The 57,671-nt window shown below is 43.5% G+C and carries 48 protein-coding genes (1 of these 48 only partly in view); 16 read left to right on the top strand and 32 right to left on the bottom strand.

The window, feature by feature from the left end:
- The 5 genes from pepN to K5L93_RS18880 all read right to left on the bottom strand — a co-directional run.
- Nucleotides 1-2,568, bottom strand: partial view of an aminopeptidase N gene (gene pepN / locus K5L93_RS18900; RefSeq protein WP_220721228.1) — the 5' portion only. It extends 57 nt beyond the left edge of the window; only the first 2,568 of its 2,625 coding nucleotides appear in the window; it begins with the start codon at nucleotides 2,566-2,568; the stop codon falls past the left edge of the window.
- Nucleotides 2,569-2,707: 139 nt separating this feature from the next.
- Nucleotides 2,708-4,087, bottom strand: a complete 1,380-nt coding sequence (locus tag K5L93_RS18895) for a sodium-dependent transporter (protein ID WP_220721227.1) — start codon at nucleotides 4,085-4,087, stop codon at nucleotides 2,708-2,710.
- Between the two features lie 198 nt (nucleotides 4,088-4,285).
- Entirely contained in the window at nucleotides 4,286-5,575 is a 1,290-nt protein-coding gene (gene dacB / locus K5L93_RS18890; RefSeq protein ID WP_220721226.1) for a D-alanyl-D-alanine carboxypeptidase/D-alanyl-D-alanine endopeptidase, read from the bottom strand.
- Nucleotides 5,576-5,746: 171 nt separating this feature from the next.
- Nucleotides 5,747-7,462, bottom strand: a complete 1,716-nt coding sequence (locus tag K5L93_RS18885) for a DEAD/DEAH box helicase (RefSeq protein WP_220721225.1) — start codon at nucleotides 7,460-7,462, stop codon at nucleotides 5,747-5,749.
- A 161-nt stretch (nucleotides 7,463-7,623) separates the two neighbouring features.
- On the bottom strand, nucleotides 7,624-7,962 hold the full coding sequence (locus K5L93_RS18880) for a Grx4 family monothiol glutaredoxin (protein ID WP_040307201.1): 339 nt from the start codon (nucleotides 7,960-7,962) through the stop codon (nucleotides 7,624-7,626).
- A 212-nt stretch (nucleotides 7,963-8,174) separates the two neighbouring features.
- Here K5L93_RS18880 and sodB point away from each other — a divergent pair, with 212 nt between their 5' ends.
- Nucleotides 8,175-8,756 carry a superoxide dismutase [Fe] gene (gene sodB, locus K5L93_RS18875; protein ID WP_220721224.1) on the top strand — a complete coding sequence of 194 codons (582 nt, stop codon included), beginning with the start codon at nucleotides 8,175-8,177 and terminating at the stop codon, nucleotides 8,754-8,756.
- A gap of 325 nt (nucleotides 8,757-9,081) precedes the next feature.
- On the opposite strand, the gene K5L93_RS18870 is transcribed toward sodB, so the two are convergent.
- The 6 genes from K5L93_RS18870 to K5L93_RS18845 all read right to left on the bottom strand — a co-directional run bounded on the left by K5L93_RS18870 (nucleotide 9,082) and on the right by K5L93_RS18845 (nucleotide 21,593).
- Complete coding sequence (locus K5L93_RS18870) at nucleotides 9,082-9,375, bottom strand: Rdx family protein (RefSeq protein ID WP_220721223.1); 294 nt, start codon at nucleotides 9,373-9,375, stop codon at nucleotides 9,082-9,084.
- A 5-nt stretch (nucleotides 9,376-9,380) separates the two neighbouring features.
- Nucleotides 9,381-13,241 carry an ATP-dependent RNA helicase HrpA gene (gene hrpA / locus K5L93_RS18865; protein ID WP_220721222.1) on the bottom strand — a complete coding sequence of 1,287 codons (3,861 nt, stop codon included), beginning with the start codon at nucleotides 13,239-13,241 and terminating at the stop codon, nucleotides 9,381-9,383.
- A 64-nt stretch (nucleotides 13,242-13,305) separates the two neighbouring features.
- Complete coding sequence (locus K5L93_RS18860) at nucleotides 13,306-13,725, bottom strand: CBS domain-containing protein (RefSeq protein WP_220721221.1); 420 nt, start codon at nucleotides 13,723-13,725, stop codon at nucleotides 13,306-13,308.
- 679 nt (nucleotides 13,726-14,404) lie between these two features.
- Complete coding sequence (gene pyrC, locus K5L93_RS18855; RefSeq protein ID WP_220721220.1) at nucleotides 14,405-15,439, bottom strand: dihydroorotase; 1,035 nt, start codon at nucleotides 15,437-15,439, stop codon at nucleotides 14,405-14,407.
- 78 nt (nucleotides 15,440-15,517) lie between these two features.
- The gene (locus K5L93_RS18850) at nucleotides 15,518-20,596 is read right to left on the bottom strand and encodes a PAS domain S-box protein (RefSeq protein ID WP_220721219.1); all 5,079 of its coding nucleotides are present in this window, start codon (nucleotides 20,594-20,596) and stop codon (nucleotides 15,518-15,520) included.
- Between the two features lie 226 nt (nucleotides 20,597-20,822).
- A complete protein-coding gene (locus tag K5L93_RS18845; protein WP_220721218.1) occupies nucleotides 20,823-21,593 on the bottom strand; it encodes a dienelactone hydrolase family protein in 771 nt (256 codons plus the stop codon).
- A gap of 252 nt (nucleotides 21,594-21,845) precedes the next feature.
- On the opposite strand from K5L93_RS18845, the gene sbcB reads away from it, so the two are divergent.
- Both sbcB and K5L93_RS18835 read left to right on the top strand, forming a co-directional pair.
- The gene (gene sbcB, locus K5L93_RS18840) at nucleotides 21,846-23,258 is read left to right on the top strand and encodes an exodeoxyribonuclease I (RefSeq protein ID WP_220721217.1); all 1,413 of its coding nucleotides are present in this window, start codon (nucleotides 21,846-21,848) and stop codon (nucleotides 23,256-23,258) included.
- 76 nt (nucleotides 23,259-23,334) lie between these two features.
- Nucleotides 23,335-23,877, top strand: a complete 543-nt coding sequence (locus tag K5L93_RS18835) for a hypothetical protein (RefSeq protein WP_220721216.1) — start codon at nucleotides 23,335-23,337, stop codon at nucleotides 23,875-23,877.
- A 21-nt stretch (nucleotides 23,878-23,898) separates the two neighbouring features.
- Here the strand turns inward: K5L93_RS18835 and K5L93_RS18830 are convergent, their stop codons facing one another.
- Complete coding sequence (locus K5L93_RS18830) at nucleotides 23,899-25,629, bottom strand: glycoside hydrolase family 36 protein (RefSeq protein WP_220721215.1); 1,731 nt, start codon at nucleotides 25,627-25,629, stop codon at nucleotides 23,899-23,901.
- Between the two features lie 159 nt (nucleotides 25,630-25,788).
- Between K5L93_RS18830 and cdd the strand changes: the two genes are divergently transcribed.
- The 3 genes from cdd to K5L93_RS18815 are packed head-to-tail and all read left to right on the top strand — an operon-like array spanning nucleotide 25,789 to nucleotide 29,175.
- On the top strand, nucleotides 25,789-26,634 hold the full coding sequence (cdd, locus tag K5L93_RS18825) for a cytidine deaminase (RefSeq protein WP_220721214.1): 846 nt from the start codon (nucleotides 25,789-25,791) through the stop codon (nucleotides 26,632-26,634).
- Between the two features lie 10 nt (nucleotides 26,635-26,644).
- Entirely contained in the window at nucleotides 26,645-27,820 is a 1,176-nt protein-coding gene (purT, locus tag K5L93_RS18820; protein WP_220721213.1) for a formate-dependent phosphoribosylglycinamide formyltransferase, read from the top strand.
- Nucleotides 27,821-27,822: 2 nt separating this feature from the next.
- Nucleotides 27,823-29,175, top strand: coding sequence for a hypothetical protein (locus K5L93_RS18815; RefSeq protein ID WP_220721212.1), 1,353 nt, complete (start codon nucleotides 27,823-27,825; stop codon nucleotides 29,173-29,175).
- Between the two features lie 11 nt (nucleotides 29,176-29,186).
- Here the strand turns inward: K5L93_RS18815 and K5L93_RS18810 are convergent, their stop codons facing one another.
- The 3 genes from K5L93_RS18810 to K5L93_RS18800 all read right to left on the bottom strand — a co-directional run bounded on the left by K5L93_RS18810 (nucleotide 29,187) and on the right by K5L93_RS18800 (nucleotide 30,473).
- Nucleotides 29,187-29,378, bottom strand: coding sequence for a bacterioferritin-associated ferredoxin (locus K5L93_RS18810; protein ID WP_016401894.1), 192 nt, complete (start codon nucleotides 29,376-29,378; stop codon nucleotides 29,187-29,189).
- Between the two features lie 72 nt (nucleotides 29,379-29,450).
- Entirely contained in the window at nucleotides 29,451-30,203 is a 753-nt protein-coding gene (locus K5L93_RS18805) for a Nif3-like dinuclear metal center hexameric protein (protein WP_220721211.1), read from the bottom strand.
- Between the two features lie 66 nt (nucleotides 30,204-30,269).
- Complete coding sequence (locus K5L93_RS18800; RefSeq protein ID WP_016401896.1) at nucleotides 30,270-30,473, bottom strand: DUF2517 family protein; 204 nt, start codon at nucleotides 30,471-30,473, stop codon at nucleotides 30,270-30,272.
- A gap of 136 nt (nucleotides 30,474-30,609) precedes the next feature.
- On the opposite strand from K5L93_RS18800, the gene K5L93_RS18795 reads away from it, so the two are divergent.
- A complete protein-coding gene (locus K5L93_RS18795) occupies nucleotides 30,610-31,419 on the top strand; it encodes a DUF1853 family protein (RefSeq protein WP_220721210.1) in 810 nt (269 codons plus the stop codon).
- Between the two features lie 2 nt (nucleotides 31,420-31,421).
- Here K5L93_RS18795 and fbp read toward each other — a convergent pair whose 3' ends face one another.
- Complete coding sequence (fbp, locus tag K5L93_RS18790; protein ID WP_016401898.1) at nucleotides 31,422-32,432, bottom strand: class 1 fructose-bisphosphatase; 1,011 nt, start codon at nucleotides 32,430-32,432, stop codon at nucleotides 31,422-31,424.
- Between the two features lie 221 nt (nucleotides 32,433-32,653).
- On the opposite strand from fbp, the gene imuA reads away from it, so the two are divergent.
- Genes imuA through K5L93_RS18770 form a run of 4 tightly spaced genes read left to right on the top strand, consistent with a single transcriptional unit; the run spans nucleotide 32,654 to nucleotide 38,421 of the window.
- Nucleotides 32,654-33,280 carry a translesion DNA synthesis-associated protein ImuA gene (gene imuA, locus K5L93_RS18785; RefSeq protein ID WP_220721209.1) on the top strand — a complete coding sequence of 209 codons (627 nt, stop codon included), beginning with the start codon at nucleotides 32,654-32,656 and terminating at the stop codon, nucleotides 33,278-33,280.
- Nucleotides 33,281-33,307: 27 nt separating this feature from the next.
- Nucleotides 33,308-34,690, top strand: coding sequence for a Y-family DNA polymerase (locus tag K5L93_RS18780; RefSeq protein ID WP_220721208.1), 1,383 nt, complete (start codon nucleotides 33,308-33,310; stop codon nucleotides 34,688-34,690).
- Nucleotides 34,690-37,749, top strand: coding sequence for an error-prone DNA polymerase (locus tag K5L93_RS18775; protein ID WP_220721207.1), 3,060 nt, complete (start codon nucleotides 34,690-34,692; stop codon nucleotides 37,747-37,749). Before K5L93_RS18780 ends, K5L93_RS18775 begins: the two co-directional genes overlap by 1 nt.
- 36 nt (nucleotides 37,750-37,785) lie before the next feature.
- The gene (locus K5L93_RS18770; protein WP_220721206.1) at nucleotides 37,786-38,421 is read left to right on the top strand and encodes a CDP-alcohol phosphatidyltransferase family protein; all 636 of its coding nucleotides are present in this window, start codon (nucleotides 37,786-37,788) and stop codon (nucleotides 38,419-38,421) included.
- A gap of 167 nt (nucleotides 38,422-38,588) precedes the next feature.
- On the opposite strand, the gene K5L93_RS18765 is transcribed toward K5L93_RS18770, so the two are convergent.
- Together K5L93_RS18765 and K5L93_RS20220 are read right to left on the bottom strand one after the other, a co-directional pair.
- Complete coding sequence (locus K5L93_RS18765; protein WP_220721205.1) at nucleotides 38,589-39,359, bottom strand: SDR family NAD(P)-dependent oxidoreductase; 771 nt, start codon at nucleotides 39,357-39,359, stop codon at nucleotides 38,589-38,591.
- 446 nt (nucleotides 39,360-39,805) lie between these two features.
- On the bottom strand, nucleotides 39,806-40,525 hold the full coding sequence (locus K5L93_RS20220) for a FadR/GntR family transcriptional regulator (protein WP_220721204.1): 720 nt from the start codon (nucleotides 40,523-40,525) through the stop codon (nucleotides 39,806-39,808).
- 476 nt (nucleotides 40,526-41,001) lie between these two features.
- On the opposite strand from K5L93_RS20220, the gene K5L93_RS18755 reads away from it, so the two are divergent.
- Nucleotides 41,002-42,777 (top strand): sodium:solute symporter family protein, encoded by a 1,776-nt coding sequence (locus K5L93_RS18755; protein ID WP_220721203.1) that lies wholly within the window; start codon nucleotides 41,002-41,004, stop codon nucleotides 42,775-42,777.
- 534 nt (nucleotides 42,778-43,311) lie between these two features.
- Here the strand turns inward: K5L93_RS18755 and K5L93_RS18750 are convergent.
- The gene (locus tag K5L93_RS18750) at nucleotides 43,312-43,491 is read right to left on the bottom strand and encodes a hypothetical protein (protein WP_220721202.1); all 180 of its coding nucleotides are present in this window, start codon (nucleotides 43,489-43,491) and stop codon (nucleotides 43,312-43,314) included.
- A gap of 555 nt (nucleotides 43,492-44,046) precedes the next feature.
- Nucleotides 44,047-44,334, bottom strand: a complete 288-nt coding sequence (locus K5L93_RS18745; protein ID WP_220721201.1) for a hypothetical protein — start codon at nucleotides 44,332-44,334, stop codon at nucleotides 44,047-44,049.
- A 222-nt stretch (nucleotides 44,335-44,556) separates the two neighbouring features.
- On the opposite strand from K5L93_RS18745, the gene K5L93_RS18740 reads away from it, so the two are divergent.
- Complete coding sequence (locus K5L93_RS18740) at nucleotides 44,557-45,423, top strand: mechanosensitive ion channel family protein (protein ID WP_220721200.1); 867 nt, start codon at nucleotides 44,557-44,559, stop codon at nucleotides 45,421-45,423.
- A gap of 276 nt (nucleotides 45,424-45,699) precedes the next feature.
- Here K5L93_RS18740 and K5L93_RS18735 read toward each other — a convergent pair whose 3' ends face one another.
- The 5 genes from K5L93_RS18735 to K5L93_RS18715 form a co-directional block, all read right to left on the bottom strand.
- Complete coding sequence (locus K5L93_RS18735) at nucleotides 45,700-46,065, bottom strand: 3'-5' exonuclease family protein (RefSeq protein WP_246615091.1); 366 nt, start codon at nucleotides 46,063-46,065, stop codon at nucleotides 45,700-45,702.
- 275 nt (nucleotides 46,066-46,340) lie between these two features.
- Nucleotides 46,341-46,796, bottom strand: a complete 456-nt coding sequence (locus tag K5L93_RS18730) for a YcgN family cysteine cluster protein (protein ID WP_220721199.1) — start codon at nucleotides 46,794-46,796, stop codon at nucleotides 46,341-46,343.
- Nucleotides 46,789-47,454: a fumarylacetoacetate hydrolase family protein gene (locus tag K5L93_RS18725; RefSeq protein ID WP_220721198.1), complete on the bottom strand. Its 666-nt coding sequence runs from the start codon at nucleotides 47,452-47,454 to the stop codon at nucleotides 46,789-46,791. Before K5L93_RS18725 ends, K5L93_RS18730 begins: the two co-directional genes overlap by 8 nt.
- A 1-nt stretch (nucleotide 47,455) precedes the next feature.
- On the bottom strand, nucleotides 47,456-48,421 hold the full coding sequence (locus K5L93_RS18720; RefSeq protein WP_220721197.1) for a lytic murein transglycosylase: 966 nt from the start codon (nucleotides 48,419-48,421) through the stop codon (nucleotides 47,456-47,458).
- Between the two features lie 16 nt (nucleotides 48,422-48,437).
- Nucleotides 48,438-48,719, bottom strand: a complete 282-nt coding sequence (locus K5L93_RS18715; RefSeq protein WP_220721196.1) for a YcgL domain-containing protein — start codon at nucleotides 48,717-48,719, stop codon at nucleotides 48,438-48,440.
- Between the two features lie 113 nt (nucleotides 48,720-48,832).
- Between K5L93_RS18715 and minC the strand changes: the two genes are divergently transcribed.
- Genes minC through minE form a run of 3 tightly spaced genes read left to right on the top strand, consistent with a single transcriptional unit; the run spans nucleotide 48,833 to nucleotide 50,646 of the window.
- Nucleotides 48,833-49,537: a septum site-determining protein MinC gene (gene minC / locus K5L93_RS18710; protein WP_220721195.1), complete on the top strand. Its 705-nt coding sequence runs from the start codon at nucleotides 48,833-48,835 to the stop codon at nucleotides 49,535-49,537.
- Nucleotides 49,538-49,567: 30 nt separating this feature from the next.
- Nucleotides 49,568-50,380 carry a septum site-determining protein MinD gene (minD, locus tag K5L93_RS18705; protein WP_220721194.1) on the top strand — a complete coding sequence of 271 codons (813 nt, stop codon included), beginning with the start codon at nucleotides 49,568-49,570 and terminating at the stop codon, nucleotides 50,378-50,380.
- A gap of 2 nt (nucleotides 50,381-50,382) precedes the next feature.
- Nucleotides 50,383-50,646, top strand: coding sequence for a cell division topological specificity factor MinE (gene minE, locus K5L93_RS18700; protein ID WP_220721193.1), 264 nt, complete (start codon nucleotides 50,383-50,385; stop codon nucleotides 50,644-50,646).
- Here the strand turns inward: minE and rnd are convergent.
- The 7 genes from rnd to K5L93_RS18665 all read right to left on the bottom strand — a co-directional run bounded on the left by rnd (nucleotide 50,621) and on the right by K5L93_RS18665 (nucleotide 57,670).
- Nucleotides 50,621-51,742 (bottom strand): ribonuclease D, encoded by a 1,122-nt coding sequence (gene rnd / locus K5L93_RS18695; protein ID WP_220721192.1) that lies wholly within the window; start codon nucleotides 51,740-51,742, stop codon nucleotides 50,621-50,623. The genes minE and rnd overlap by 26 nt on opposite strands.
- A 49-nt stretch (nucleotides 51,743-51,791) precedes the next feature.
- The gene (gene fadD / locus K5L93_RS18690) at nucleotides 51,792-53,453 is read right to left on the bottom strand and encodes a long-chain-fatty-acid--CoA ligase FadD (protein ID WP_220721191.1); all 1,662 of its coding nucleotides are present in this window, start codon (nucleotides 53,451-53,453) and stop codon (nucleotides 51,792-51,794) included.
- Nucleotides 53,454-53,651: 198 nt separating this feature from the next.
- The gene (locus K5L93_RS18685) at nucleotides 53,652-54,407 is read right to left on the bottom strand and encodes an alpha/beta fold hydrolase (RefSeq protein WP_281422612.1); all 756 of its coding nucleotides are present in this window, start codon (nucleotides 54,405-54,407) and stop codon (nucleotides 53,652-53,654) included.
- A 97-nt stretch (nucleotides 54,408-54,504) separates the two neighbouring features.
- Nucleotides 54,505-54,768, bottom strand: coding sequence for a hypothetical protein (locus K5L93_RS18680; RefSeq protein WP_016401096.1), 264 nt, complete (start codon nucleotides 54,766-54,768; stop codon nucleotides 54,505-54,507).
- 16 nt (nucleotides 54,769-54,784) lie between these two features.
- Complete coding sequence (gene tsaB, locus K5L93_RS18675) at nucleotides 54,785-55,474, bottom strand: tRNA (adenosine(37)-N6)-threonylcarbamoyltransferase complex dimerization subunit type 1 TsaB (protein WP_220721189.1); 690 nt, start codon at nucleotides 55,472-55,474, stop codon at nucleotides 54,785-54,787.
- Nucleotides 55,471-57,387, bottom strand: coding sequence for a DNA repair helicase YoaA (yoaA, locus tag K5L93_RS18670; RefSeq protein ID WP_220721188.1), 1,917 nt, complete (start codon nucleotides 57,385-57,387; stop codon nucleotides 55,471-55,473). The genes tsaB and yoaA overlap by 4 nt, the downstream gene beginning before the upstream one ends.
- 67 nt (nucleotides 57,388-57,454) lie before the next feature.
- Nucleotides 57,455-57,670 carry a hypothetical protein gene (locus K5L93_RS18665; RefSeq protein ID WP_220721187.1) on the bottom strand — a complete coding sequence of 72 codons (216 nt, stop codon included), beginning with the start codon at nucleotides 57,668-57,670 and terminating at the stop codon, nucleotides 57,455-57,457.
- Nucleotide 57,671 lies beyond the last annotated feature (1 nt).

Raw genomic sequence — 57,671 nt, 5'->3', positions numbered from 1 at the left:
CTCTTCCAATTCAGCTAAGCGCTGCAACTGCTCAATAATGAGCGCTTTACGCTCATCATCCAGTTTAACCGTTTGGATCAGCGGGGTAATCAAACGCGATGCAACTTGCGGGTTTTGCGTATTTAGTACGCATAAAATGTCAGTTAAGTAGCGATAACCAGAACCATCTTTTGCGTGAAAGTGACGCGCATTGTTGTTCGCGAAGCTACCAATTAAAGAGCGTACTCGGTTAGGGTTTTCCATGCTAAAACTTGGGTGTTCCGCCAAGGCTTTAACCCTAGCTAAACTGCCCTCTTTGGCATAACTGGCTTCTAAAGCAAACCACTTGTCCATCACTAAGCCATCATGTTGCCAGTTTTGCTCGTAGTCTTTAAACATTACATCACGTTGTTCGATCCCGGCATTGTTAGCAGCCGACATAGCAGCCAATTTATTCGTCATGGTTGGGCTATCAAAATAGGCTGCAGAAACTAACTCTGGCTGAGTATGCGCCACATACTGTAAACATGCGGCACGTAGCGAGCGCAAATTAATATCATCATGGGTCAGGCTCTGTTTATCGGCTTTTGCACAAGCTTGCTCTAAGGCAGCAAATGGCTCAGGCAATGCAACAGCTAAACTATAAATGAAAAAGTCTCGAGCTTGAGCAATTGCATCAATATCTACTTGGGCAAAACCATCAGCAATTTCATTCTCACCACTAATGGTAAGCAGCTCTGCCAATAAACCTTTATCAATTGAAGTATCCTCTAATAGTTGCTTAAAGGTATTAACAATCGCCTCTTCTAGCTGCAGATTGTTACCTGCTTGAACTTTTGCTACGGCTTGTTTCATCCACGCGCTAACTAGCTTTTGCATACCATCCCAGCGCGCAAAAGTATTGCTGGCATGATTGATAATTAGCAACAGTTGGTCTGTGCTGTATTCCATATCGAGTTTTACAGGGGCTGAGAACTCTTGCAGCATTACCAATGTAGGTTGCTCACTAATGCCTTCAAAGTGCCAGGTTTGTTGCTGCTGAGTAAGCTCTAATACTGGAGAAACAGCTTGCCCATTCGAGTTAAGCGCTAAAGCTTCGCCATTGCTGCTTAACAACTCTACAGACACTGGAATATGCAATGCTTGTTTCTCGCTTTGTTCAGCAGTGGCTGGTGTATGCTGGTGTATGGTTAAACTGTATTGTTGTTTAGCTTCATTGTATTCACTTTGAACTTTAAGCACCGGTGTGCCTGACTGACTGTACCAGCGCTTGAACAGGCTTAAATCTTTGCCGCTAGCATCTTGCATCGCATTCACAAAATCATCACAAGTTACCGCTTGGCCGTCGTGGCGCTCAACGTAGGTTTTCATACCCGCTTGAAACCCCTCTTCGCCTAGCAAGGTATGCAGCATACGAATAACTTCTGAGCCTTTTTCGTACACTGTTAAGGTGTAAAAGTTATTCATCTCAATCACCTTATCGGGGCGAATGGGATGCGCCATAGGCCCTGCATCTTCGGCAAATTGATGACTGCGTAATATCCGAACATTTTTAATTCGATTAACTGCTCGAGAGCCCAAATCGGAACTAAACTCTTGGTCGCGAAAAACCGTTAAACCTTCTTTTAACGATAACTGAAACCAATCACGACAAGTAATACGGTTTCCGGTCCAGTTATGGAAGTATTCATGACCTATTACCGCTTCAATGCCTAAAAAATCGTTGTCTGTGGCGCTCTGTTTATTAGCCAGTACATATTTAGAGTTAAATACGTTTAGGCCTTTGTTTTCCATCGCGCCCATGTTGAAGAAATCGACGGCGACTATCATGTAAATATCAAGGTCATACTCTAAGCCAAAGCGCTCTTCATCCCAACGCATTGCCGCTTTTAGCGATGCCATGGCGTGTTCAGTACGATCTAAATTGCCTTTATCAACAAATAGCTCTAACGCAATAGTTCTGCCCGATTGGGTAACAAAACTATCTTCTAATAAGTCAAAATCACCGGCAACCAAAGCAAATAAGTAGCTTGGTTTAGGGAATGGGTCTTGCCAGCTTACCCAGTGTTTTCCATCGGCTAACTCACCTTGGTCTACCTTGTTACCATTTGATAGCAAAAACGGATACCGGGTTTTATCGGCAATAATTTTAGTGCTGTAAGTGGCCAACACGTCCGGTCGATCTAAAAAGTAAGTGATTCGACGAAAGCCCTCTGCTTCACACTGAGTACAAAAAGCATCACCCGATTGATACAAACCTTCAAAGGCTTTATTTTCTTTAGGGTTAACTTGAGTCACTACCTCTAACTCAAAACGTGCTGGCAATTCACTAATAACTAGCTGCCCTTCACTCACTTTATAAGCATCATGAGTTTGCTGGTTAACTTTAATACTCAGCAGCTCCAGTTTTTCACCATCAAGCACTAGGTCGGTAATGTCATTTGTCTGCCTAACCACGGTTGATACAGCGATAACTTTGGTAGCGCTAGGGTCTAAATCAAACTCTAAGGCAACATTTTCAATGGTGTAATCAGGCGCTTGATAATCTGAACGATACTTGGCTGTAGGTTGAGCTGATGAGTCGGCCATGACACTTCCTTATTTGAGAAAAGAGAAATACTTGTAAGCAGATTTTATTGTAAAAGATAATAGTATGCGCAGCTAACGCTTTGTTGCTGCTTTAAAATCAAAAAAGCCGGCCTAAGCCGGCTTTTTAGATACATTCAGCTTAAAAGGACAATAAGCCAATCGCATTTAAGAAAACTACCGCAATGGCAATTGGTGAGATAAAGCGAACGCTCTTCGAGAACATTTGGAAAGCTTGGCTCTCTAAGCCCATGCCTTGCTTCACTTTGTCAGCTTGAACAATCCAACCAACAAATACAGCAATAAACAAGCCGCCTAAAGGCAGAAGAATATTAGCAGTAATGTAATCTAGAACTTCAAAGAAGTTTTTGCCCATTGGGCTTTCTTCAAACTGGAGGAATTCCCAACCAGCAAATGAGCCAATAGTACCTAGGCTTAATAACCAAACCGCACTACCAGAAACAATTGCAGCAACATTACGGCGGAAACCTTTACGCTCAACCAAATAAGCTGACGTAGACTCGAGCAAGGCTAGTGCCGAAGTAAAGGCGGCAACGGTTACCATAACGAAGAATACTGTAGATACCACGCCACCTAGTGGCATAGTGCCAAAGGCAATTGGCAGCGATACAAACAGCAAGCCAGGACCAGCACTTGGTTCAATACCGTTAGCAAATACAATTGGGTAAATTGCTAAACCAGCCATTAGCGCTACAACGGTATCAGCAATTGCGATGTAAATAGAGGTTTTAGCGATTGACGCGCCTTCTGGAAGGTAAGCGCCATAAACCATCATAATGCCTGATGATAAACTCAAGGTGAAGAAAGCATGACCCAGTGCCATAAGTACGCCATTAATGGTCAGCTTCGAGAAATCAGGGCTGAACATAAAGCTAACTGCAGCAGCAAAATCACCGGTTATTGCTGCGTAAATCATAATGATAGTTAGCAATACAAACAGCGCAGGCATTAGTAAAGTAACAATGCGCTCTAAGCCTTTGGTTACACCCTTGGCCAAAACAACCACAGTACCTACAATGACCAAAGTCGCCCATAAAACAAGCTGCTTAGGATCTGAAGTCAAGTCGCCAAATAAGGCGCCGATTTGCTTTGCGTCACCCGCTGCAGCACTAATATCGCCACCCGCAGATTTGAATATATACGCAACTGCCCAACCAGCAATAACAATGTAAAAGCTTAAAACCAAAAATCCAGCTAATACGCCCATGCCACCAATAAATGCCCAGTTCTTCGAACGGCCATTTTCTATAGCAACTTTTGCAACTGCGTTGGCAGGGGTCGAGCGACCTTGTTTACCTAAGTAAACTTCGGCCATCATCACCGGAATACCAATGAATAGAATACAAAGAAGATAAACCAGAACAAAGGCACCGCCGCCGTTCTCGCCCATAATATAAGGGAATTTCCAAATGTTACCCAAGCCTACTGCAGCGCCAGTGGCGGCCAAAATGTAGGCGAAGTTACTTGACCAGCGATTACTCACTGAAGTGTTATTACTCATGATTTTCTCTTTTATATTGTGTTTGCTAATTGCGTCCATGATTTTAGGGCGCCAATATAAGCATAAACAAAGGGAAAATTACAGCCAAAATGAATCTTTATGCTGAATTTATGCGGTCTGTCGGCACAAGTAATCTACAAATAGCTCAACAACAAGTTAATCCACCTGAATAGTCATTCTGAACTATTGCATTAAACATCAATTAAACGCTTGCCATTGTTGCTCTAGCCATTCCTTTTCATAGCGTAGTATGGGATGTAAGGTTTGTCTTTTCTTTACTGCTGTTGCTTCTTGTTCATTTAAAGAAACCCCATTTGCCATCAATACAAATGGCCTTAACTGATCACCTTTCTCGATAAAACCGACTAAGTTAACCACCCCATTTACATAACCACTTTTAGCCAGCACCTGCGCCTTTAAAGGCGCACGAGTCAGACTACGACGATACTTTAAGGTGCCGGTTTGCCCAGCAATAGGTAGGCGTTTAATTAAAGCTTGTAACTGTGGATCTGATTGCCACAACAGTATAATCTGATACAGCAGATTTGCACTAATCAGGTTCTCTCTGGATAAACCTGAACCATCGCGAATTTGTGCGCGGCTTAAATCAAGTCCCAAAGCGCTTAATTGTTCAACTACAACTTTACTGGCTTGCTGATAGGTACCAGCGCGCTGCTGCTCCCTGGCTAATGTTTTAAATACGCTATCTGCCGTTAAGTTGTCAGATTCAACCAGCATATACTCTAATAACTCAAGTAACGGCGCAGAGAGGTGATTAACGCTCTCGGGATAAGGACTAAGTTGCTGTTGGTACGAAATGTTGCCCTTAAAGCTTAAGCCGACTCTCGCCAAACTGTGCTTTAATTTCGTTGAAAAATAGCGCTGTTCGTCATTAATCGAAAAACGTAATGGCATCATGCCGCTATCCGCCTTTATACAGCCTTGCAGCGAATACTGGTTATGATCACCCACACGCAGATTTTGCTCACAATCGGGATGATTTTGGCTCACAGTAACAATTTGATTGTCGATGTTGAGTAAACTTGAATCACTAATATGTAGGCGGCTTAACTGCCCTACCTTGCCCGGCTTTAAATTACCGTTAATACAATTGTTATCAATATTTAAAGAGCTGGCTGGCGCAGCAAAACAAATACCGATGTCATTCCATACTTGCCCTTGGCTTCGGTTATGGCCTGTAAACTCGCTGTCATCAACTTGAATAGACGCGACTTTAGAACCAAAACGCGTTTTAGCTTTATTCAGCAGTGTAACTAAATCTTTGCTGGTAAAACTCGGGTCACCGCGCATGTGTAAGCGAAGATGGATGCCTTCATCATTAGGTTTAATACTTAACTTAGTGGTATAGCGGTAATCTTTACCTAGCTGCTTAAGGGCAACGGTTGCGGTTACTACTTTAAGTGTGCTGGCAGGAGTTAACAGTAAATCTGCATGTTGTGAGCTATCAGGGCTAACAAAACTGATCAAGGCACCAGGTGGCTCAACGAGCGCATGGACAAAAAATGGTGTAAGAACAATGGAAAGGAAAGCTGAAAATCTAACAATAGCCCGCATAGTTGCCAAACTCTAATAAACAATATGCCGAGTATATAAAAAAAGGTGAACCTAAGTTCACCTTTCTTTTGCTAAGTTAATCGCTTACTGAGCAATTAACTCTAAGCGCATCGCGCGTTGGCGAACAAAGCTGCGCTTTAAGTGATTAAATGTCTTTTCAGGCATTCCACTTGGTAGCTCAACCGTTGAGTAGCTATCAAACAACTTAACACTACCAATGTAATCACTGCTAATGTTTGCTTCGTTAGCAATAGCACCAACAATATGCTTGGTTTGCACACCGTGTTCTTTACCGGCATCAACACGGTAAGTATTCATTTCCACGTCTGCAGTACGGCGTTTGCGTTTAGCACCGCCTTCACCACGTTCGTTGCGCTCGCCACGTTGACCGCGATGGTTACGTTCGCCATGCTCACCGCGTTGGCCTCGGTGACCACGTTCTTTATCTTTGCTAAAGCGCGCAGAGCGAGGCTCTGGATCAGCTGGCAATTTGAACGGACGCGCTGTTTGCGCTTGGAACAACAACGCAGTAGCGAGTTCAAGTTCGCTCATGCCTAGGTTGGTCGCTAGTTCAGATGCAATGCTTTGGTAATCTTCAAGCTTGGCATTTTCTACCGCTGCAGCTAGCTTGTCTTGGAAGCTAGAAACACGCTTCTTCTCGATTTCTTCACGAGTAGGTAGCTGCATTTGCTCAATTTTATGACGAGTTACACGTTCAATATTACGTAATAAACGTTGCTCACGGAATCCAACAAACATGACCGCTTTACCGCTACGCCCAGCACGACCGGTGCGGCCAATACGGTGAACATAGGCTTCTGCATCGTAAGGAATGTCAAAGTTAACCACTAAGCCAATGCGTTCAACATCTAAGCCACGTGCAGCTACATCGGTAGCTACAACAATGTCTAACTTGCCAGATTTTAAGCGTGTAATGGTACGCTCTCGCATGCTTTGGTTCATATCACCGTTTAATGCGGCAACACTAAAGCCTTTTGCTTCTAAGCGTTCTGCAATATCGGTGGTAGATGTTTTAGTTCGAGCAAAAATAATTGACGCACTGTCACAGTTAACTTCTAGAATGCGGGCCAACGCTTCTATCTTGTTTAAACCTGCAACTTGCCAGTAGAACTGGTCAATATTTGATACTGTTTGAGTCTTAGCAGCAATTTTTACTTCTTTTGGCTCAGACATGTAATTTTTAGTGATGTTTTTAATCGCCGGCGGCATGGTAGCCGAAAACAAAGCGGTTTGGCGCTCTTTAGGCATATCACGCATAATGCGTTCTACATCGTCGATAAAGCCCATACGAAGCATTTCGTCAGCTTCGTCTAATACTAAGGCTTTAAGTTGGTCTAGTTTCAACTTACCGCGATCTAAGTGATCGATAGTACGGCCAGGAGTACCAACAACAATTTGCGGGCCACGACGCAGCTCTTTAATTTGCTGACCGTAATCAGCACCGCCGTAAATAGCTAATACACGCAGGCCAGGAATATTGCGGCTAAAGTCTTTAATTGCATCAGCAACTTGGTTAGCCAACTCACGCGTTGGTGCAAGAACCAACATTTGCGGAGCATTAAGCTTTGGATCAAGTTTGGCAATTAAAGGAAGAGAAAACGCGGCCGTTTTACCGGTACCAGTTTGTGCTAAGCCAAGTACATCATGTCCTTCCAGCAGTAACGGAATGGTCTTTTCCTGAATCGGAGACGGCGTCTCAAATCCAATCTCGGAAATAGCGTTTAAAATCGTTTCAGGTAGAGCGAATTGCTCAAAACTTGAACTGCTGGATTCTGTCATATTTGGCCCACAATTATTTAAAGGATGCGCACTATACGCTTTTGATCACAAAAAGTCTCATTGATTTTAGCTTTTTATAGAAAAACATTGACCATCTTGATATAGACCAATAAAAAACCGCTCTAGTGAGCGGTTTGTTTTCTTCAGTATAGAAGAAAATATTATTCTGCTTCAGGCGCTGGGTGCTTAGCTGCAGTTTCCTTAATTAGCGGCTGTAGTTCACCGCTGCGGAACATTTCCATAACGATGTCACAACCACCGATTAACTCACCTTCAACCCATAGTTGTGGGAAGGTTGGCCAATCTGCGTAGTTTGGTAGCTCAGCGCGAATGTCTGGATTTTGTAGAATATCTACGTAAGCAAAGCGCTCACCACACTGCATTACAGCTTCTACTGTTTGTGCAGAGAAACCACAGCTTGGGAATTTAGGCGAACCTTTCATGTAAAGTAGAATTGGGTTTTCAGCGATTTGCTGTTTGATTTTTTCAATCGTTTCCATTTTAAACTTCTCTAATTTTTGCACTAAGTCTATTCTAGGTGTTGGGCGTATCCTAGCAACAATAGTTGCCAATTTCACCACTTTGCTCTAGATCAATTTTTTTTAGTATTTTTGCTTTGCGTGATAAAGCACTAGTGCTAAACTCTTTTGTAAAGTTTTTACTATATAAAAGATTGCGCTAATACAGCCAATTATTACAAGGAGAGAAACACATGGCATTTACATTACCTGAATTACCATACGCACAAGACGCACTTGAGCCACACATCTCAGCTGAGACTTTGTCTTTCCACTACGGCAAGCACCACAATACCTACGTAGTAAAACTAAACGGTTTAATTGAAGGCACTGATCTAGCAGAAAAAAGCTTAGAAGAGATTGTTAAGTCTTCTACTGGTGGCGTATTTAACAACGCAGCCCAAGTTTGGAACCACACCTTCTACTGGAACTGTTTAGCGCCAAATGCTGGTGGTCAACCAACGGGTGCTCTCGCAGCCGCTATCGATGCAAGCTTCGGTTCTTTTGAAGAGTTCAAAGCTAAATTCACCGACAGCGCTATTAACAACTTTGGTTCTAGCTGGACTTGGTTAGTTAAAAACGCTGACGGCAGCCTAGCCATTGTTAACACTAGCAACGCTGCTACCCCACTTACAGATGAAGGCGTAACTCCGCTTCTTACCTGTGACTTATGGGAACACGCTTACTACATTGATTACCGCAATGTTCGCCCTGATTACCTAAATGCTTTCTGGGCATTAGTAAACTGGGAATTTGCCTCAGCTAACTTTGCGTAAAAGCGAGCGATGTAAAAAAGGGCGCTTAATGCGCCCTTTTTTATGCTTAATTTTTAGGGCCTGTTGATCTTTGCTGATGGTTTTTACAGCAATTTATTAGCCATTTAGGCAAGGCAGTGAGTGTGAAGTTAAGTGGGCTTAATAATCACTCGCTAACGCTGAATAAATGGCTAAGAAATGCTGCCCGAAGGGTTCAGATAAGCGAACTTTACTCTTCGTTGAACACTTTTCACTTAGCCCACTAGGTTTCAAAGTGCTCGCCGCGATTAAAGTCCGCTTATCTTGAATAAAATTTCAACTCCAAAGATCAACAGGCCCTAGCAACTTACTTGCTATCGCTATGCCCTAAGTCCATCCCGGGCGCAATTTTGTCCCTTACCCGCTGCTTAAGGATTTTTGCCTCTGGAAACCCATTATCGACCTTTCGGCACCAAATTAATTCACCATCCAGATAGATCTGAAAACGCCCACTTGAAGCAGGTTTAAGTGCGACTTCCGATAATTCTTGCGAAAAAGTTGTTAACAGCTCTTGGCTAAGCCAGGAAGCCCTTAATAACCAACCACATAAACTGCAGTAATATATTTCAACTTTGGGTAATACTGGGTCTTGCTGTTCCACTTCTGTTACTTCCTTTTTTGCAATTCACTAATATGATTAAGTACCCGCTTCAATGATACTGGATATTTAGTACCTAATTGCTGGGCAAACAAAGACACCCTTAGCTCTTCAATCATCCAACGTAGTTCCTGACCATCTTGGCTATAAACAGGCAACGCCAACTCTTGGTAACGCTCAGCAGCGGTTTCGATTTGTTGTAGCGCTAATCTATCTTTATGAGAATCAATCGCTAGTTTTTCTAAGCGTCGCTCAATGGCTTTTAAGTAACGTTGTAAATCACTTAAACGCTGCAGCCCCACCTCACGAACAAAACCTTTATGAACCAATCCATTTAGCTGCGCTTTAATATCGGCATGTGCTAATACCCTATCAAAGCCAACTTTGCCCTTTAGCTGTTTATTTATTTGGTAGTGCAAGCTCAATATTTGCTCTACTAACACTACCGCTTCTAAGGTTTCGGTAGCCAGTTCTGCGCGAACTTTGTCACACAAAGCTTGAAATGCTTCAGCAGTACTAACACTTTCAAGCTGAGAGTACTTGTCGATCACTGCTAAACAACAGTCATCGAGCAATACATCCACCCGACCAAAAGGATTAAAGTACAAACCCAATTTGGCCTTATTCGGCAAATGCTGCTGCAAGTAACTCATTGGCGAAGGAATGTTTAGTTGCAATAACTTACTTAAACCTCGAGTTTGGCTCCAACCCGCTTCTTCTTGCTTATCAAACAGCTTAAGTGCGACTGTTTTACCTTCATCTACCAAGGCTGGATAAGCGGTAATTTGATAACCTTGACGCTGCTCTTCAATAAGCTCGGGCAACTCTCCAAAACTCCACTCGGTAACTTTCGCCTGCTCTGCAAAAGAGCTTGGAGCAATTTCTGCAATGCTCTGCTCTACCTGATCTTGTAATTTTTCTTGCAAGCCTTGATAAGAGCGACCTTGCGCAACCACTTTTCCTTGGTCGTTAATCACTTTGAAATTAACTTTAAGGTGATCGGCCACCGAATCTACATTCCAAGCATCTTCTGGGATTTTAACGCCGGTCATTCTTAGCAGTTGTTTAGTCAGTACCTCTAACAAATTGCCTTCTGCATGTGGCACAGCTTGAACAAAAGCCTGTACATAGTTAGGAACCGGCACAAAGTTGCGGCGAATAGGTTTAGGTAAAGACTTAATCAAGGCGCTAATGAGCTCTTCGCGAAACGCAGGAATTTGCCATTCAAAACGAGTGAAATCTAATTGATTCAACAGCGCTAAAGGAATATGCGCACTTACCCCATCGTCGGCTTGTCCTGGCTCAAATACATAAGTTAAAGCCACTGATAGTTGCTCAAACTGCCACTTATCTGGATATTGCTTTTCAGTAATATGGCTGGCGTCATGCTGATAAAGCATTTGCTTAGAAAAGCTCAGTAAATCGGCCTGCTTTTTACTGGCATCTTTCCACCAGCGATTAAAATGACTAGCCGAAACAATATCAGCGGGTAAGCGCTCAGCATAAAAATCATAGAGTACTTGGTCGTCAACTCGCACATCACGGCGCCGCTGCTTTTGCTCTAAGGCTTCAGCATCATCAAGCAATAGCTGGTTTTGTTTGAAAAAAGCATGTTTTGCTGGCCATTGCCCCTCTACCAAGGCAGAGCGAATAAATACCTCGCGGGAAACCACAGGATCAATTTTCCCATAGTTAACTAAGCGTTTGTTTACTAGAGCGACGCCATATAAGCGAACGCTCTCGTAAGCCATTACAGCTTGCTGCTTAGTTGACCAATGAGGTTCGCTGTAAGACTTTTTAATTAAATGCCCTGCTTGATGTTCTAACCAAGCAGGCTGAATTTTAGCTACGCCTCTAGCAAATAGGCGGGATGTTTCAACCAGTTCGGCTGCAACCACCCATTTAGGTGGCTTTTTAGCCTGACTTGAGCCAGGGAACACCACAAAGCGTGCATTCCGCGCGCCTAAAAACTCTCGCTCTTTGTCTTTAAAGCCCAAATGGCTCAGCAAACCAGCGGTTATTGCTTGGTGAATAGCATCGTAGTTAGCTTCGTTTTGATTAACTGTGTAATCCAGCTCTTTAACTATCGTAGATAGCTGAAAAACCAAATCCTGCCATTCGCGAATGCGCATATAAGCCAAAAACTCTTGCTTACATTGTTTTCTAAACTGATTGCCTGATAAGGCTTTTTGTTGCTCTTGCAAATAACGCCAAAGCAACAAATAGCTGGAGAAGTCTGAGTCTTTATCAACAAAGCGGGCATGCTTTTGATCTGCCGCTTGCTTACGATCATTAGGTCGCTCACGCGGATCTTGAATAGATAGCGCAGCACATATCACCATCATTTCTTGCACACAGTCAAACTGCTTAGCGGCGACCATCATTCTGGCTAAACGCGGGTCGATAGGAAACTTAATCACCTCGCGACCTAAGTTGCTTAGGCTCGGTTTGCCATGTTGCTGCTTTAGCGCACCAATTTCTTCTAGTAGGTTTAAGCCGTCTTTAATATTGCGCTGATCGGGCATATCAATAAACGGGAAGTCTTCTAACTTACCAAGCTTTAATCCCAACATCTGCAAAATAACTGAGGCCAAGTTAGTACGCAAAATTTCTGGATCGGTAAACTCTGCGCGCCCTTCAAAGTCTTCTTCACTATACAAGCGAATACAAATACCTTCGGCAACACGCCCACAACGACCTTTACGTTGATTAGCACTGGCTTGAGAAATCGCCTCAATCGGTAAACGCTGTACCTTTGAGCGATAACTGTAACGGCTAATCCGTGCTGTACCTGGGTCGATAACATAGCGAATACCAGGCACGGTTAAACTGGTTTCGGCAACGTTGGTGGCTAGAACGATACGGCGCCCGCGATGAGAAGAAAAAATCTTGTTTTGCTCAGCATTAGATAAACGCGAGTACAGTGGCAACACCTCGGTATCACGCAGTTGGCGCTTTTGCAGATAGTCGGTAGCGTCACGGATCTCTCGCTCACCATTCATAAAGATAAGAATGTCGCCAGGCTTTTCTCGATACAACTCATCTACTGCATCGGCCAAACCTTCTAGTATGTCTTTGGTCTGTTCGCCTTCGTTCAGCGGCCTGTAACGTGTTTCTACTGGGTAAGTACGTCCAGAAACTTCGATAACAGGGGCGTCATTAAAGTGTTTAGAGAAACGTTGAGGATCAATGGTAGCAGAAGTAATGATGACCTTTAAATCAGGTCGCTTTGGCAATAGCTGCTTAAGTACACCTAAAATAAAATCAATGTTTAAGCTGCGCTCGTGAGCCTCATCAATAATTAATACTTCATACTGCGACAAAAACCGATCTTGCTGCAGCTCAGCCAACAACATGCCATCGGTCATCAATTTAATTAGGCTGTCATTCTTGATTTGATCGTTAAAGCGGATTTTGTAACCCACTAATTCACCAACCGGAGTGTTGAGTTCTTCGGCAATTCTCGCTGCCACACTACGCGCCGCCAAGCGACGAGGCTGGGTATGGCCTATGAAACCGCGGCTTCCTAAACCTAGTTCTAAACAGATTTTAGGTATTTGAGTGGTTTTACCCGAGCCAGTTTCGCCCGCAATGATAACCACTTGATTATCGCGAACTGCTTCGTAAATAGTTTGCTTTTGTTCCGCAACCGGTAGGTGTTGAGGATAGTCGATGCTTGGAATTGAAGATCGTCGGCGGCAGCTAAGCTCACTTGAGCGCTCAAGTGCTTGAGTGAACTTAAGTAACTGTGAGCTGTTGTTTTTTACATCATCTGCATTTAGCTTGCTAAGCTGGCGCTGAAGCCTAAAACGGTCTTTAGCCAATGCCTGTGATATTTGTTGTTTGTAATTTGAGAGAGCCGACTGCAAGAAAAAAGCCTCGTAGGTTGCGTACGAGGCGCAAATGCTATCAACAATCCTTAAGAAAACAAGTCTAACTCACCTGCTTATAGCAACTATGTAGATGTTTATCGATGCCAGCTAAGACCTCTTCACGAGTAATTAGGCCCAGTAGCTTGCCCTGCTCGATGACTGGATACATTTTGGGTTTTTGCATTAACATGCTTTGGGCAAGTTCTAAAATACTGGTTTCGGGGCCAACACTTAATACATCTGTGCGCATCAGATCTTCCACTAACGATACTGTTTCACAGTGATATGTAGCTTCAAGCAAACTCTTTAAGCAGTCTTGCTCGGAGATCCAACCGATAACATGCTTTTGTTCATCAATCACTGGAGCGCCTAGTTGTTTATGCTCTAACAAGCTATGTACAACTTCTGCGATGGGTTGTTTTGCGGTAAAGCAAACCGGGCGCATTAACATGTAATCGCGCACTTTGAGGTTCTCGGGCATAACCTTTACTCCTGCTGTTGCCTTACTGTTAGCTTAGTTGGCGTAATCGAATTACTCCAGCTAGCGCATACAAGCAGGCATTTAAGCTATCAAAGGCAAATTTCACCCATTTGGGTAATGGTGAGAATAATAGCCGAGGAGTAGTATTTATATCGACTGAGCTGCTAACTCAGTCATCGCGTTTAGTTACCTATTGCTGTGTACATCTTTACACAAATTTATGCAGGCCCTTTGTTATCCAATGCAAAGGGTCTTTTTTTGTCTTTAATTTCATAATCTTGAGTGAAAGAAATAGCTAATTCACCCATTTGGGGAATGGTGAGAGGGCTAGTTCAAAGATAGTATTTAACACGACTGAGTTGCTAACTTAGTCACGCGTTTAGTTACCTATTGCTGTGTACAACCTTTACACAAATTTTACGCAGGCCCTTTTACTTATGTAAAAGGGCTTTTTTTTGCTTTGTTAAACAGTGAGGAGTATGCAAGGCATTAAAATATATGGGAAATTTATTAACTTTTAAATTTCACCCATTTGGGTAATAGCCTGATTGGTCCTGCGTGGTTATTATTTATATCGACTGAGTCGCTAACTTAGTCACGCGTTTAGTTACCTATTGCTGTGTAAACATTACACGATTATGCAAGCCCTTTGCTCTAGAGCAAAGGGCTCTTTTTTTGCCTATTTAACTTGCCAGTTTAAAGTTTCGTTAGCAAAGAATGGCACTAAGTTTTCGCCATCAACTTTTACCGAACCAGGCACCTGCCAAGCTTCTTTGGTCAAGGTAATGGTATCTGTGTTTCTTGGTAGGCCATAAAAGTCTGGGCCATTAAAGCTAGCAAAGGCTTCAAGTTTATCTAATATGCCTAGTTGCTCAAAAATTTCGGCATACAATTCAATCGCAGCAGGTGCACTGTAACAACCCGCACATCCACAGGCACTTTCTTTAGCCCCTTGAACATGAGGAGCCGAATCCGTTCCTAAGAATATTTTTTTGGTACCGCTAGCCACTGCTTGCTGTAAAGCTTTTTGGTGAGTTTGACGCTTAAGCACCGGCAGACAGTAGTTATGAGGACGTAAACCACCCGCTAGCAGATGATTACGGTTGTACATCAAATGCTGTGGCGTAATGGTTGCAGCTACATTGTCTGGTGCATTCATTACAAATTCGGCCGCTTCAGCGGTAGTGATGTGTTCAAAGACAATTTTGAGATCAGGCAGCGATTCCACCAAACCACGCATGTGAGCGTCAATAAATGCCGCTTCTCTATCAAAGATATCAATATCGGCGTGAGTCACCTCGCCGTGAACCAACAGTAACAAACCATGTTCTGCCATTGCTTCAAATACAGGGCGAAGAGCGGCAACGTCGGTTACGCCATGGGCAGAGTTAGTCGTTGCATTGGCTGGATACAACTTACATGCTTTAACAATTCCACTTGCCGCAGCTTCTGCGATTATTTCAGGGGTAGTGGCATCGGTTAGATAAAGCGTCATCAATGGTTCAAACTGGCTTTGCTCAGGAAGCGCCTGTTTAATGCGCTGATAATAAGCATTAGCATCAGCAACTTGAGTAACCGGTGGGGTTAGGTTAGGCATGATGATGGCTCGAGAAAAGTGCTTAGCGGTAGCATTTGCTGCTACCTCTAACATAGCGCCATCGCGCAAGTGAAGATGCCAATCATCCGGTCTGGTAATGGTAAGTGTTTGAGTCACAACTATCCCCTAGGTAAAAATAATTGGCGCAAAGTCTACCCGAACTTGGCTAGCAAGTCTTGCTGCCCCAAGTAATTACTAGGCATTTTTAGTCACTTGTTGCTGCATCTCTTGGACAATTTCTCCAGCGGCTTCGTAATCGTATTCCTCAATAAGCATTTGTAGTTTTTTCGCCTGCGCCGGGAAGATTTGCAAAATACAGTCGTGGCTATCAAGATAATCGTTACTTTCGCCGTCAAAGTCATCAAGTAGTTGGGCAAGCTGCTGTAGATAGCTCGATAACTCTTCTTCACTTACACTTTGTGAACCGCCCTCTTCTGCGACTTCAGCTGTTTCTATCTGGGAGACAAACTGCTGTAAGCTTTGTTGAAGTGGTATTAATTGCTTCCCTAGCGCTTCAATACTGCTTGGCTGAACTGTATTTTCTTCGGCTTGCTTTTCTACAACTGCCGCTAAATCTGACACCGCTTGCGCGCCTAACGTAGCCGTAACACCTTTTATGGTATGAGCCATTCGCTGTAACTCACCAATACGTTCTTCAGTATAAGCGCTATTTAAATCCTCCATAGGGGTGTTTTCTTCGCTGGCAAATTTACCAATTAATTTCAGGTATAAAGCTTTATTGTCAGCAGCATTTGCCAAACCAGCTTCGGTATCTAAGCCATCAACCTCTGGCAACACTAGGTTTTGCTCATTAGCTACCTTAGCTAATTCTCCACTTTGATTAATCGCAGTTGGTGAAGCGGGCGTAATCCATTTGGCCATCGTGCTGAACAAACTATTCACATTAATTGGCTTAGGAATGTGATCATTCATTCCTGCTTCAATCGCTTTCTCCCTATCTCCCGCCAAGGCATTTGCAGTAAGCGCAATAATCGGCAGCTCTTTTAGACCTAGCTGATATCGAATCACTTTGGTTGCTGTGTACCCATCCATCACCGGCATTTGGCAGTCCATCAGTACCCCATCAACCTTGTTTTCTTTTAGGTATTCAATAGCCTGTGAGCCATCATCACATACAGTGCAATTTAATCCGTTGGATTCGAGCAACTCGGTAATCAGCTCTTGGTTAACGTCGTTATCTTCGGCGACCAAAATATTTACTCCCTGTAACTGAGCAATATCTAAGTTGGCTCCTTGCTGCTGAGCTTCTCTACGTGTTTGTTCTAGTACTTCGATCTTACGTACTTGCACAATCGTATCGAACAAATGAGACGGCGTGACAGGCTTAGTTAACACCGCATCAATATTAACCGCTTCAGCTTCTTTAGTGAGTTCGTCACGACCAAACGCAGTCACCATTATTACGTCTAAGTCAAAACCCTGATCCTGAATATGTTGGACAGTTTGTACGCCATCCATCTCTGGCATTTTCCAATCCATGAAGACCATATCAAAGGCCGTTGTTTTTGCATGTTCCTGGACCAAAGTTATGGCTTCGTTGCCGCTTGAGGCCGATTCAACTTGTAAGCCAAAACTCTCTAGCACTTGTTGAGTAATATCTCGAGCATTAGCATTGTCATCCACAACCAAAGCTTTGAGGCTGCTAAGTTGTGCTGAATTAGTATCGCGAAGTGTTTGCGCGTTTTCTTGAATCTGCATAGGCAATTCAAAGTAGAAGCAACTGCCTTGTCCTAGCTCACTGCTTAAGGCTATTTTCCCGCCCATTAATTCAGTCAGTTTTAAACAAATAGCCAAACCTAAGCCCGTACCACCATGTTTACGCGTGGTTGAACTATCTGCTTGTGAAAAAGGCTTAAACAACTTTGCTTGCTGCTCTGGCGTCATACCTATACCGGTATCGGTTACCGAAAAGTACAACTGGACTTGTTCCCTGTCTTGCTGTTTTGCTTCTATTTTTACTACCACTACGCCTTGTTCAGTAAACTTAACCGCGTTATTACACAAATTAACCAATATTTGGGTTAGGCGTAAGGGATCACCAATTAATGCTGTTGGGATGCTTGGGTCAATATCAAATAGCAACTCCAAACTTTTTTGCTCTGCACGTAATCCCACTAAATTAGCTAGATTATCGAGAATATCCTCTAAACGAAAATCGATCTTTTCTATGTCCAGCTTACCTGCTTCGATCTTAGAAAAGTCGAGAATGTCGTTAATGATGCCAAGCAAGGCTTCTGCTGAGCGGTGGACTTTGTCTATGTAATTACGTTGCTTATTATCTAGCTCTGTTTCTAGTGCCAAATAAGACATACCGATAATGGCGTTCATTGGAGTGCGGATCTCATGCGACATATTAGCTAAGAAGTCACTTTTAGCTTGGTTGGCACTATCGGCTAAGGCTCTTGCTTCGTTAAGGGCTGCTTCTAACTTTTTGGTTTCTTCAATATCAACATGGATACCATTAATACGCAGCGGCTCGCCATGCTCGTCAAGCTCGGACACTCGGCCGATAGTTAGAATCCATCGATATTGACCATTTTTACAACGTAAGCGGATCTCATTGCGAAGCACATCATTCTCGCCAGCCAAGTGCTGCTCGAGCTTCTCTCGGTTACTTATTACGTCGCTTGGATGGAGCAATTTGGTCCAAGTCGCGGAGTCACCTTTAAGGCGAGCCCAAAGACCATCGCCGTCTCGCAGCTCTCCTTTGGCATAACCTAACATGCTTTCGTAAATGGCATTAACTTCAATTCGGTCTTCTTGAGGGTAGAAATCCCACATGCCTAAACCAGCACCAGATGCAGCAGAGTCTAATCGTTCCTCACTTTCCCTTAGCTGCGCTTCAACCTGCTTTATTTCACTAATGTCAAAAATTGCACCATCCGAATAAGCAGGCCGCCCTTCGTCATCCATTGATACAAAGGCCTTTTGCAGCATGTATTTAACTTTTCCAGAAGCATCAATTATGCGAAACTCTTGAGAAATAGCCCCACCTTTTTGATTGAGTGTTCTGGCGCGCGCCAGACTCTCTTCTGCGTCATCAGGATGAACCAGATCCTGATAACGACGAATTGGATGCGGCCCAACAAAATCGCTGATGGGGTATCCCGTTTGCTCCTCTATTTGCTCACTGATGTATAACCATTCTGGATACTCGCCTTCTTTAAGGCGAATGCGATAAACTACACACTGCAAATTGTTAGTTAAGGTTCTAAACTGACGTTCACTATCGGCAAGTTTTTGCTGAGCTTTTCGTCGGGCAGTAATATCTCTCACAACCCCGGTAAAGTGACGTTGTCCTTTTAAAAATACTTCTTTAACTGCCAGCTCCATGGGGAACTGCTCACCATTTTTACGTACACCAAATACCTCTCGCTCATTACCAATAACCGAGGATTCTTTCTTGGGTTTATAGTCAGCTAGTATCCGGTCGTGTTGATCAGCAATATCGCTTGGCATTAACATTTTCACGTTGTTGCCCACAACTTCTGCTTCGCTATAACCAAATATTTGTTCGGCTGCGGGGCTAAAGCTGCGCACAATGCCTGTTTGCTCAATGAGCACAATACCGTCGGCGATGGTATCTACAATAGTGCGGATCCGCTCTTCGTTATCAGCTAAAGCTTGGCGAGCTTGATAGCGTTCAGTCATATCAATTAATGATACTTTCACGACCTTAATTAGGCCTTCTTCATCCACGCTAGGTACTATATTTATGCTGACATTTTTTTTCTGACCTGTGGTAGTAAATATACTTAATACTTCATCATTAAAGCTGTGTCCTTGAAAAGCTTCACTTAGTATTTTTTTAGCCTTGTCACGATGCTCATAATCTTCAGCAAGATCGTAAAGAAGCAAATCAGTTAAGCCATCTCTGTTAACATCAACTAGCTCAGCAAAACTTTGATTGTGTTGCAAAAAATGACCGTCTTTATCTACTGAAGCGTAAGCAATTGGCGCGAATTCATAAAGATCCCAAAGGGTTTTTTCGCGCTCTTTCAGTTCAAAGGTACGTTGTTCTACTTGTCGCTCTAGCTCTTGCTTCGATTCACTTAATCTCAAGTCAATTTTACGCACTAAGGCAAATACCAATACAAATAAAATGACGCAGAAGGCTAAGGCAGACCCCAGAACTAACAACACTACATCACGAAACTGCAAATAACCTTGCATGACTTCTTCATGATCAATTTCATAAACCAAGCCAACTTCTAGATCCGCATCCCAGCGCCACGCTCCCACAACTCGCACACCTCGATAATCTAAATACCCTTGGAAATTAGAACCGCTAGATTTGGCGATAATAGCGTAACCGCTTTCTGTCCACTCTGGTCGCTCACGAGTATAACTTGGTACTTGTAATTTGATATTCAACACTGATGATTGCTCAGGTTCTAACAAGCCTAAGTGAACTAAGTCATCTTCAAATTTGCTCGGAGAAATCATGTACCCCGAACGGCTAACTAGGTAGGTTTCACCTGTCTTGCCAATTCGAGCCCCTTTTAGTAATTGAGAAAATTCGCGCTCTGGATCCATACGTAAAGTTAGAATGGCAACAACTAGGCCATCCCCATTTTTAATTGGAGCTGCAATAAACATGGTTGAAGGAGCATTCTTAAAACCGTTTTGCTGCATACCGTCTAATACGATTTCAGGGCGAATTGGCGGAATAACCACCGTTTCGCCTTTAAAAACCCGATTAAGTAAATGAGGGTAGTGGCGTGTAATAACATTTATTTCACCTAGGTTTTCATCGCGCATCGAAGCAATATTGATACGCTCACGAGAAATGATGAAAAAACCTAAATCATCAAAAACAGTTCGGTAATTTTCTATAGATTGACGCAAACTCTCTAAGGCCGGGTTAGCAAGTAGCCCTTCCTTACTGTGCTCAGATTCAATAAGCACGTAAGAGAAATGCTGGAATGCTGGGTCCAAAGCAATAGCATCAACTTTCGATTGCCAACCTTGTTTCCATTCATCAATGCCAGCATCTGCAGTATCAAGCACAGACCCAATAACTTCTTCTAATTGATTGAGCTGATAATGTTTAAGTTGCTTCAAACCTATGCCAGTAATCGCAGCGATTACGGCAAATGCAGCGCTACAAATTGCCACTATAACTAGAATGCTTTTCCTAGAGCTGAGCAATAAACTTACACTCTCTAGGTTGCTTTTACGAAGTCGATTTAACAGCAGCATAATAAAGCTTAATAAGGCAAATAGTACCCACAACAACTGCTCAACCGACATAATCTTTCCTTGAAACCCCATTAGCGCGAGGCTGTTTATTGAATTATTTAACTATAATGCGCAATGCTTACTAAATACAGAACTTAGCCCTAAAAGCCAAAATCCCATTAAATTCATAGCAATAACAAGCCTTATAAAAAAACGTCTTCACAATGTGAAGACGCAGTTATGATGGTGCTATATTTGGGGTTTCGCTATGCGGATTAGCCTAGTCAAATATAAAATACTACTTAAATGACTCACTAAAAAAGCTGTTCATCGCGACAAACGAGCGCGCGGCGACTTTAGGGTGGTATTCTGCTTGACCAACTCTATTAGCCGCGGGATTAGTAAACGAATGTACCGCTCCGCCATAAGCGATCAATTGCCAATCAACCTTTGCGGCGTTCATTTCTTTTTCAAAATTGCTTACTTGCTCAGCTGGAACAAAGGGATCAACAGCGCCATGCAATACTAAGATGGGCGCTTGAATATTTTTAGCGTCCTCAGTATTTGGTGTATCTAAGTTGCCATGAAATGACACTACCCCACCAAGCGCTTCACCCGCTCGTGCTAACTCCAATACTGCGCCACCACCAAAACAGAAGCCAATCGCGGCAACCTTTGAAGCATCTGCCGATTTAGGCAGGCTACGTTTCATTGCGTCTAAAGCTGCTTTGGTTCTCTCTCGCAGCAATTGGCGATCACTACGCAAGGCTGTTGCCGCTACCTTTGCTTCGTCTCCATTGGTTGGCCTTACGTCAGTGCCATAAACGTCAGCCATCATTACCGCATAGCCCATTTCTGCTATTTTCTTCGCTTTAGTCAAAGAGCCTTCGGTAGGCCCCATCCAATTAGGCACCATAAGCACTGCAGGTAATCCTTGTTTAGCGTCGTCATATACTAGGGTTGATTCAAAGCTTTTATCCCCCATGGTGTGCGTAACGGTTGTGCTAACCATAGCCGCCTGAATGTTAAAGGACAGTGCTAAACCTGCCAATAATGTAATTGTCTTCATTGTATATCCTTATAGGTTGCGGTCACTTTAAGCATTACGCTCAGTGTAGTAGAAAAGTTTTTAAGCGCTGCAAATAAGCACTATCGAGTAACAATTATTTATTGATGTTAAGCATTAACATTCATCTCTCTTAAGCTCACCTAAACTGGTTGTAAACTAAACGCTTAACTGAGCAGCTACCTGAAGTTTTATGATTTTGTGGTATGGTTAGCTTAGATAGCCAATTAGCAAGCGATAAGACCAATTAGTAACATGAGCGACAACACTTTTTTATTTCACGATTACGAAACATTTGGCGTTCATCCAGGGCGAGACCGCCCATGTCAGTTTGCTGCAATACGCACCGATTGGGACTTAAATCCAGTTGGCAAACCCATCGAGCTGTTTTGTCAACCGCCTAATGATTACGTACCGCACCCGCAAGCTTGTTTGGTGACAGGAATTACCCCACAACTAGCCATGAAAAAAGGCCTGATTGAAAGTGACTTCATAAAACGGATCAATAATGCGTTTAGTCAACCCGGTACCTGTGGGGTTGGCTATAACAGCATACGTTTTGATGATGAAGTTACTCGCTATACCTTATACCGTAATTTTCTCGACCCTTATGAGCGTGAATGGAAGAATGGTAATTCTCGTTGGGATTTAATCGACATGGTTCGCGCGTGTTATGCCTTAAGGCCAGAGGGTATTGAATGGCCAACCACTGACGATGGTTTAGTTAGCTTTAGGCTCGAGTTGCTCACCGCCGCCAACGGGTTAAGCCATGCTAATGCCCATGACGCAGTATCAGATGTATATGCAACTATCGCCATGGCTAAGTTGGTTAAAGATAAGCAACCGAAGCTATTCAATTATTTGCTAAATCTTCGAAACAAAAAGTCCGTCGCTCAACAATTTGATCTACTCAACAACAAACCTTTAGTGCACATATCGGGAATGTTTGGTGCAGCTCAAGGCTGTGCCTCTTGGATATTGCCTATTGCTTGGCATCCTATTAACAAAAACGCCATGATAGTGGTCGACTTAAACAAAGACGCCAGTGTTTTACTGTCACTGAGTGCAGAGGAAATCCACCAACGGCTTTATACCGCACGTAGTGAACTGGCTGCCGATGAGCTGCCAATACCTGTAAAACTTATTCACACTAATAAATGCCCAGTACTCGCTCCAGCTAGCACTCTAACACCGAAACGAGCCGAAGAATTAGGCCTAGATCGAGCACAATGTCGTCAAAGTTTAGACTTGTTGGCAGAAAACAAAGCTGAGGTTGAACAGAAGCTGTCACAAGTGTTTGCCATAGAGCGGGAGTTTGACCAAGACAGTAACCCTGATACTGCCTTATACAATGGATTTATTGGTAATGCCGATAAAAACCTTATGCAAGTATTACGTTCCAGCGACCCCAACCTGATTAGTAAACAACAGTTTCAATTTAGTGATCCAAGGCTCAACCAGTTAATCCTGCGTTACAAGGCACGTAATTATCCTGAGTGTTTAAATGAAAGTGAGTTACAGCAGTGGCAAGCACATCGACAAGCCTCAATAACCGAACAAGTTGCGCAAGTATTTCCAGAGTTAGAAATGCTACTCGCTCAGTATCAAAATGATACCTATAAAACACATATACTAAAAAGTCTCTATAACTACATAGAAAATCTTTAAAACGTGAACAAAATACTATTTTATTTGGCAGCCTAAGTTATAATCAACACTGTTCATGGAAGGTAAAGTAATACAAATGAAAATGCGTCAACACACCAAAGGGTCGATAGGTACAGCAGCATGCTTCGCTGTCGCTGCGGTGTTGTGTTTTTCGCCAAAGTGTTACGCCACCTATGAGTTTCAAAACCTACGCCCTTCTTCACTGCTGCGACTTAGTACCGAGCAATTTGCTGTGTTGGGTGAAATTTTTGAAAAAGCCTATCAAGACACCGATTTCTCGCCGACCCTAACTAATAGTTACTTTTCTGATTCGGAGCTTTATGACATGGTAGCAGTACCAGTGGTACAAACACCATTTAGCGGCTTTAGACTTGAACTGTTTAGTCACATCTACGACCCCAAATATTCTGTATATAACCAGCTACATGAAGACTCTGTTTACCATAGCCTTGGTCAACGTCAAATGTCCTATTTGGTTGATAAAACTGATATTGCGGTCGGCTTAGGATTTGTGGCACCACTAAACGAACAAATGTCGATGCGAACTATTATCTCTAGCCACGATATCCCTGGTTATGGCGATAGTAATTTTTCAGTGGGCTTAGAGTTTAAATACTAAACCCTAATCCCACCACTTCATTTAGACTTTCTTTTCAAATACCACGGCGCTATTTGGTGCTAAACAAACCGCTAACCCCTTATCCGTTTGCTTACTAACAAAGCGCTTATCTGCCCATAAAACTTGCCACTGCTGATCTAAACTTAGCTCTATATTCACACTATTGTGCTCGTCCCAGTTAAACCAATATTGGCGAACTAACTGCTGGTTTTGATATTGCTTAGCATGCTGCAAGCTAAAATCAGCAAAACGGGCAGCGTCTGCTTGGTTTTTCTCTAAAACACTTAATACGCTAGCCTGTGCATCGTCAAGCTCTGTTAGACGATCGCCAGAGAACACTAGCCCGCTGCTAGCCAATAAACTCACACGATGCCAGTTGTAAGCGTCATCATCGGTCTGTTGGTTAGGGATATTATTTAAGGTCACACAGTCAGGATCGTTATGCCATAAGCGCATATCTTGCCAATTGCGGAAGAAGGTCTCTTTAGCTATTTGCTTAAATCGCCCAATATTTCGCTCAACATCATCGGCAATACGCATCCCATGCACTAAACCTAATGACGGCCACATTGGGGCATTACAGCCAAGAATATAGGCCTGCCCATCACAGGCTTTATTGATGGTTTCCATACCCATTCGGTAAGCTTCAATGCGAGTTTTATTGGGATCAGCACGATAGCCTTTAGCCAATGTTCCCCAATAAATAGCATCTAATTTAAAGTACTTCACTCCCCAGTGGTGGTACATATGGCTAAACACCTGGTGCAGATACTGGTTTACTTGCACTTGGGTAGTATCTAATACATACCAAGGCGTACAGCGCCACCCGCCATAAGTTACTTCTTCTGCAGCCAAAGGCTGACCGTTTTGACCTTTCACAAACCACTCAGGATGTTGCTTAAACAACCGAGACTCAGCTTGCGCAATAAAAGGCGCTACCCAAATAGCGGGCTCTTTCCCCTGCTCTCTAATTCGTTTGCATAAGCCTTCTACGCCACCACTAAAACGATCAGACGGATACAGCCAATCGCCCATAAATTCTTGGTAACCATCATCAATCAACAAGTAATCCAAGTGGTCATGCGGGCTAATAAGCTGTTGAAGATTTTCCTCAATATCCTCTGCGGATACCTCAGCATAATAGTGATACCACGAGCACCAACCGTTGGGCTTACTCGGCCAGCTAAGCCGAGGATGATGCTGCTGTATTGCATCGGCAAATTGTTCTAACACGGCTTCGCGGCTCTCTCCGCTAGCCACAAATAGGCTTTCACTATTGATGTAATGGTGGGCGGGAATCGCAAGGGTATCGCTATCAATACCAATGACTAAACGGCCACTAGGGTATACCTTAAAATAACCACTAAAGCGATGGCATGAACTAAAACCCAGCAAGGTGTAATACCCGTCACTTTCAATAAGTAGCTGATTATATGCAGTAAAGTGATCAGCATCTTCACTAAGCCGATACTCTCCTGCATCGGGGCAGCGACCAATCGCTGTGATGTTATTCGCAGTACCGTAGTTCTGCGCTAACATTTGAAAACCCTCACCATGAAACTTGGCGTTGTCGGGTAATTGGCCGTCGAACAAATCAATTTGCCCTAAGCTGATGCTATGAGCAGACAAATTATCTATTCTTATCACACATTCCGCCCCACTCCATTGTGGCGTGTATAAACCTTGCTCATGTGGCGAGCTTAACTGCCACTGACGAACCAACCGAAGAACAGAATCAAGCTTTGAAAACACTTATCAACACCTTTAGTTACAATAAATTACGCGCTACATAGAAACAGCTAAAACAAAGATATATTTTAACTAAACACGAATTAGGCGGATTATAATCGAAGTCTTAGCAAAGTAATCAACATTTGTTGCTAGGTTCGACAAATTAAAGGGAACGATGAAATGTCAGAAAATACCCAAGCAGACCTATCGCTAACTAACGCCCTCCAAACCGTATTGGCCAGCAAGCAGCTGCCAAATATGCTCAATAGCCAACAAACCAAAACACTATGCAACATCCTAAGCTGTAACGTTATTGAGCTTGCAGAACGCATGCTACCTTTAGCAGCAAGTTTTTCATTTGCTCCCAAATCTAACTTCCATGTAGGGGCTATTGCGGTTGATAAGCAACAACAGCTATTTTTCGGTGCTAACTATGAGTTGGAATATGGGCCACTAACCGGCAGTTTGCATGCGGAACAAAGTGCTATATTTAACGCACTTAGCCACCAAGCAGACGAACTCACCGATTTAGTGATTAATGCAGCACCATGTGGCTATTGTCGTCAGTTTATCAACGAGTTAGCGAATGCTGCGCAGTTAAAGGTGCGGTTTAATCAACAAAGCTATGACTTCCCTCAATTGCTTCCTCAATCTTTTGGACCAAACGACCTCGGCGTGCAAGCGCCACTGGCAAAGCTTAAGCTTGATAAGGCCAGCCAAGCTGCCGATTTTGCTAAAGCCAGCTATGCCCCTTATACCCAAGTACAAAGCGCCATGTTTGCTTATCAGGGCGACAAAGTAGTCGCTTGGAGCTGTTATTTAGAAAACGTAGCGTTTAATCCTTCTCTCTCGCCGCTTCTCACTTTATTATCTCAATTAACCCTTAATCACCTGAGCTTAAACAATGTTGAACGCTTCGAATTATGGGAACATAAAGACAATCGATTCAGCTTTAAGCAAGAATTACAAAATTTCGCGGAACATTCTCAAAAACCAATGGTCCATCATTACTATCCTTCAACGTAGGAGTATTTAAATGTTAGGAACTGCGCTAAGCGTTTCTGGAACTAAAGTGTTATTGCTCGGAGCAGGCGAACTTGGCAAAGAAGTTGCCATTGAATTACAACGTTATGGCGTTGAAATTATTGCGGTAGACCGTTACCCCAACGCTCCGGCGATGCACGTTGCGCATCGCAGTTATGTTATAGATATGCTGGATGGTGAGGCGCTAAAAGCCCTAATTCTTAAAGAACAACCACAGCATATTGTTCCCGAAATAGAAGCCATTGCCACCGATGCCTTGGTTGAATTAGAGCAACAAGGGTATGCGGTAACGCCAACTGCGCGTGCTACCCAACTCACCATGAATCGCGAAGGCATTCGGCGCTTAGCAGCTGAAACACTAGGTTTGCCTACTTCTGCATATCAATTTGCCGATAGCTTAGAAGAGTGCCAACAAGCCGTAGCAAACGTAGGTTTACCATGTGTACTCAAACCAGTGATGAGTTCTTCTGGTAAAGGACAATCAACCTTACGTAATAGCAACCAAGTTACCGCGGCGTGGGATTACTCGCAAGAAGGTGGCCGGGCTGGTGCAGGTCGCATTATTGTAGAAGGCTTTGTCGATTTTGATTACGAGATCACCTTGCTTACAGTAAGTGCCGTAGACGGTATTCATTTTTGTGCGCCAATTGGTCACCGCCAACAAGATGGCGATTACCGCGAATCATGGCAGCCACAAGCGATGTCAGAGCTTGCATTAGCGAAATCACAAGAAGTAGCTCGTAAGATTGTTAGCGAACTGGGTGGTTACGGTTTGTTCGGCGTTGAGCTATTTATTAAAGGCGACGAGGTGTTCTTTAGCGAAGTGTCGCCACGCCCGCATGATACCGGCATGGTAACCCTAATTTCGCAAGACTTATCAGAGTTCGCTTTACATGCTAAAGCCATTCTTGGTTTGCCTATCAAACAAATCCACCAATTTGGTGCTAGCGCTTCAGCGGTGATCATGGGCGATGGCCAATCTCAAGACATACGTTTTAGTGGCTTAGCCGAGGCTTTAGATACTAGCGATAGCCAACTGCGTTTGTTCTCTAAGCCAGACATTAATGGTCAGCGCCGTTTAGGGGTAGCCTTAAACCGTAGCGACAGCATTGAGCAAGCCGTTGATAATGCCAAGCAAATAGCGGCAAATGTTAAGGTGACTTACTAGTAATGACGGCAGGGTCATTTGGTTTAAATGACGAAGAATTGGCGCTTCTATTAGCGCCAAGCTCAGCCCCTGCCTCTTCAAAATTACTTCGAGTATTGTGGTTTCAACAAACGCCTATTTGTAACACCTCCCCCATTGAACACATTTCTGTCCAACAAGTTGAAGAATTACAACTGCAGCTTCAGCAATCCAATGAATTTGATGCGATTGTTTTAAACTGTGCCAACTTGAACAGTGAGCAGCTAGCGTTACTCGCTGATTTACTTGAAGAGCAATCGCAGATCTCGGTATTTTTGATAGGTAAAATGCCCGCGATGTCTTTTGACTTACCCGATTTTATCTACTGCTACAGTCAACAGGAGTTAGATGAGCAGTTTGCTCATTGGGGCGACAGCATTAACCTACAGTACCAACAATGGGCTAACAATAAGTTCGTTTACTTATATAACCCTCGACCTACCGAACCATTGCGGCAACAAGTGCAGGAATTAGGTTTTAGCTTTTGTGAATATTGGCAGCCGCAGCAGCAAGGTATTGCTCAGCACCTCCAGCAAGCAAGCTTAGTGATGCTAGTGGTCTACGATGATGACCCACATATTATTGATGCCTTAGAGCGTCTTGCGGCTATTTTACATCGCCCCGGCTTAATCCTGGTTTTTCAAGAACAATCTAAGCTGAAAAACAGCATTATTCTGTTGGCAAAACATTATGGTTTAAACCTATATACTTCCGTTTCTATCGACCAGTTTAAACCGCAACTTGCCTACTTAAGTCGTCAGTTTTTTCGCTTATACCGACACAAGCTAAATCAGTTGGGTGATACCACTGAACATAGCCAATATCTGATTCATGCAACAACAGACAATAACTTAATTGGCTACTGGGATTGGCCAACCAACATTGAGCAAGACCAACAATTTAATACCCCTGTTAATGCGGTATATTGGCACCACTTTAAGCAAGAGCTGAATCACCGTAATTTAGCGCTAACGCAAATAGCCGATCACTATTCAGAAATGATGCTGGTATTTAATCCTGAACTGCCCATGGAAAATCTAACCAGCTTAGTGCGAATAAAGCAACAAAACGTGCAGCTAGCTTGGCAACCTAATCTAGTCGCACAACTTAAAAACCACCCTACTGTACTGGACTTGATTGACGTATTAGTGATTTCTTTAGATATGTGGATCTTACTCAATGTAAATAATGACAACCGTGGATTTTGGCAAGCTGTAAAACAACGCTGTCAGGAACAACAGGTGGCTTTGGCAATACTAGGTGTTCAGCCAGAACTTATTCAATATTGGCGAGATAAGGGCTTTGATTTATTGATTCACCGCGATGAAGCGGAGTAAGTAGCCTAGGCTTAGGCTACTTCGTAGTACTTAGGTGTAATAGATAATTCTTTATCAATGATGGTTTTGGCCATTCTGGCACATTTTCCACATTCAGAAGCAACACCATTCTTTTTACGTACATCAGCTAAATTTTCACAGCCTTGTTGCACTGCTTCTTTAATTTGCTTATCAGTAATGCCGTGGCATAAACATACAAACATTGCTTCACCTCATCAATCACAATAAAACAAGTATATTGCGAACCATTATCATTCGCAATATCTTTTTTAAGCTTATACCGGATTATCGACATCAATAAAAGTAACATCTAGGTCGTGGGTTTCTGCCAACCACTCCCCTAGTGCCTGCGCGCCGTAACGTTCGGTAGCATGGTGGCCAGCGGCAAAGTAATCAATGCCCATCTCACGCGCTGTGTGTACGGTGTTTTCAGAAATTTCACCACTAATAAATGCATCTAAGCCCTGCTCAGCCGCTAAACCAAGATAGGATTGTCCACCACCTGTGCAGATACCTACTTTTTGAATACTATGGCCATTAGCGATGTGCAAAGGTTTACGCTGCAGCACCTGCTCGATACGTTTGGCAAATGCTTCACCGGAAAGTGGCTCTTCTAACTTACCCACCATGGCTACGCTACGCGGATCCCACGCTTCGAGGCCACGCTTTAAGGTAATGCCAAGGCGCTTAGCGAGCTGTGCATTATTACCAAGCTCTGGATGTACATCTAAGGGTAAGTGGTAGCCATAAAGGTTAATATCATGGTTTAACAAGGCTTGCAGGCGACGACGCTTCATACCGGTAACCACTGCCGCTTCGTTTTTCCAAAAGAAGCCATGATGAACCAAGATAGCGTCGGCTTTATGCTCAATGGCTTGGTCAATTAAGGCTTGGCAAGCTGTAACACCAGTAACAACTCGCTTAACCTCTGCACGACCTTCTACTTGTAAGCCATTGGGGCAGTAGTCTTTAAACTTAAAGCTTTCTAAGTGCTGGTTTAATATGTTTTCTAATCGGGTATTTTTCATTACATTAACTCACAATGGTTTGGCACATTGTAAGTAGCAGACCCAGCTTTAAACAAGCCTTATAGATTAGAACAAAACAAACTGGTTAATTTTGTCAGCTTGCTGCATCCAACTTGGACGATCATTGCGCTTAATCCACTGGCGGTGCAATGCGCTATAGAAAGGCGCTCTTAGGCCGGCAAGGGCAACAAAAGGGAAAGAAACCAAACCCACTAAAAATAGTGCGATACGACGAACGATGATAATGCTGGTAGAAAATTGCTTACTCATTTCGAACACCTCAACTGGTTAGACCACCAAATAGTAGCTAATATTTGGTAATAAAACTACAAAAACCAGTGAAACAGTCGAAATAAAAAGCAAAATCTTTAAACAAGTGTAAATTAATAACAAAAGAGCAACATTTGTGAATAAAAAAACATGGGAAAATGATCTGCACTGGTGTTTAAACGCGCCTGCTTTGCTGCCTCATGCCCTGCCTTTTATGGTTGACTCTACCTGGCAACAACAGTGGCAATGGGCGCTTAAGGAGCATTTAGCCCATATAGTTGAGCCACAGGCTAACTCTCGCTTAGGTTTATATTTTGAGCAATTGTGGCGGGGCTTAATTGAAGCACACCCAGAATGGCAATTACTCGCCGATAATGTCGCTGTGCAACACCATGGGCGCACCCAAGGCGCTATCGACTTTTTGCTGGTAAACCATCAGCAGCAACAAATAGAGCACTGGGAGCTAGCTGTGAAGTTTTACCTAGCACGCAATGCTTCACCTTGCGCTTCTGATTACTTGGGGCCTAATCAACAAGACAGACTGAGCAATAAACTCAGCAAATTACTGCTCAAGCAAATCCCTTTAGGTAAACACCCACAGATCCAAGCATTAGCCCAAAAATATGCTAACTACTCTTTTAAACAGCGCATTGTGTTGCCCGGGTATTTGTTTAGATTAGGCAATGATAGCCACCCCACTCCACAAAATTTGCATTGGTATAGCCTAACTCAATGGCAAACAATGCAAGCTCAGGGGTGGTGTGTATTGGCTAAGCAGCAATGGCTTAGCCCTGGCGCTTATCCACTAAGCAAAGCTGGTAATGTAGTAGATGTTTCACGAGGTCCTGTACAACTCTACTTACCAGAGCAAGCTAAGCAGCAGGAAAAGCGTATCTTTGTCTGCCCTGATGATTGGCTCACCAGGGCAAACAATATTAAGAGCTAGTTTTACTGTTCTTCAGATGAATACTCTCGCATCATCTCTTCAACGGTTTCAACCATATGTTTACTGCCACAGAAGAAGGGAACCCGCTGATGCAGCTCTTCTGGTTCAATATCCATAATACGAGTAAAGCCATCGCTGGCCTTGCCCCCTGCTTGCTCAATCAAAAAGGCCATCGGATTACATTCATACAATAAACGTAACTTCCCTTTAGGTGCAGAGGCCGTTGAGGGGTAGATGTAAATTCCGCCTTTTAGCAAGTTGCGGTGAAAATCAGACACCAAAGATCCAATGTAACGCGAGGTATAAGGTCGATTGGTTTCTGGTTCAATTTCTTGGCAGTACTTTAAGTACTTCTTAACCCCAGTTGGAAACTTAAGGTAATTACCTTCATTGATTGAGTAAATTACCCCGTCATCAGGAATGGTCATATTCTCATGAGAAAGGTAAAACACCCCTAACGATGGATCACAGGTAAAACCATGAACTCCATGACCTGTGGTATACACCAACATCGTCGACGAACCATATACCACATATCCTGCAGCGACTTGGCGATGACCCGGTTGCAAAAAGTCCTCTAATACTGCTGGCGCACCACAAGGGCTGATACGCTTATAAATTGAGAAAATAGTCCCAACCGACACATTTACGTCAATATTTGAGGAACCATCTAAAGGATCCATTAGCACAACGTATTTACTGTCGATAGAACGAGCACTGTCAAAACTAACAAACTCATCTTCTTCTTCAGAGGCTACGCCACATACCTCACCACGCGCCTCAAGCGCAGCTTTAAATTTCTCATTCGCATATAAATCTAATTTTTGTTGCACTTCTCCTTGCACATTTTCTACGCCAGTAGCGCCGATAATATCAACTAACCCTGCTTTGTTGATCTCACGGTTAACTACTTTAGCGGCTAAACGAATAGCCCCTAATAGCTGAGTAAGCTCCCCTGTGGCATCGGGAAACTGGTGTTGTTTTTCTATTATGTATTCACCAAGAGTTATCATTTTAATCCCTATTTATTAGCACGCTTCCTATGAAAACCTTTTCAGCCTTCAATGTTATTTTGCAAGTATTTACGAAAAATTACTAGCACATCAGTTTAATTGTCATACATATAAAGCAAAAAAAACATTTGCAAAATCTCCAAACAAAGAATACTGTATATCCATACACTGTACAAAAACACAGTTAAACTTCGACATTGACTTAGAGCATGGAGCGAACAATGGCACAACAAATTGAACAACTGCTACAAAGCAACAAGGTATGGCAAGGCAGCCAATGGCAACACAGTCATCTTAACGTTCATTCAAGTGGCTTTGCACAACTCGACCAACAACTACCTAACCATGGTTGGCCACAAGGCGGCATCACCGAAGTGCTGTACGAAAAACATGGCATTGGCGAGTTACAATTATTGCTTCCTGCTCTAGCTAAGCTTAGTCAACAATCGCGCTGGATTATTTGGGTTGCACCACCATTTATGCCTAATGCCCCTGCACTACAGCAGCATGGCGTAGATATTAGTAAAGTCATTGTTATTCGATCTGAGCAGTGTAGCGATACCCTGTGGACCATTGAGCAAGCATTAAAAAGTGGCTCTTGTAGCGCAGTATTAGGCTGGTTAGACGGCTTAGATTTAAAAGCCAGCCGCCGCTTGCAGTTAGCAGCAGAACAAGGAGATTGCTTAAGTTATTTATTTAGACCGCTACAGCAACAACAGCAAAGCTCTAGCGCCAGCGTAAGAATGGCCTTGCACCCTAGCAAGTCACCAGAACACATTAACTACCATCTGCTAAAACGTCGTGGCGGCGCCCCGCTCTATGAGCAACACATTCCACGACTTAATTAATGCCGATGCCTTTTATGCAAGTGCAACATGTATTGGATTTACCTTGATTTTCCCCAGCTCGCGTTGGACCTACTACAACGCGAGCACCCCAGCCAACAAGCCTTGGCAATACATCACAACAAGCAAATCATTCAACTTAACCAAGTAGCACATCACTTAGGGGTTTATTTAGGTTGCTCGCTTAATACCGCTTACCAATTAGCACCACAGCTCTGTTTATATCAACAAAGTGATTTATCTTGTGATGCCTACTTTGACGCCTTAGCCCAGCAAGCTTTGCACTACTCAGCGCAAGTTGCAGTACATCCAGATAACGGGCTGTATATTAGCGGTGTCGGTATGCGTAATATTTACCCTAAGCCAGAGCAGCATGTGTCTAAGTTGGTACAACACTACCAGCAACAACAGCTTAGCTTTCGTATTGCCCATGCCCATAGCGCGATAGCTGCCCGCTGGTTAGCTCGCTCACAAAATATCAAGCAAGCAGGATCGGGAATTACCCAGCTAGCCGATTTACCACTGAACTTTAGCGACTTACCCTCTCACCAAGTCACGGCTTTACAAGCAATGGGCTTATATACCATTAAACAGCTTTATGGTTTACCTCGGCCAGAGCTGCGTAAACGTTTAGGCGAAGATAGCCTAGCGTTACTCGATCAAGCTAATGGGCGATTAACGACTCCACTGCGCTTCATCACAGCACAAGCCCATTACCAGCAACGTTTTCCTTTGTTAGCCGAAACCCACACGATTCAAGGTTTAATGTTTTCACTAAAACAGGCTTGCCAACATTTTCAGCAGTGGTTAAGACAACACCAGCTTTGCAGCAATATATTGGTACTGCGTTTAAATTTTAGAGATAAACCCAGCGAACAAATCATCTTAAAAAGTGCTCGTTTATTACAAACCAGCCAAGATTGGCTAGCACTATTTCGTTTAAAGTTGGAATCAACTCGCCTAGCAGCTGCGGTGATTGAATTTAGCCTAGATTGCCAAGCCCTTTATCCTCTTGGCCACCAAATCACCGGTTTGTTTGAACAGCAGCAATCCACGAGTGATAGCTTGCTGTTTGACCAATTAAGTGTGCGTTTGGGCGAGCAAGCAATTAGCCGCTTAGGCTGCCAAGCAGATTTTCGCCCCGAGTATGCCAGCCAATACCAGCCTTTGTCTCAGCATGAGACGCTTAATTACCCTACACAGTTTGCTCGCCCCTGCTGGCTACTGCCACAGCTAAAACCCATCAATATTGAACATTACGCCCTACTCTCTGAGCCCGAACGCATCGCTAGCGGGTGGTGGGATGAACAAAGCATTAACCGAGATTACTACATAGCACAAAGTCCCAATCAAGGCCTGGCTTGGGTATGCCGAGAAAAACAACAGTGGTACCTGCACGGCTGGTTTGCCTAATGAATAACACGCTTTTTGCCGAGCTTAATGCCCAGAGTAACTTTAGTTTTTTATACGGCGCTTCACACCCAGAAGAAATGGTAGAGCAAGCCCAGCGTTACGGCTATCAAGCCATTGCGATTACTGATGAATGCTCATTAAGTGGAGTTGTTCGAGCTCATCAAGCCGCCGAACCATTAGCCATTAAACTTATTGTGGGTAGCCAATTTACCACCGATGAACAATGCCAATTGGTGGTTCTGGCTAAAAACCTTAAAGGTTATCAGCAACTTTGTCGCTTTATTACCCAAGCAAGAAAGCACAGTAAAAAAGGCAGTTATCAAGTCACACTACAGCAATTTGATCAACGACTTAACCAATGCTTACTCTTGGTTAAAGCCACTCCTGCGCTACAAGCAATACACCTTAAGCAGCTGCAGCAACAATTATCTCAAAGCCTCTATTTGCTGTTGCATAACGACTTATCTCAACCCACTAAAGTGCTAAACAGTTATCGGCAATTAGCCAAGCAACACGCAATGCCCTGCCTTGCATCCATTAATCCACGCATGCACTTGGCTAATAGAAAGCGCTTAGCCGACATTCTTGATGCCATTCGCCAACACAGCACTGTGCAGCAAGCGGGTTTTTTATTAAGCAGTAATGCCGAACGTCGCCTATTACAGTGGCCTCATTTGCAACAGCGCTACTCTAGTGAAGAATTAGCCCTTAGCACTCAACTTGCTACGCAATGTTGTTTTAGTCTTAATGAAATTCGCTATCAATACCCTAAAGACAATGTACCGGCAGGTTATAGCGCCCAGCAATACCTGCGAGAACTGGTTGAAACAGGCATACAACAGCGTTTTGGTGAGCAGCTTTCTGCTGAACTACGAGCGCAAATCGAACATGAGTTAAGCTTAATTAGCGAGCTCAATTACGAACACTACTTTCTCACTATTTACGATATTGTGGCCTACGCACGGCAACAAAACATTCTCTGCCAAGGGCGAGGCTCTGCCGCCAACTCAGTGGTGTGTTATTGCTTGCGTATTACCGAAGTTAACCCCAACCAAGTGGGCTTACTGTTTGAGCGCTTTATTTCTAAAGAACGTAATGAGCCACCAGATATCGATGTCGATTTTGAACACCAGCGCCGCGAGGAAGTCATTCAATACATCTATCAAAAATATGGCCGTGACCGCGCTGCTTTAGCTGCCAGTATTGTCACCTACCGCACCCGCAGTGCAATTAACGAAATAGGTAAAGCCCTAGCTATTCCTGCGCATATACTACATGGCCTTAACCACAATATTGATTGGCGTGATGGCAGTAACTCAACCAGTCAAAAGATTGTTCAAGCTGGCCTATTACCAGAAGCTAATGCACGCAATTTTGCTGAACTAGTGGAACAATTACGCGGCTTTCCTCGTCACTTGTCACAACATGTGGGTGGTTTTGTCATTGCCCAAGACAAGCTGTGTGACTTAGTCCCCATAGAAAATGCCGCCATGGCCGATCGCACTATCATCCAGTGGGATAAAGATGACTTAGAAGCACTACATTTAATGAAAGTAGATGTACTGGCTTTGGGAATGTTAAGCGCGATTCGCCGCTGCCTTGCCAGCTTAAGCCAACGGGAACAACGCACCATTAGCCTTAGCGATATTCCACAAGATGATAGCGCCACTTACGACATGCTATGCAAAGGCGACAGTGTGGGCATTTTCCAGGTTGAATCACGCGCACAAATGAGCATGTTGCCACGGCTAAAACCACGCAACTATTATGATCTAGTGATAGAAGTGGCGATTGTTCGCCCCGGCCCAATTCAAGGCGACATGGTGCACCCTTACTTGCGCCGACGTAATGGCGAAGAGCCGGTAGATTACCCAAGCCCTGCAGTAGAAGCCGTATTAGCGCGCACCCTTGGCGTGCCAATTTTTCAAGAGCAAGTAATTAAGTTGGCCATGGTAGCAGCAGGATTTAGTGGCGGCGAAGCAGACCAACTGCGTCGCGCTATGGCCACTTGGAAGCGCAACGGCAAGCTAGCCTACTTTCGCGATAAACTCATCAACGGCATGCAACAGCGCGGCTACCCTGTCGCATTTGCTGAGCGTTTATTTTCGCAAATTCAAGGTTTTGGTGAGTACGGCTTCCCCGAATCTCATTCAGCCAGTTTCGCCTTACTGGTTTACATTTCGTCTTGGCTTAAATGCCATGAGCCAGCAGCATTTTGCTGTGCACTGCTTAATAGCCAACCCATGGGCTTTTATAGCCCTAGCCAATTAATTCAAGATATACAACGCCACGGAGTGAGAATTCTGCCCATCGACATTAACCAAAGCAATTGGGAACATAGTCTCGACTACAGCCAAGATCCTAAGGGCGCAATTCGATTAGGGTTAAAGCAAGTAAAAGGACTAAACAAAAAAAAGTTTGCGCGTTTATTAGCAAATCGACCAAGCCAAGGTTTTAGCCAACTCAGTGAATTAACCCAGCAACTCGATAAAACCAGCTTAGAGTCTTTAGCCACTGCCGACGCTTTTGCCTGTTTAGCAGGGCATCGCCACCAAACCCGCTGGAAAATGAGCGGTACCGAGGCCCCCTTACCACTATTTGCTATGCCCAAAGAAGCACCGGTAAACTTAACTGCACCTAGCGAAATAGAAGATATTCGCCAAGACTACCACGCAACTCGGGTTAGTTTACGCCGACACCCTCTGCATTTACTGCGTGAACATCAGGCGCTAAAAAATTGTTATTCACAAGCGCAATTGCATCACTGTAAACACGGTCAGTTAGTTAAGGTGGCAGGTTTAGTAGTGGGTCGGCAACGGCCAGGTTCTTCAGCCGATGTCACCTTCGTCACCTTAGAAGATGAAACGGGCAACAGCAATGTGATAGTCTGGTCAGCAACGGCTAAAGCGCAGCGCCAAGCTCTTATTTCTTCTCGTCTTCTAAAAGTTCACGGACGATTAGAACGCTGCGATGAAGTAATACATATTATTGCAGGGAAGCTTGAAGACTGTTCGTGGTTACTCGCCGATTTATCGGTACGCTCGCGAGACTTTCGCTAAGCATGCGATAGATAAACAACAATAAATAGGACAACAATGTTAGACCGTTACGCCGTAAAAATTATAAAAGCGCCATTAGATTACAGTGCTAAACAACTCGATAATGCCGGTTTAAGCGCCAATCAAATTACCCTTATTGGTTTTTTTATTGGTTTAAGCGCCATCCCTTTTCTCGCTTTTCAGCAATACCATGTTGCCTTGGCGCTTATTTTGCTCAATCGGACTTTTGATGGCTTAGACGGTGCATTAGCGCGCCGACAAGGTTGCAGTGATTTTGGCGGCTATCTCGACATTGTTTGCGATTTTATTTTTTACTCCGGCATTGTGTTGGGTTTTGCGCTAGCAGCTCCCGAGCAAAATGCCGTTGCGGCCAATGTACTTATTTGGACCTTTATGGGCACCGGTTCAAGCTTCTTAACCTTTGCGATTATGGCCGCTAAGCGCAACATTGATAATACAGTGTATCCGCATAAGTCGTTGTATTATTTAGGTGGTTTAACGGAAGGAACAGAAACTATCGCCACCTTTGTACTATTTTGTTTGTTCCCACAACACTTCGCTACGTTGGCACTTATCTTTGCCGCATTGTGCAGCGTAACCACGGTCACTCGAATACTGGCAGCTAAAGCCACATTTACCGACAACGGCGGCACAAGCAACACCGCTGCGTAAACAAAAAAACCGGTAATACGCTGTATTACCGGTGGCAAGTAGCCAAACTAAGCAATCAAAGCAATAAAAGGCAGAAATTATTGCTCACCGAACACTTAGTGGTTTATGTAACTTGATAGCTCGAATCACTGGGCAGAGTCTTAGCTCAGCGCAGCTTGGCCAAATAACTACTCCGCAGCTAAGCTATTGTAGGCATTAATACTCATACCCGCAGTAAAGCCGCCATCTACACCAATCGTTTGTCCATTAACAAAAGCACAATCTGGCGCAGCTAGAAAGTGAATAATAGCTGCCACTTCTTCGGGCTCGGCAATGCGACCAAGCGGCACTGCTTTATGCTCCATACGCAATTGAGGCTCACCACCTTCGGCTCGTGCCATTGGTGTATCCACCGACGTTGGACAAATGGCATTCACTCGAATATTTTGCTCACCTAACTCTAAGGCAGCGGTTTTAGTAATCCCCAATACCGCCCATTTAGAGCTTACATAAGGCGCTAAGTAAGGCACACCCTGTACACCCGCGGCAGAGGCAACATTCACTATGCTACCGCCTTGGGTCATATACTGTGTGGCGTGTTTAATGCCATAAACCACACCCATGGTGTTCACATTAAAATTGAAATCAAAATCTTCTTTTTCAGATTCAAGCAACGTGTTGTAACCGCGATTAACTCCAGCGCAGTTGACTACAATGTCGATTTTTCCGCATAGGTCGTTGGCTACGGCCATCAGGTTGCGAACCGAGTTTTCGTCTGACACATCGGTTTTTACAAAAATACCGCCAATGCGATCGGCAAACTCAATAGCATTCTTTCGCCCAGCGATTACCACTGTTGCGCCAGCTTTTGCCATACGCTCGGCTGCTGCTGCACCAATACCAGAAGTGCCACCGGTGATTACCGCCACTTTACCGTCTAAATTAAATAGTTGATTCATCTTCTCACCTCTTATCGTTTGTGCAGCGCTATGCCGCCTTGAATAACGACAAGTTACCTAAGTTAGCCGTGGTAACAGAGTTACACACTGGAACCTTAGGTAAGTTACCTAAGCAAAAAGACTTAGATCGAGACACAGATAAAATACTACAAAAGCCTCGAAGCTAGGTGAATAGAATTAACTAACTCATCAAAATACACAATTGATTCAGTGGCTTACATTAGGTTACAAACTAAGCAAGCAAATAGCAGATAAATAGCCAGTAAAAGCTGCGAATAACAAATCATAAAAAAGGGGGAAATAGACGAGGTGGATTAAAGAACAAACAAGCGGCTGATTAGACATTCGACTCTAATCTAAACTAAAAAACATTTCTTTTGTAATACATGAAATGGATGGCGACCATAAAAAAACCTCGCCTTGCGAGGTTTTTTACACTTTTATTTTTAAGCTACATTTTCTTCTGGCAATCGGTGGTTGCTGTTATTAAGCAATGCCAAGTTTGCTTCGCGGGCCTTTTCTGGGTCGCCAGCCATAATTGCTTGGTAAATAGCAGTATGCTCAGACATACAAGTTCCACCTTCTTTTGACGAATGCTGGAAAAATCCAATGAACATTACCTGCAATACATTAGCAAAAGGAATATAAAAGCTGTTGCCAGTGGCTAAGTAAACTGTACGGTGAAACTGCAAATCTGTTTCTACCCATTCACTTTGGTCTTCACTCTTGGCGATCTCGACCATACGCTGATAATACTCAGACAATTTCATCCGCTGTTCAGCACTGGCATTAATAGCAGCTAACGCAGCAGCTTCTGGCTCAATAGCACGACGTAAGGCTAAAAACTCGGTGAGTGTATCGCTTGCTTCGCCCACACCAGACATCCAACTTAACAGTTGAGAATCTAACATATTCCAATGTTCACGACTTTTAACTCGTGTACCAATTTTAGGGCGAGATTCCAGCAAGCCTTTAGAGCTTAAGTGCTTAATTGCTTCACGCAAAGCAGTTCTGCTTACGCCGAATTGTTCACACAATTCCATCTCCGATGGAATAATACTGTCTTGAGGAAGTGCGCCAGACAAAATACTTTTGGCAATCTCCCTTGCTACTTGTAAGTGTAAACTGCGCGAAGCGCCTTCAATCATTGCAAATTCGTTAGCCATAGGTGTCCTTTTTACTATCCTATGAATTCATCCATTCATATTAATTTAGTGCAGCAATTTTGATGCTGCCCGACTAATGTATGCCTACGTTAACAGATTTTAAAATTTACACTAGCCGAATAACGATAGTGTTTTGATATTACTGTACTTTTTTCAATACACTCTAGCCCCAAAACAACAAAAAACTGTCGCTAAACGCCGACACTCGTTCAAAATCCAAACAAGTAATGTATTACAAATTGTGAGCCGATAGGCAGCCTCAAAGAGAGCATTTTGTTACATTATGTTTACCAAATGCCGCTACACTAATAATTACATTTATCAATTTAGAGCATTTTGATGGGATCCAGATAACGTTTTTAACTGGATTAAACATAAAAGTGAGATCAAAATCGCAGTTAATCTTATATGTAATACAATAATGCCATAGTGCTTGTTAAGGTAAGTGCATCTACTATGGAAGAGGAATAACAGAAATGGATTTAAACGTCCTGATTGTACTCATTTACTTTTGCTTTTTGATCGCCATTGGCTGGATGTTTAGAACATTTACCAATAACACCAGCGACTACTTTCGTGGGGGCGGTAAAATGCTCTGGTGGATGGTAGGTGCAACCGCCTTTATGACACAGTTCAGTGCTTGGACCTTCACTGGCGCGGCAGGCAAAGCCTATAACGATGGCCTAGCTGTTGCCATTATTTTTGTAGCCAATGCCTTTGGTTACTTCATGAACTACGCTTACTTCGCGCCTAAATTCCGTCAACTTCGTGTAGTGACGGTAATTCAAGCTATTCGCATGCGTTTTGGTAAATATAATGAGCAAGTATTTACTTGGTCTGGTATGCCTAACAGCGTGGTATCTGCGGGTATCTGGTTAAACGGCTTAGCCATTATTGCTTCTGGTATTTTTGGTTTTGATATGACCTGGACCATTATATTAACCGGTCTTGTCGTGCTAATTATGTCTGTTACCGGTGGCTCTTGGGCTGTTATCGCATCCGACTTTATGCAAATGGTTGTGATTATGGCAGTAACCGTAACCTGTTGTATTGTTGCCATTATTCACTCTGGTGGCGTTGGTAATATTCTAGATGAATTCCCTCGTGACTTTGTTATCGGTGACAACCTTAACTACGTAAGCATCTTAACTATTTGGGCATTCTTCATCTTCGTTAAGCAGTTTAGCATTACCAATAACATGCTTAACTCTTACCGCTACCTTGCGGCTAAAGATTCAAAGAACGCTAAAAAAGCTGCATTACTAGCTTGTTGTTTGATGACTTTAGGCCCTGTTATTTGGTTTATTCCACCATGGTTCTTAGCGGGTCAAGGCGTTGACTTAGCCGCTATGCACCCTGAAATGGGCAGTAAAGCCGCTGATGCCGCTTACCTAGCCTTTGTTGAACTATACATGCCCGCAGGTATGGTGGGTCTATTAATTGCCGCAATGTTTGCTGCCACCATGAGTTCTATGGATTCTGGCCTTAACCGTAACTCTGGTATCTTTGTTAAAAACTTCTATGAACCAGTATTACGCCCACATGCTTCAGAAAAGGAACTAGTAGCAGTATCTAAAATCACCTCTACGGTATTTGGTATTCTTATTATTCTCTTCGCCTTGTTCATTAACTCTTTAAAAGGTTTGAGTTTATTTGACGCGATGATGTTTGCCGGTGCCATGCTAGGTTTCCCTATGACAATACCTGCTTTCCTAGGCTTCTTCATTAAGAAAACGCCTGACTGGGCTGGCTGGGGTACCCTAATTGTTGGTGCTGGTGTGTCTTACATCGTAGGTTTTGTAATCGGGCCGCAGCATATCCAAGACTTATTTGGCTTAGAGCAAGAACTTACTAACCGAGAGTGGAAAGATCTTAAAGTAGCAATCGCGTTAATTGGTCATATTACTCTAACGGGCGGCTTCTTTATAATGTCTCAACTATTCTACAAAGGTTTAAGTGAAGAGCGTTCAAAAGACGTTGATAAATTCTTCAACAACTTGCACACGCCACTAGTGAACGAATCGGCAGAGCAAGAAGTATTAGATAACAAACAACGTAGCATGTTAGGTAAATTAATCGCAGCAGCGGGTGCTTTTGTGATGTTGTTAGTTGCTCTACCAAACAGCTTTGGCGACCGTTTAGTATTCATTCTTTGTGGTGCCATTATTCTTGGAGTGGGTGTACTGCTGATTAAAGCAAACACCAGCAATAAGAAACCACCTCTTGGGCAAGCTGTAGAAACCGAGTCTTAGTAAGACCTGTAGCAACAAGGAACTGACCATTCCTTCTTTTGCAGTGTTTAGGGTGTTGGCCTAAACACTGCCTTTTTGCTTTTAGCGCCCAACAAAGCAGCAGACTTTACGCCCTCCTCTTTTAGGTAGATAAACAAAAAAAGCTAAGCACAAAGTGCTTAACTTTTTATTTGTTACAAATAACTTTACAATGGACGAACCCATGAAATATGTGCTGTGGCAGAAGGCTACTTGAAACATTAGTCGACGGGAAATCGGTTTTGGCTGAGAAGAAATTAGCTCAAACCTAAGCTGACAAGGCAACCTAAAATCGGGTAACTGTCAGATGTGAGCTTCTAACATTGATGTTATTAGTTTCTCGAAATTATGTAGCAAATGCACAAAGGTATATTCTGAAATTTTTCACCGGAAAATACCATGTTCTGCCATAGAAGAACTTTGCGCACCGCCCACGACAATGTGATCCAATACAGCAACATCCACCAGTGACAGAAGCGCTCAAAGTTCCAGTGTTAGTTCAATATCCTCATTACCTCACTTTATCCCCAATACTGAATTTACCAAATCATCAAGTTCCTGTTGTTCTTCTTCCGAAATGTCACCGCCGGACATTATTGCAGTACGGGCTATCTCGCTAATAGCCAGGTGATCACTATCCATATCGTCGAACTCTGAAATTTTGAGGTATTCAGCTACGCTGGACCCCAGACTCAATAGTGAGCCGTAAGCTATCAAAGCTTTTGCGACATAGGTTGAATTTAAGAAACCTGTCAGGAACGCGGCATGCTCTTTTGTTTCCACCGGGATAAAGTAGAGTTTATGATAAGGTACAACAACTTTAGTCCCTAATATTCTGTCCTCTACAGGATCAATATAGGCAGTGAAAAACGTTTAGCTGTTCATTTCCCGCCACAACACTTTATACGGTGAAAACGTATAGTTACCCTTACTCCAAAGAGAATAATATGGTTTGTTCTTCTGGAACCGTTTTAAACTGGAGCGAACCTTTAACAGTTCTTTAAATTGCTCTAAGAACTGGTAAGTATTTGGGTAATTAAATGGCAAACCAGGATCTCCATGCATCTCTCGTTGCGGTAAAAGAGAATGAAACGGTGTTAAACTTCGTCACTAATCAGCTATTGCCTACAACGAATTTAATCCGTCTGTACCACACTTTTTAATCTGACCCGCTTTTAGCGCCTGTCTCAGTGATGTCGCTACCGTATTTCTTAATTGCTTTAAGTGTTCTTTCGGTGCCAGCTTTGATTCCTACACCTTATCTACAATAGCAGTTGTCGTCATTGGCTCAGGAGCCGTCCTTAATACATCTAACACCATGACCTGGCATTCTCTGGCTTTAAATATCCTGGCTTTACCGGAGATCCGCTTGGGCGAAACCGTACTGAGATCATATTCCGGCTCAAACACCTTAATCTTGGCCTCAACATGCCCTAAATCATGCTTAAGTTGTGCTATTTGTTGTTGATAAAACTGGATTTGTCCTGCAAGCTCTTGGTGTTTAGCAACGAGTGCAGTAATAACGTGGGATTCAGCCATCTTTTTACCTTCAATATTTGTAAAAACATGAGCTTATTTTATTGAGGGATTGTCCCGGATTCTTGTGCGCTTGCTACATAATTCCGTAGTTTCTTGGGTGATGTGCGCTTTTGGCGCAGTATGAATACCTTGTATGCAATAAAGAGTGATGTAACACTTATTCGTTAGTTCTAGCAACTCTTTTATTTCGAGCCACACCGTAATTACGATTGAGGGAAATCAATGTTCGATAAGCTCATTAATCTGTTGAATGTGCCACTATTCACTTTCAACGGTCAGTCAATCACTGTCTTAGCTATTTTAGCCGTACCCATGTGGATTCTCTTAGCGTTCTGGGTGGCAAAGTTATGCATCAAAGCAATTTCCAATCGACTGATGGCAAAACAAAAAGACCCAAACTTTATTCAACTGATCGAACGGATTCTGTTTGTTGTCACTCTCGCAGTGATTTTTATTACCACTTTGTCTTTGTTGAATATTCCTATAACGGCGTTTGCTTTCTTATCTGGTGCTATTGCTATTGGTTTTGGCTTTGGGGCTCAAAATATTATCAACAATTTCATCAGTGGATGGATTTTAATAGGCGAAAAACCCATTCGACTAGGTGACTTTCTAGAGCTGGAAGGTACTAAAGGAACAGTTGAGCAAATTAATACACGCTCCACTCGAATTCGTCGCGTGGACGGTGTCCACCTCTTGGTCCCCAACAGCAAGCTATTAGAAAACACAGTGATAAATTGGACTCTGCGGGACAAACTTGTTCGTGGCTCGGTCAGTGTAGGGGTAGCCTACGGGAGCGATGTTAGGTTGGTAGAGCGCTTGATTGAAGAGGTAGTGCAAGCTCAAGAACAAGTTTTAGAAGACCCCAAAATCGGAGTGTTTTTTCAAGACTTTGGTGATAGTGCACTTATGTTTGAAGCGTACTTTTGGATTCACTCAAATGTAGAAGGAGGCATCCGCAGTGTAGCGAGCAATATACGTTTCTGCATTGATGAAAAGTTCAGACAAAACAATATTGTCATTGCTTTCCCTCAAAGAGATGTTCATCTAGCGGGTGAGTTGACTATCGCCAGAAGCAGAACCAAATAAGCCGATTAAATGGTACCTTGCTGATCTTGTGGGATAAATATGAACCCTTATCGATAGGGATGTTCAGAGTGAAATATACTAACTTAAGTACAGCTTTAGGAGGGAACTAATTCTTTATTGTCCCTAAACGCGTCAAATACTGTTCAAAGCTTATTGTCGTTTGCATACTTTTTAGGAGAGTGACAACCTCAAAAATGATCAAGGTTTAGCTTTGTAATACCGATGAGATGACCAAGGGGCAACCATTTACTGTAAAACTGTATTCCGGCAGCTAACTTATTTTTTTACTAAAGCACCAATAACTTGTGGGGTTTGAGCATAAACACGTTTGCTTTGAGCAAGCAATAATTCGGCGGTGGCTACAGCATCCACTAGCGCGTTGTGTCCTGGGTAATCAGGCAAACAATAGCGTTTACGTACTGAAGCTAAACGATAGTCTCCGTTTTTTTGACGATTTGCATTCGCTAGTAAAGACTTTTCGATGCTTAAGGTATCAATCCATAACACTGGGAAGTGGCTATCTTGATAACGCTGCTGCAAATACGTATCAGAAAAAGAGTTGGTAGCTGTATCTAAAATAACCTCTACGGTAATGTTGTTAGTTGCTCTACCAAACAGCTTTGGCGACCGTTTAGTATTCATTCTTTGTGGTGCCATTATTCTTGGAGTAGGTGTACTACTGATTAAAGCAGACACCAGCAATAAGAAACCACCTCTTGGGCAAGCTGTAGAAACCGAGTCTTAGTAAGGCCTGTAGCAACAAGGAACTGACCATTCCTTCTTTTGCAGTGTTTAGGGTGTTGGCCTAAACACTGCCTTTTTGTATTTAGTTCCCTGTAAACTTAGTGCGTAAGCCCGCTCATTTATATCCTTTACAAGCTCACTTAAGCGCTATTTATTAACGCCGATAATTGTAACTACTCACATTCGTCTAGGGGCCACCGCACAATATAGTCTTGTGACGGACCAGTTAACTGGGTTTCGCAAACAATCTTACCGCGTACCGATGCTCCTCGTTTATGCATTTCAGAGGCTTTGCCTTTATTAAGTAGTGGATGCCATTGTGGCAAAGATTTACCTTCAACCAAACGCTTATAAGCGCAACTTGGCGGCAGCCAATGAAAAGCATCAATATCATCTAAGCTTATTTTTACGCAGTCTGGCACTTTAGCAAAGCGGTTTTCATAATCACTGCATCGACAGCTTTTACTATTAAGCAATACACATGCGATATTGGTGTAATAGAGCTCATCGGTGTCTTCGTCAATCAACTTCGACAAACAGCATTTTCCGCAGCCGTCACACAATGACTCCCATTCTTGGGCATTCATTTGCGCCAAGGTTTTGGTTTCCCAAAATCTTACTTCACTCACTTGTTACAACCTCTGTTTCTAGCTCTATATCGGCAACGGTTAATACTAGTTTATCTCCAGCGACTAAGGGCCCAACACCTGCAGGAGTGCCGGTAAGTAATACATCTCCAGCTTGTAGACTAAAGCACTGAGAGGCTTCAATTAACAACATTTCAATGGTGCGGATCATTTGTTGAGTACTACCCTGCTGTTTTATTTCACCATTTTGTTTTAGCTGTAAGCTAACGTCATCTAATTCACTTAAGCATGTAATTGGTTTAAAGGCGCTAAGCACACAGCTGTGATCAAAAGCTTTAGCTCGCTCCCAAGGGTGACCACGTTGTTTTAGCTCTAGCTGAAGATCACGAAGGGTTAAATCCAAGGCGACAGCGTAACCCCAAACTGCATCATTTAGCTCAGCCTTAGAGGCATTTTTTAGCGGCTTGCTAATTAACAATGCTAGCTCTAATTCATAATGTACAGCTCCCAAACCCGTGGGAATAGCAACACCATTATCAAAACTTACAAAGGCACTAGGCGGCTTGTTAAACAACACCGCTTGTTTTACCGGTGCGCCCCCCATCTCTTGCATGTGCGCAACATAGTTTTGCCCAACACAGACTGCTTTGCTAGGCCTTAATGGTATAGCTTTGCCTTCGTTATCAACATGCTGATACATATCAAAACACCGGTGGATAAGAAATACGGTCAGCCAAGGTGCCAACCGCAGCTACGAAGTAGTGTGAGCGATTCCATTTCATTAGCACACGATAGTTATCATAAGCGAGGTAGGCACGCCCCTGCGCATCATCAGGTTGAACAACAGAAGCGCTAATATCGCGTATAGGCAAATCGCTACCGTCATAGCGGCGAACGCCTAGTGCTTGCCATTCGGCTAAAGTTTTAGTGATTTTTAATCCAGAGTTGCTGACATCATAATCTTTAGGAAGCTGAACTTGGCGACCCCAGGTTAGATCATCACTCCATCCGCTTTGCGCCAAATAATTCGCCGCAGAAGCTAAAGCGTCGGCTGTGTTGTTCCATATATCGCTATGACCATCGCCATCAAAATCTTGCGCATAAGCTAGAAACGAGCTTGGCATAAACTGCACTTGGCCCATTGCGCCGGCCCAAGAGCCCTTCATTTTGTGAGGCTCAATATGGCCTGCATCTAGAATTCGAAGTGCATTCATCAGCTCTTTTTTGAAAAACGCTTCGCGACGCCCTTCAAAAGACATGGTTGAAAGCGCCGACACTACATTGTAGTTGCCTGTAAACTTACCAAAGTTAGATTCTACGCCCCATAAAGCAATAATAAAGCGAGGCTGCACCTTATACTTTTTTTCTATCTCTTTTAGCAAAGGGTAATGCTTTTTGTATAAAGCCCGCGCTTGTTGCACCTTCCAATCGGGAACGGCTCGCGGCAAGTAAGTGTCTAAGGTAAGTTTAAACTCTGGTTGCTGCTTATCTGCCTTTACCGCACGTTGGTAAAATTTAGTATTAGCAAAAGCGGCATCAATGGTTTGCTGAGATATCCCCTGCTCTGCCGCTTCTAATTTAAGTTGTTCAACGTAGTTATCAAAGCCCGGTTCAGCGTGTAACGAGAAGGCAGCCGAGAAGAGCACCGCACTGATAATTTTTTTCACTAACGTCCCCTTTCTATTAGTTTTTAGCTTTAGCCTGCGCGGCTAAATGCTGTTTGAGATAATTCTCTGGAGGTGGTGGAAGTTGCAAATAGTAGCCTTGCTCTTTAAACGCGGCTTCTATGGCGTCGATTTTTACACGAGCAAAATCTTTAGTTGGTCGTTTCGGCACCAACATCACTAGCTCCTTAGGCCCCATCAATTCAATTAACGAGGAAGGAACTTTCGAAAAATCGTCTTTCTTCTCAATATAGAGATAAGTTTGCTGTTTTTTGAGACTTTTATAGACTGCACAGAACATGAAAATGTTAGTATCCTAGGCACTGATCAGGTTATGCTAAAACGCAGACTATATCAGAATATATGGTATAGCGTCATTGCTCGTATACAAATGTAAAAAGGAATCTGCTGTTCATGTCCGGACAGGAAATAGAGTTTAAAGGGACAAACTTTACCCTTTCAGTCGTTTACTTAGGAAATAATGATTTAGCATCATTAAATAACAAGCTTATGGAGAAAGTGGCACAAGCGCCTCAGTTCTTCAATTGCGCACCTATCGTAGTAAATATTAGTGAAGTGGATAGCGAATTTGACTTCGACCAGCTTAGAGAAATAGTTGAAGCTCAAGACTTTGTATTAGTGGGCGTAACAGGTTGTAAAACCGCCGAACAAAAAACCGCTGCTCGTGCTGCTGGTTTGGCAGTTATGACCAGTGGCTCGCAACAAGCAACAGCTAAACCGAGCGAAGCAACACAAGAAAAAGCCCTCACTCCCCCCGCTGCTCCTTCGGTAGTTCCCAGCAAAATTGTTCGTGGCCAAATTCGCTCTGGCCAACAAATTTATGCCCAAAACACCGACTTAGTAGTGATTGGCTCCGTAGGAAACGGCGCCGAGGTAATTGCTGATGGCAACATACATATTTACGGCGCGTTAAGAGGCCGAGCCATTGCAGGCGCAAGTGGCAGAAAAGACAGCAAGATTTTCTGCCAAAACTTGCAAGCAGAACTTATTTCAATTGCTGGTGTTTATATGCTGCATGAGCAAATCGGCGAGCACGCCGATTCTCCGCAGTGCATTCAAATAGAAGACCAGCAAATCGTATTTGGTAATTTAAGTTAACCCCGTTAACGAATTTATAAAGGAAAGATAATGGCTAAGATTATCGTTGTAACCTCAGGAAAAGGTGGCGTTGGCAAAACAACCTCCAGTGCTGCTATTGGTACTGGTCTCGCCATCAAAGGTTTTAAAACAGTAATCATTGATTTTGATATCGGCTTACGTAATCTCGACTTAATAATGGGTTGTGAACGTCGCGTAGTTTATGATTTTGTAAACGTAATCAAAGGTGAAGCTAACCTTAATCAATCGTTGATTAAAGATAAGCGCACCGACAACCTATACATTTTGCCGGCTTCACAAACTCGTGATAAAGACGCCTTAACCAAAGAAGGCGTGCAAAAAGTATTAGACGATCTAGTTGAACAAGGCTTCGATTACATCGTGTGTGATTCCCCAGCCGGTATCGAAACCGGTGCAATCATGGCCTTGTACTTCGCCGATGAAGCTATTGTAACAACTAACCCAGAAGTATCTTCGGTGCGAGATTCAGACAGAATTTTAGGCATGTTAGCCAGCAAATCAAAACGTGCCGAGCAAGGCAAAGAGCCGGTTAAAGAACACTTACTACTTACCCGTTACAACCCGGAGCGTGTTAACCGGGGTGATATGTTAAGTGTTGAAGACGTTCAAGACATTCTGGCTATTCCATTACTTGGCGTGATCCCGGAATCACCGGCAGTGTTAAAAGCCTCAAACTCAGGCGAACCGGTGATTTTAGATACTGAAAGTGATGCAGGCTTAGCTTACGACGATGCGGTAAGCCGTTTAATTGGTGAAAGCGTAGATTTCCGCTTTTTAGAAGAACAAAAGAAAGGCCTATTTAGCCGCTTATTTGGAGGATAACGATGTCTCTTTTGGACTACTTTCGAACCACAAAACAGTCTAAAACGGCTGCAACCGCCAAAGAACGACTGCAAATTATTGTAGCTCACGAACGTGGGCAACGCAGTGGGCCTGATTACTTGCCAGCGATGAAGCAAGATATTATAGAAGTAATTAAAAAGTACGTAGATATTAACTCAGACCAAGTAAATGTTAGCTTGGATAACAAGAGCGAAGATATCAGCGTACTAGAGCTTAATATTACGCTTCCTGAGCGACGTGATTAGCAAATAAAGGCTGACGCCAGCCGGTAAGTAACAGTGGCAAATCTGCTGCTTGCCGGTCCTCTTTCCAAAGCCAAGACAAATATTGATTGAGCATTTTTTTACTCGCCAATACATCCTCGGGTAAACCTGATTCTTCAGCAACTTTGGCCACTACTTTTTTCAGTTCTTGAATACTTTTCTTGTAATCAGGGTAATCTACAATACGTTTAATCGCCTGCGGAAAATCTACGGTTTTAGTCTGCTGCCCTTGTTTTACTAACTTTAACAAACGCTGCCCATGTATCCGCAATTCTTGCGGCGGCAAACCTAGGCGCTGCAGTTGTTCCATAGTACTTGGCTGATAACGCGCCAGGGCCCATAAACTGTCGCCATGAACAACATTATTAATAGCTAAGTCTCGGCTAGCGGCTTGCTGAGCGCGCCAACGCGCTAATACCTGCAAAACAGCAAGTTGCTGTGGGTTTAGTTTCCAAGCATTCTTAATGTCTTTATAGGCTTCGTCTTGATTAAACACCTGCTTTTTAAGCGCAGCTAAACGGGCGCTTTCTTCAAGCGCGGCATCAAACCGTCCCTCATCTTTAAGCTGTTGTTGGATCTTTAAATACGCAGGTAAAAGGTAAATTACATCCAAGGCCGCATATTCCAATTGAGACGAACGTAAGGGACGTGCTAACCAGTCGGTGCGCGACTCGCCTTTATCTAAGTGAATATCCAACTCTGTGTCAATAAATCGCTGATAACCCAAGCTAATACCGTGGCCTAGAAAAGCGGCCCCTACTTGGGTATCAAATACACTAAGACCAAATTTGCCACTCACACGCTGAATGATTTCAAGATCTTCACTAAAGGCGTGAAGTACCCAATGGTGCTTAGCTAATGCTTCCCACAAGGGCGCCATTTCTACTTTGAGGGGATCAATCAAATAGCATTGTTGGCCATCAAAGATTTGCAGTAAACCAAGCTGAGCGTAGTAAGTACGAGTACGAACAAACTCTGTATCAATGGCAAGTACCATTGCTTCTTGCTCATTTAAAAAACGCAACAGAGGCGCAAGTTGCGCCTCTGTTTCTATCATATCGAAGTTTACGTCTGCCAAAATTACGGCGTCCTAGTGGAAAGCATCTTAATTAGCACCATTTTACGGTTTATGCCTCTTCACGCAAGGCTCTACGTAAGATCTTACCCACATTTGTTTTAGGAAGTTCATCTCTAAACTCTACCAGCTTAGGTACCTTATAAGCCGTAAGAAACTCACGGCAATGCTCGATAACTTGTTTCTCAGTAAGAGATTCATCCTTCTTGACCACAAAAACTTTTACCGTTTCGCCGCTAACATCGTTTGGAACACCTACCGCTGCAACTTCCAGCACTTTGGCATTGCTGGCCACCACTTCTTCCACTTCATTAGGAAACACGTTAAAGCCCGATACTAAAATCATGTCTTTTTTGCGGTCCACAATGTGGAAGAAACCTTGTTCATCTACTGTGGCAATATCACCTGTGGCAAACCAGCCTCCAGGCATCGATTCTTCTGTAGCTTCAGGGCGCTGCCAATAGCCCTGCATAACCTGCGGGCCTTTCACCAAGATCTCACCTGATTCGCCATCAGCCACTTCTTCTCCATCTTCGCCCACTAGCTTAATATCGGTAGAAGGCGCCGGAAGGCCAATACTACCGTTATAAGCTTCTAAGTCATAAGGACATACAGTTACCAATGGCGCACATTCTGTTAAACCGTAACCTTCGATCAATCGAGATCCGGTTACTTCCTGCCAACGCTCTGCAACCGCGCGCTGCACCGACATGCCACCACCTAAAGACAGACGTAAACGTGAGAAATCAAGCTTGGCAAAATCATCATGATTAAGTAGCGCGTTAAACAAGGTGTTCACGCCAGTAATGGCGGTAAATGGTGTTTTAGCCAACTCTTTAGTAAAAGTAGGAATATCGCGAGGATTAGTAATTAGCAGGTTCTGACAACCTAGGGCGAAAAACACCATACAGTTAGCCGTTAAGGCAAAGATATGGTAGAGCGGCAAAGCGGTTACCACTACTTCTTTGCCTTCGCGTAAACAGGGGCCAACAATACCTAACGCTTGCAGTAAATTAGCCACCATATTTTTATGTGACAACATGGCGCCTTTAGCCACACCAGTTGTGCCACCGGTGTATTGTAAAAAGGCTAAATCTTCACTTTGGATCTCTGGGCGAACGTATTGTAAATGCTGACCTTTCGACAATACATAACGTAACGATTGCGCATGTGGCAAATGGTACTTAGGCACCATTTTTTTCACGTACTTAACCACAAAGTTAACTAAGGTTCGTTTTGTGGCAGAAAGCTGGTCACCAAGGCGCGTTAGCACAACATGTTCTACCCCGGTTTCTTCCACAATTTCTTCTAGAATGTGAGCAAAGTTAGAGACAATTACAATGGCCTTTGCACCACTATCATTTAGCTGATGTTTAAGCTCACGTGGGGTATACAGCGGGTTTACATTCACCACTACCATGCCGGCTCGTAAAGCACCAAACAAACAGATGGGATACTGCAACAGATTGGGCATCATTAAAGCAACGCGGTCACCCGCTTTTAGCTTTAATTCGTTTTGAAGATAAGCAGCAAAGGCTCGAGATTGTTCTTCGAGGCGGCGATAAGTCATCACCTGGCCCATGTTAATAAATGCTACTCTGTCGGCATGTTTGGCTGCACCTTCTTCAAAGACATCAAGCAATGTTTGATAACGTGCTGAGTCTATCTCTGCAGGAACATCCTTAGGGTATCGATTAAGCCAAACCTTATCCACGCAGTTCTCCTAAACAATCCAATTACATTAAGTATAAATTGCCCACCAAGTTTATTGTGAATTTTATTATGCACTTGGCGACATTACTGGCCTTAGAGCTTTAGCTCTAAGATTTCAAACGATTGTTTCATACGGCGTTTAAAATAACAATATATTAACATTAAGCGTAGAGTGTAAGTTCAAAAACAGTGAAGTGCTTCAAACAATTGTTTTAATAAAGTCGTGAAGTAACTGAGCTGTAGCATGCGGATTTTGCATATGCAGGTGGTGACCACCACTTAGTAGTTGTGTTTGAATATTGTTAAACCATTGCTGGCGCAAGGCAATGTAATCTGGCTTAAGTAAAGGGTACTCATTTGCTGCCAGCAATAAACAAGGTGTTACAGCAGCTTGGCAAATCTGTTTGGCCTGTTCTTCACTAAAACGTAAAGGTGAGCTAAGTTTTAATTTTTCGTCATGCCGCCAATACCACAACCCTTCTCTTTGAATTGTAGCGCGCTCTACTAGTAAGCGGCTATTTTCAGTGCTAATAGCGTTAGTTTTAGCTCGCAGGGCCACGGCACAATCTAACTCTGCAAAACCTTTGGCGGGTTTTAGTTGCTGTCTTTGACGAATCGCTTTAGCTAAATGCGTAGACGTTTCATGGCTTGCCAAACTTAAAGGTCCAATGCCATCAATACATACTAATCCACTAAGATGCTCAGGAAATGCCGCAGCAAAGCAACTGGCCACAAGCGCTCCCAAAGAGTGGCCAACTAAGACAACTGGTTTACTAAGGTTGAGCTCATTTAATGCAATATACACATCGTCTACGTAGTCAACAAAGTGATAATAACCTTGTCGATGTGGTGAATGGCCATGTCCAGGAAAGTCTAAAGCTATACAGTGGCTAGTAGGTAGTTCGTTGATAATAGGGATGAAACTAGCTGCGTTGTCCATCCAACCGTGCAACATTAATAAACAGTATGCGCTGTCGGTTGTTTGTTCTAGGTAAGCAAGTTTGCTTTTGGGAAGGCAGGATTCACTGAGCATGGATAAGAGAAAAGCTAGTTTAGGCAAACAAGTCGATGCCGAACATTTCATTCACCTGCTGGCGCTTAAGTTGATTAGCAACATCTTGATAGTGAGACACAGCCTCTCCGCCACTGCCAATATTTTGGTCATAGCGGAGCTTTTCTACACTTTTTTCATCCATTACCGCCCATGGCACTACACCTTTTGGCGCTTGAGTAGCGGTACTTAACTCGGTACTACTACTTGCCTGCTTAACTTTAGGCTGTTGCGGTATGGGCTGGCCAAGGCCCTGAATTTTCAAACTTTTTATCCTTTAACTATTCTCTACCTGGAAGCTTTTGCCAAGTAACTTTATCTCGAAGATACACCGGTTCTGCGTTTTCGGCAGCAACATGGTCGCCACGTTCAAAAGCATATTGGGCATAACTAAGCATATCTCGTGCCGCCGGGTATAACACCGAATCTAACACGCTTACGCCAGAAAATTGACCACTTAATAGTTCTTTATAGGTTTGCCAACCTGTACCAACAGCTGCGGCCTTATTGGCTCTTGCTTCGAGTAGCTCAGGCTTAATCACTAACTCTTGGTCAACCAAGCGCATCAAACCATCTACTAGGTGATATTCACCCCAGTATACTTCGCCCATGCGTGCATCAATGGCAGCCAAGCAACGTTCTGAGGCATGATTAACATAAGCTTGCTGCGCCATGGCTTGCAACGTTGACACGGCAACCATTGGTTTATCTGCCCCAAATGCCAAACCTTGCGCGGTAGCTACGCCAATACGTACACCGGTAAAACTGCCTGGTCCGCGGCCAAAAGCAATGGCATCCACTTGAGTTAAGCTTACACCTGCTTCCGCTAATACTTGTTCCACAAATGGCAAGATCTTTTGAGTGTGGTCGCGCGGGCTGTATTCTTGCTTGCTGATCACTTCACCCTTCCATTGCAAGGCAACAGAGCAGTTTTCGGTTGAAGTATCTAAAGCTAATATATTGGCTGTCATGTTTCCTCAGCATCTTTTTTAACAAATTCTAGAACTTTTGATAGCTCTCTTGTGCGGGGCATAGCCGGTAAGCTACTAATAAATAAAGAGCCGTATTCGCGGTTTACTAGGCGATTATCACAAATAATCACCACGCCGTGATCGGCCTGAGTTCGAATCAAGCGCCCCACTCCTTGCTTCAAGCTTATTACAGCTTGCGGCAAATATACCTGACGAAAAGGATCTCCGCCACGCAAACGGCAATCTTCACTTTTAGCTTTTAGTAAGGGATCGTCGGGTGCAGCAAACGGTAACTTATCGATGATGACACACGACAAGGCCTTACCGGGTACGTCTACACCTTCCCAGAAAGTACTTGTTGCCACTAACACTGCGTTGCCATCTTCAACGAACTCGCTAAGCAGCTCTTGTTTGCCAGCTTCCCCTTGCACCAATACCAATAACTCAGTGCGTTGCCTTAGCTCAGCGGCAACTTTTTGAATCATGCGATGACTGGTGCATAAAAAGAAACAACGGCCGCCGTTGGCTTCTATTACCGGGGCAAGCTGATCTAGCATCAGCTGCTCAGCATTATGCTGCTTGGTTTCTGGCAAATAACGCGGCACACAAAGTAAGGCTTGTTTTTGATAATCAAATGGACTGTCGAGCAGCATGCTGCTCGCATCTTTTAAACCCATTTGGGTTTGGAAATGCTGAAAGTTGCCATCAACCGCCAAAGTAGCTGAAGTAAATACCCAAGCGGCGTTACGCTCTTCCACTTCACTATTAAAGCGCTCTGCAATATTTAAGGGCGTAATGTTTAAGGTGAAATGCTGACGCGTAGTCTCGTACCAATAACTAAAACCGGTTTTATCTACGTCCATTACCTTATCGAACAAGCTGCGCATTTTAGCTAAACGCTCAAAACAAGCGTCAGCTAATTCACTGCGTGAAAGCGCAAGCTTTAGTACTTGATAAACAAAGTCCATGTCTTCACGTAAATCTTGCATCATCTCGCCAAAGCGCTTTTGCTTAGCAAGCGGACGCCACTCACCTCGGTCTCGCAATCCTTCAAAAGCGAGTCGGCATTGGCGAATGCGACGCTCTAGCTTTTGTGAGGCTTTTTGTAATTGCGCCATATCGCGAAGGTCGGTTTTATAACTCAACTCAATGTCGTTACATAAATCGAGGATCTGTCGGCTAGAGAAGTGCTGGCCAAAATAGCTGGCTGCAATGTCCGGCAACTGGTGTGCTTCATCAAAAATAAAGGCATCAGCTTCGGGGATCAGCTCACCAAAGCCCGTTTCTTTAACCACCATGTCGGCAAAAAATAAATGGTGATTCACCACCACTAAATCAGCTTCCATGGCGCGATTACGCGCTTTAACCAAATAGCACTCTTTGTAAGATGGGCAATCGCGGCCTAAGCAGTTGTCATTGGTGCTAGTTATAAGGGGGAATACATCTGCCCGCTCAGCCACCGGGCCTAAGTCGCTAATGTCACCACTTTCTTCACCTTGCGCCCAACTTTTGATTTTGACTAGCTCCGCCAAGGTAGCTCGGTCTTGACCACTGCTGTAGTGCGAAAAGCTGTTTAGCCTTTCAATACATAAATAGTTAGCGCGCCCTTTTAGTAAGGCAATCGATTGATTGTACTTAAGGGCTTTTTGCATGCGTGGTAGGTCTTTAGTAAACAGCTGGTCTTGCAAGGCTTTACTACCGGTACTGATTACAATTTTTTTGCCGCTATCCATAGCAGGAACAAGGTAAGCAAAGGTTTTACCGGTGCCGGTACCTGCTTCTACCAGCAAACTACCGCGGTCATCTATAGCCTGCGCTACTGCATTGGCCATTTCACCTTGTTGGGGACGAGGAGAGAAGCCATCAATGGCCTTGGAAAGTAATCCATCTTTGGCGAAATATTGCTGTTTCAATCTAAATTCCGGCAAGCAAAAGTCGCCGCAACTATACCAGCCGAATTAGCCGAGACCAAACTTAAAACTAAACAAACAAGTCAATGTTATGTGGGTCGTCGGGATCTGGCTTTCTTTTCTGCGCTTGCTGTTGGTCTTGACCGGATTTAGGCCGCACTTGTATATCATTGTGCGCGCTAGCTTTGCCCTTTTTAACCACTTTCGTCGTTTTAATTGGCGGTGCCTTACCATCAGGCTTTGCTGGTGCCCTAGGCAAAATGGGTAGTATCGCATCTTGGCTCACA

Origin of the sequence: Agarivorans litoreus (assembly GCF_019649015.1) — a bacterium.
Lineage (GTDB): Bacteria > Pseudomonadota > Gammaproteobacteria > Enterobacterales > Celerinatantimonadaceae > Agarivorans > Agarivorans litoreus.
The sequence above is the reverse complement of the archived record's forward strand: the minus strand, read 5'-3'. Positions and strand labels throughout refer to the sequence as shown.

What these genes read in the sequence shown, in the direction of transcription:
- K5L93_RS18735 (WP_246615091.1), bottom strand. Translation starts at nt 46,065, where the DNA reads ATGAATACTAAACGGTCGCCAAAGCTGTTTGGTAGAGCAACTAACAAC.
- K5L93_RS18725 (WP_220721198.1), bottom strand. Translation starts at nt 47,454, where the DNA reads ATGTATCAGCATGTTGATAACGAAGGCAAAGCTATACCATTAAGGCCT.
- K5L93_RS18775 (WP_220721207.1), top strand. Translation starts at nt 34,690, where the DNA reads ATGAATAACACGCTTTTTGCCGAGCTTAATGCCCAGAGTAACTTTAGT.
- K5L93_RS18810 (WP_016401894.1), bottom strand. Translation starts at nt 29,378, where the DNA reads ATGTTTGTATGTTTATGCCACGGCATTACTGATAAGCAAATTAAAGAA.
- K5L93_RS18895 (WP_220721227.1), bottom strand. Translation starts at nt 4,087, where the DNA reads ATGAGTAATAACACTTCAGTGAGTAATCGCTGGTCAAGTAACTTCGCC.
- tsaB (WP_220721189.1), bottom strand. Translation starts at nt 55,474, where the DNA reads ATGACAGCCAATATATTAGCTTTAGATACTTCAACCGAAAACTGCTCT.
- minD (WP_220721194.1), top strand. Translation starts at nt 49,568, where the DNA reads ATGGCTAAGATTATCGTTGTAACCTCAGGAAAAGGTGGCGTTGGCAAA.
- imuA (WP_220721209.1), top strand. Translation starts at nt 32,654, where the DNA reads ATGGCACAACAAATTGAACAACTGCTACAAAGCAACAAGGTATGGCAA.
- K5L93_RS20220 (WP_220721204.1), bottom strand. Translation starts at nt 40,525, where the DNA reads ATGGCTAACGAATTTGCAATGATTGAAGGCGCTTCGCGCAGTTTACAC.
- K5L93_RS18805 (WP_220721211.1), bottom strand. Translation starts at nt 30,203, where the DNA reads ATGAAAAATACCCGATTAGAAAACATATTAAACCAGCACTTAGAAAGC.
- K5L93_RS18780 (WP_220721208.1), top strand. Translation starts at nt 33,308, where the DNA reads ATGTATTGGATTTACCTTGATTTTCCCCAGCTCGCGTTGGACCTACTA.
- K5L93_RS18850 (WP_220721219.1), bottom strand. Translation starts at nt 20,596, where the DNA reads ATGTCGGTTGAGCAGTTGTTGTGGGTACTATTTGCCTTATTAAGCTTT.
- minE (WP_220721193.1), top strand. Translation starts at nt 50,383, where the DNA reads ATGTCTCTTTTGGACTACTTTCGAACCACAAAACAGTCTAAAACGGCT.
- K5L93_RS18885 (WP_220721225.1), bottom strand. Translation starts at nt 7,462, where the DNA reads ATGACAGAATCCAGCAGTTCAAGTTTTGAGCAATTCGCTCTACCTGAA.
- fbp (WP_016401898.1), bottom strand. Translation starts at nt 32,432, where the DNA reads ATGATAACTCTTGGTGAATACATAATAGAAAAACAACACCAGTTTCCC.
- K5L93_RS18685 (WP_281422612.1), bottom strand. Translation starts at nt 54,407, where the DNA reads ATGTTGCACGGTTGGATGGACAACGCAGCTAGTTTCATCCCTATTATC.
- K5L93_RS18815 (WP_220721212.1), top strand. Translation starts at nt 27,823, where the DNA reads ATGACGGCAGGGTCATTTGGTTTAAATGACGAAGAATTGGCGCTTCTA.
- cdd (WP_220721214.1), top strand. Translation starts at nt 25,789, where the DNA reads ATGTCAGAAAATACCCAAGCAGACCTATCGCTAACTAACGCCCTCCAA.
- K5L93_RS18740 (WP_220721200.1), top strand. Translation starts at nt 44,557, where the DNA reads ATGTTCGATAAGCTCATTAATCTGTTGAATGTGCCACTATTCACTTTC.
- minC (WP_220721195.1), top strand. Translation starts at nt 48,833, where the DNA reads ATGTCCGGACAGGAAATAGAGTTTAAAGGGACAAACTTTACCCTTTCA.
- sbcB (WP_220721217.1), top strand. Translation starts at nt 21,846, where the DNA reads ATGAGCGACAACACTTTTTTATTTCACGATTACGAAACATTTGGCGTT.
- K5L93_RS18860 (WP_220721221.1), bottom strand. Translation starts at nt 13,725, where the DNA reads ATGCCCGAGAACCTCAAAGTGCGCGATTACATGTTAATGCGCCCGGTT.
- sodB (WP_220721224.1), top strand. Translation starts at nt 8,175, where the DNA reads ATGGCATTTACATTACCTGAATTACCATACGCACAAGACGCACTTGAG.
- K5L93_RS18755 (WP_220721203.1), top strand. Translation starts at nt 41,002, where the DNA reads ATGGATTTAAACGTCCTGATTGTACTCATTTACTTTTGCTTTTTGATC.
- K5L93_RS18845 (WP_220721218.1), bottom strand. Translation starts at nt 21,593, where the DNA reads ATGAAGACAATTACATTATTGGCAGGTTTAGCACTGTCCTTTAACATT.
- K5L93_RS18800 (WP_016401896.1), bottom strand. Translation starts at nt 30,473, where the DNA reads ATGAGTAAGCAATTTTCTACCAGCATTATCATCGTTCGTCGTATCGCA.
- K5L93_RS18745 (WP_220721201.1), bottom strand. Translation starts at nt 44,334, where the DNA reads ATGGCTGAATCCCACGTTATTACTGCACTCGTTGCTAAACACCAAGAG.
- purT (WP_220721213.1), top strand. Translation starts at nt 26,645, where the DNA reads ATGTTAGGAACTGCGCTAAGCGTTTCTGGAACTAAAGTGTTATTGCTC.
- K5L93_RS18835 (WP_220721216.1), top strand. Translation starts at nt 23,335, where the DNA reads ATGAAAATGCGTCAACACACCAAAGGGTCGATAGGTACAGCAGCATGC.
- K5L93_RS18770 (WP_220721206.1), top strand. Translation starts at nt 37,786, where the DNA reads ATGTTAGACCGTTACGCCGTAAAAATTATAAAAGCGCCATTAGATTAC.
- K5L93_RS18880 (WP_040307201.1), bottom strand. Translation starts at nt 7,962, where the DNA reads ATGGAAACGATTGAAAAAATCAAACAGCAAATCGCTGAAAACCCAATT.
- K5L93_RS18765 (WP_220721205.1), bottom strand. Translation starts at nt 39,359, where the DNA reads ATGAATCAACTATTTAATTTAGACGGTAAAGTGGCGGTAATCACCGGT.
- K5L93_RS18715 (WP_220721196.1), bottom strand. Translation starts at nt 48,719, where the DNA reads ATGTTCTGTGCAGTCTATAAAAGTCTCAAAAAACAGCAAACTTATCTC.